62 protein-coding genes (1 of these 62 running past the window's edge) are annotated in these 57,671 nt (G+C 36.8%); 19 read left to right on the forward strand and 43 right to left on the reverse strand.

The features are described 5' to 3' along the window. Window positions 1-207 precede the first annotated feature (207 nt). The 7 genes from EGH73_RS02085 to EGH73_RS02115 form a co-directional block, all read right to left on the reverse strand. Window positions 208-495 carry a helix-turn-helix domain-containing protein gene (locus EGH73_RS02085; RefSeq protein ID WP_123280460.1) on the reverse strand — a complete coding sequence of 96 codons (288 nt, stop codon included), beginning with the start codon at window positions 493-495 and terminating at the stop codon, window positions 208-210. Between the two features lie 237 nt (window positions 496-732). After that, complete coding sequence (locus EGH73_RS02090; RefSeq protein ID WP_123280461.1) at window positions 733-1,401, reverse strand: superoxide dismutase; 669 nt, start codon at window positions 1,399-1,401, stop codon at window positions 733-735. A 51-nt stretch (window positions 1,402-1,452) separates the two neighbouring features. Then, window positions 1,453-2,007 (reverse strand): SCO family protein, encoded by a 555-nt coding sequence (locus EGH73_RS02095; RefSeq protein ID WP_245985373.1) that lies wholly within the window; start codon window positions 2,005-2,007, stop codon window positions 1,453-1,455. A gap of 119 nt (window positions 2,008-2,126) precedes the next feature. Continuing rightward, the gene (locus EGH73_RS02100) at window positions 2,127-2,396 is read right to left on the reverse strand and encodes a YHS domain-containing protein (protein WP_123280463.1); all 270 of its coding nucleotides are present in this window, start codon (window positions 2,394-2,396) and stop codon (window positions 2,127-2,129) included. Between the two features lie 225 nt (window positions 2,397-2,621). Then, entirely contained in the window at window positions 2,622-2,987 is a 366-nt protein-coding gene (locus EGH73_RS02105) for a hypothetical protein (protein WP_123280464.1), read from the reverse strand. Window positions 2,988-3,128: 141 nt separating this feature from the next. Then, complete coding sequence (locus EGH73_RS02110; protein WP_123280465.1) at window positions 3,129-4,880, reverse strand: endonuclease; 1,752 nt, start codon at window positions 4,878-4,880, stop codon at window positions 3,129-3,131. Between the two features lie 31 nt (window positions 4,881-4,911). After that, window positions 4,912-5,427, reverse strand: a complete 516-nt coding sequence (locus tag EGH73_RS02115) for a tRNA methyl transferase PRC-barrel domain-containing protein (protein ID WP_123280466.1) — start codon at window positions 5,425-5,427, stop codon at window positions 4,912-4,914. 128 nt (window positions 5,428-5,555) lie between these two features. On the opposite strand from EGH73_RS02115, the gene EGH73_RS02120 reads away from it, so the two are divergent. Then, on the forward strand, window positions 5,556-5,744 hold the full coding sequence (locus tag EGH73_RS02120; protein WP_123280467.1) for a hypothetical protein: 189 nt from the start codon (window positions 5,556-5,558) through the stop codon (window positions 5,742-5,744). Window positions 5,745-5,802: 58 nt separating this feature from the next. On the opposite strand, the gene EGH73_RS02125 is transcribed toward EGH73_RS02120, so the two are convergent. The 22 genes from EGH73_RS02125 to ribA form a co-directional block, all read right to left on the reverse strand. After that, entirely contained in the window at window positions 5,803-6,765 is a 963-nt protein-coding gene (locus EGH73_RS02125) for a transporter (protein ID WP_123280468.1), read from the reverse strand. Window positions 6,766-6,844: 79 nt separating this feature from the next. Next, window positions 6,845-7,891, reverse strand: a complete 1,047-nt coding sequence (locus tag EGH73_RS02130; protein WP_184808060.1) for a cytochrome-c peroxidase — start codon at window positions 7,889-7,891, stop codon at window positions 6,845-6,847. Between the two features lie 22 nt (window positions 7,892-7,913). Next, a complete protein-coding gene (locus EGH73_RS02135; RefSeq protein WP_123280470.1) occupies window positions 7,914-8,744 on the reverse strand; it encodes an MbnP family protein in 831 nt (276 codons plus the stop codon). Window positions 8,745-8,934: 190 nt separating this feature from the next. Next, entirely contained in the window at window positions 8,935-9,294 is a 360-nt protein-coding gene (locus EGH73_RS02140) for a hypothetical protein (protein WP_245985374.1), read from the reverse strand. Between the two features lie 68 nt (window positions 9,295-9,362). Next, window positions 9,363-10,058 (reverse strand): VIT1/CCC1 transporter family protein, encoded by a 696-nt coding sequence (locus EGH73_RS02145; protein ID WP_123280471.1) that lies wholly within the window; start codon window positions 10,056-10,058, stop codon window positions 9,363-9,365. A 314-nt stretch (window positions 10,059-10,372) separates the two neighbouring features. Next, entirely contained in the window at window positions 10,373-10,984 is a 612-nt protein-coding gene (locus tag EGH73_RS14455) for a hypothetical protein (RefSeq protein WP_245985375.1), read from the reverse strand. A 192-nt stretch (window positions 10,985-11,176) separates the two neighbouring features. Next, window positions 11,177-11,761: a YciE/YciF ferroxidase family protein gene (locus EGH73_RS02155; protein WP_123280472.1), complete on the reverse strand. Its 585-nt coding sequence runs from the start codon at window positions 11,759-11,761 to the stop codon at window positions 11,177-11,179. A gap of 214 nt (window positions 11,762-11,975) precedes the next feature. Beyond that, window positions 11,976-12,182, reverse strand: coding sequence for a YgaP family membrane protein (locus EGH73_RS02160; RefSeq protein ID WP_123280473.1), 207 nt, complete (start codon window positions 12,180-12,182; stop codon window positions 11,976-11,978). A gap of 18 nt (window positions 12,183-12,200) precedes the next feature. Then, window positions 12,201-12,392, reverse strand: a complete 192-nt coding sequence (locus EGH73_RS14075; protein ID WP_123280474.1) for a DUF6132 family protein — start codon at window positions 12,390-12,392, stop codon at window positions 12,201-12,203. Continuing rightward, window positions 12,376-12,681 carry a hypothetical protein gene (locus tag EGH73_RS02170; RefSeq protein WP_123280475.1) on the reverse strand — a complete coding sequence of 102 codons (306 nt, stop codon included), beginning with the start codon at window positions 12,679-12,681 and terminating at the stop codon, window positions 12,376-12,378. Before EGH73_RS02170 ends, EGH73_RS14075 begins: the two co-directional genes overlap by 17 nt. A 36-nt stretch (window positions 12,682-12,717) precedes the next feature. Continuing rightward, window positions 12,718-15,945: an efflux RND transporter permease subunit gene (locus EGH73_RS02175; RefSeq protein ID WP_123280476.1), complete on the reverse strand. Its 3,228-nt coding sequence runs from the start codon at window positions 15,943-15,945 to the stop codon at window positions 12,718-12,720. A 72-nt stretch (window positions 15,946-16,017) separates the two neighbouring features. Then, complete coding sequence (locus EGH73_RS02180) at window positions 16,018-17,106, reverse strand: efflux RND transporter periplasmic adaptor subunit (protein WP_123280477.1); 1,089 nt, start codon at window positions 17,104-17,106, stop codon at window positions 16,018-16,020. Between the two features lie 245 nt (window positions 17,107-17,351). Further along, window positions 17,352-18,659 carry a TolC family protein gene (locus tag EGH73_RS02185; RefSeq protein ID WP_123280478.1) on the reverse strand — a complete coding sequence of 436 codons (1,308 nt, stop codon included), beginning with the start codon at window positions 18,657-18,659 and terminating at the stop codon, window positions 17,352-17,354. A gap of 137 nt (window positions 18,660-18,796) precedes the next feature. Then, complete coding sequence (locus EGH73_RS02190) at window positions 18,797-19,231, reverse strand: OsmC family protein (RefSeq protein ID WP_123280479.1); 435 nt, start codon at window positions 19,229-19,231, stop codon at window positions 18,797-18,799. A gap of 5 nt (window positions 19,232-19,236) precedes the next feature. Beyond that, window positions 19,237-19,548: a rhodanese-like domain-containing protein gene (locus EGH73_RS02195; protein WP_123280480.1), complete on the reverse strand. Its 312-nt coding sequence runs from the start codon at window positions 19,546-19,548 to the stop codon at window positions 19,237-19,239. 66 nt (window positions 19,549-19,614) lie between these two features. Then, window positions 19,615-20,223, reverse strand: a complete 609-nt coding sequence (locus tag EGH73_RS02200; RefSeq protein ID WP_089767918.1) for a Crp/Fnr family transcriptional regulator — start codon at window positions 20,221-20,223, stop codon at window positions 19,615-19,617. A gap of 259 nt (window positions 20,224-20,482) precedes the next feature. After that, window positions 20,483-20,713 carry a hypothetical protein gene (locus EGH73_RS02205; protein WP_317124631.1) on the reverse strand — a complete coding sequence of 77 codons (231 nt, stop codon included), beginning with the start codon at window positions 20,711-20,713 and terminating at the stop codon, window positions 20,483-20,485. Between the two features lie 186 nt (window positions 20,714-20,899). Continuing rightward, a complete protein-coding gene (locus EGH73_RS02210; protein ID WP_123280481.1) occupies window positions 20,900-22,039 on the reverse strand; it encodes an efflux RND transporter periplasmic adaptor subunit in 1,140 nt (379 codons plus the stop codon). A 4-nt stretch (window positions 22,040-22,043) separates the two neighbouring features. Beyond that, window positions 22,044-26,384 (reverse strand): CusA/CzcA family heavy metal efflux RND transporter, encoded by a 4,341-nt coding sequence (locus EGH73_RS02215; RefSeq protein WP_123280482.1) that lies wholly within the window; start codon window positions 26,382-26,384, stop codon window positions 22,044-22,046. A 231-nt stretch (window positions 26,385-26,615) separates the two neighbouring features. Then, complete coding sequence (locus EGH73_RS02220; RefSeq protein WP_123280483.1) at window positions 26,616-26,999, reverse strand: hypothetical protein; 384 nt, start codon at window positions 26,997-26,999, stop codon at window positions 26,616-26,618. A 62-nt stretch (window positions 27,000-27,061) separates the two neighbouring features. After that, window positions 27,062-28,495, reverse strand: a complete 1,434-nt coding sequence (locus EGH73_RS02225; protein WP_123280484.1) for an SDR family oxidoreductase — start codon at window positions 28,493-28,495, stop codon at window positions 27,062-27,064. A 48-nt stretch (window positions 28,496-28,543) separates the two neighbouring features. Next, on the reverse strand, window positions 28,544-29,134 hold the full coding sequence (gene ribA, locus EGH73_RS02230; protein WP_087710699.1) for a GTP cyclohydrolase II: 591 nt from the start codon (window positions 29,132-29,134) through the stop codon (window positions 28,544-28,546). A 97-nt stretch (window positions 29,135-29,231) separates the two neighbouring features. On the opposite strand from ribA, the gene EGH73_RS02235 reads away from it, so the two are divergent. From EGH73_RS02235 to EGH73_RS02275, 10 genes are all read left to right on the forward strand, one after another. Next, on the forward strand, window positions 29,232-29,891 hold the full coding sequence (locus EGH73_RS02235) for a TetR family transcriptional regulator C-terminal domain-containing protein (protein ID WP_123280485.1): 660 nt from the start codon (window positions 29,232-29,234) through the stop codon (window positions 29,889-29,891). Further along, window positions 29,892-31,211 carry an ABC1 kinase family protein gene (locus EGH73_RS02240; protein WP_123280486.1) on the forward strand — a complete coding sequence of 440 codons (1,320 nt, stop codon included), beginning with the start codon at window positions 29,892-29,894 and terminating at the stop codon, window positions 31,209-31,211. 2 nt (window positions 31,212-31,213) lie between these two features. Next, a complete protein-coding gene (locus EGH73_RS02245; protein ID WP_123280487.1) occupies window positions 31,214-31,369 on the forward strand; it encodes a DUF2256 domain-containing protein in 156 nt (51 codons plus the stop codon). Next, entirely contained in the window at window positions 31,321-31,512 is a 192-nt protein-coding gene (locus EGH73_RS14315; protein WP_317124632.1) for a deoxyribodipyrimidine photo-lyase, read from the forward strand. The genes EGH73_RS02245 and EGH73_RS14315 overlap by 49 nt, the downstream gene beginning before the upstream one ends. Next, on the forward strand, window positions 31,506-32,618 hold the full coding sequence (locus EGH73_RS02250; protein WP_317124633.1) for a DASH family cryptochrome: 1,113 nt from the start codon (window positions 31,506-31,508) through the stop codon (window positions 32,616-32,618). The genes EGH73_RS14315 and EGH73_RS02250 overlap by 7 nt, the downstream gene beginning before the upstream one ends. Next, window positions 32,603-34,081 (forward strand): cryptochrome/photolyase family protein, encoded by a 1,479-nt coding sequence (locus tag EGH73_RS02255; RefSeq protein WP_123280488.1) that lies wholly within the window; start codon window positions 32,603-32,605, stop codon window positions 34,079-34,081. Before EGH73_RS02250 ends, EGH73_RS02255 begins: the two co-directional genes overlap by 16 nt. A gap of 222 nt (window positions 34,082-34,303) precedes the next feature. Further along, window positions 34,304-34,585, forward strand: a complete 282-nt coding sequence (locus EGH73_RS02260) for a TIGR03643 family protein (protein ID WP_089767940.1) — start codon at window positions 34,304-34,306, stop codon at window positions 34,583-34,585. Window positions 34,586-34,811: 226 nt separating this feature from the next. Beyond that, window positions 34,812-35,510, forward strand: coding sequence for an SDR family NAD(P)-dependent oxidoreductase (locus EGH73_RS02265; RefSeq protein WP_123280489.1), 699 nt, complete (start codon window positions 34,812-34,814; stop codon window positions 35,508-35,510). Between the two features lie 75 nt (window positions 35,511-35,585). Then, window positions 35,586-36,236 (forward strand): MarR family winged helix-turn-helix transcriptional regulator, encoded by a 651-nt coding sequence (locus EGH73_RS02270; protein WP_123280490.1) that lies wholly within the window; start codon window positions 35,586-35,588, stop codon window positions 36,234-36,236. Window positions 36,237-36,581: 345 nt separating this feature from the next. After that, window positions 36,582-36,887, forward strand: a complete 306-nt coding sequence (locus EGH73_RS02275) for a hypothetical protein (protein ID WP_123280491.1) — start codon at window positions 36,582-36,584, stop codon at window positions 36,885-36,887. Between the two features lie 230 nt (window positions 36,888-37,117). Here the strand turns inward: EGH73_RS02275 and EGH73_RS02280 are convergent, their stop codons facing one another. From EGH73_RS02280 to EGH73_RS02335, 12 genes are all read right to left on the reverse strand, one after another. Beyond that, window positions 37,118-37,765 (reverse strand): sigma-70 family RNA polymerase sigma factor, encoded by a 648-nt coding sequence (locus EGH73_RS02280; protein ID WP_123280492.1) that lies wholly within the window; start codon window positions 37,763-37,765, stop codon window positions 37,118-37,120. After that, entirely contained in the window at window positions 37,762-38,073 is a 312-nt protein-coding gene (locus EGH73_RS02285) for a hypothetical protein (RefSeq protein WP_123280493.1), read from the reverse strand. Before EGH73_RS02285 ends, EGH73_RS02280 begins: the two co-directional genes overlap by 4 nt. 32 nt (window positions 38,074-38,105) lie before the next feature. Further along, window positions 38,106-39,389 carry a DUF6371 domain-containing protein gene (locus EGH73_RS02290; protein ID WP_184808057.1) on the reverse strand — a complete coding sequence of 428 codons (1,284 nt, stop codon included), beginning with the start codon at window positions 39,387-39,389 and terminating at the stop codon, window positions 38,106-38,108. Window positions 39,390-39,431: 42 nt separating this feature from the next. After that, on the reverse strand, window positions 39,432-41,012 hold the full coding sequence (locus tag EGH73_RS02295; RefSeq protein WP_123280525.1) for a DNA primase family protein: 1,581 nt from the start codon (window positions 41,010-41,012) through the stop codon (window positions 39,432-39,434). A 2-nt stretch (window positions 41,013-41,014) separates the two neighbouring features. Next, a complete protein-coding gene (locus EGH73_RS02300) occupies window positions 41,015-41,302 on the reverse strand; it encodes a hypothetical protein (RefSeq protein ID WP_123280494.1) in 288 nt (95 codons plus the stop codon). Next, window positions 41,292-41,648, reverse strand: coding sequence for a helix-turn-helix domain-containing protein (locus EGH73_RS02305; protein WP_123280495.1), 357 nt, complete (start codon window positions 41,646-41,648; stop codon window positions 41,292-41,294). The genes EGH73_RS02300 and EGH73_RS02305 overlap by 11 nt, the downstream gene beginning before the upstream one ends. Before the next feature lie 73 nt (window positions 41,649-41,721). Next, the gene (locus EGH73_RS02310) at window positions 41,722-43,017 is read right to left on the reverse strand and encodes a hypothetical protein (RefSeq protein ID WP_148041672.1); all 1,296 of its coding nucleotides are present in this window, start codon (window positions 43,015-43,017) and stop codon (window positions 41,722-41,724) included. Between the two features lie 17 nt (window positions 43,018-43,034). Further along, window positions 43,035-44,177 carry a tyrosine-type recombinase/integrase gene (locus EGH73_RS02315; RefSeq protein WP_123280497.1) on the reverse strand — a complete coding sequence of 381 codons (1,143 nt, stop codon included), beginning with the start codon at window positions 44,175-44,177 and terminating at the stop codon, window positions 43,035-43,037. Between the two features lie 57 nt (window positions 44,178-44,234). Then, the gene (locus EGH73_RS02320; protein ID WP_123280498.1) at window positions 44,235-44,810 is read right to left on the reverse strand and encodes a helix-turn-helix domain-containing protein; all 576 of its coding nucleotides are present in this window, start codon (window positions 44,808-44,810) and stop codon (window positions 44,235-44,237) included. 234 nt (window positions 44,811-45,044) lie between these two features. After that, window positions 45,045-46,430 (reverse strand): tRNA uridine-5-carboxymethylaminomethyl(34) synthesis GTPase MnmE, encoded by a 1,386-nt coding sequence (gene mnmE / locus EGH73_RS02325; RefSeq protein ID WP_123280499.1) that lies wholly within the window; start codon window positions 46,428-46,430, stop codon window positions 45,045-45,047. A gap of 68 nt (window positions 46,431-46,498) precedes the next feature. Beyond that, complete coding sequence (locus EGH73_RS02330; protein ID WP_123280500.1) at window positions 46,499-47,032, reverse strand: hypothetical protein; 534 nt, start codon at window positions 47,030-47,032, stop codon at window positions 46,499-46,501. 2 nt (window positions 47,033-47,034) lie between these two features. Then, window positions 47,035-48,213, reverse strand: a complete 1,179-nt coding sequence (locus EGH73_RS02335) for a hypothetical protein (RefSeq protein WP_148041673.1) — start codon at window positions 48,211-48,213, stop codon at window positions 47,035-47,037. Window positions 48,214-48,452: 239 nt separating this feature from the next. On the opposite strand from EGH73_RS02335, the gene tyrS reads away from it, so the two are divergent. Beyond that, window positions 48,453-49,748, forward strand: a complete 1,296-nt coding sequence (gene tyrS, locus EGH73_RS02340; protein ID WP_123280502.1) for a tyrosine--tRNA ligase — start codon at window positions 48,453-48,455, stop codon at window positions 49,746-49,748. A gap of 39 nt (window positions 49,749-49,787) precedes the next feature. Next, window positions 49,788-50,540 (forward strand): acyl-CoA desaturase, encoded by a 753-nt coding sequence (locus EGH73_RS02345; protein ID WP_123280503.1) that lies wholly within the window; start codon window positions 49,788-49,790, stop codon window positions 50,538-50,540. Between the two features lie 131 nt (window positions 50,541-50,671). Here EGH73_RS02345 and EGH73_RS02350 read toward each other — a convergent pair whose 3' ends face one another. Then, window positions 50,672-51,622: an isopenicillin N synthase family dioxygenase gene (locus EGH73_RS02350; RefSeq protein ID WP_123280504.1), complete on the reverse strand. Its 951-nt coding sequence runs from the start codon at window positions 51,620-51,622 to the stop codon at window positions 50,672-50,674. A 103-nt stretch (window positions 51,623-51,725) separates the two neighbouring features. Here EGH73_RS02350 and EGH73_RS02355 point away from each other — a divergent pair, with 103 nt between their 5' ends. Continuing rightward, on the forward strand, window positions 51,726-52,364 hold the full coding sequence (locus tag EGH73_RS02355) for an alpha/beta hydrolase (RefSeq protein ID WP_123280505.1): 639 nt from the start codon (window positions 51,726-51,728) through the stop codon (window positions 52,362-52,364). Window positions 52,365-52,462: 98 nt separating this feature from the next. Here the strand turns inward: EGH73_RS02355 and EGH73_RS02360 are convergent, their stop codons facing one another. Beyond that, window positions 52,463-53,761 (reverse strand): aminopeptidase P family protein, encoded by a 1,299-nt coding sequence (locus EGH73_RS02360; protein WP_123280506.1) that lies wholly within the window; start codon window positions 53,759-53,761, stop codon window positions 52,463-52,465. Window positions 53,762-54,242: 481 nt separating this feature from the next. On the opposite strand from EGH73_RS02360, the gene EGH73_RS02365 reads away from it, so the two are divergent. The 5 genes from EGH73_RS02365 to EGH73_RS02380 form a co-directional block, all read left to right on the forward strand. Then, window positions 54,243-54,557 carry an alpha/beta hydrolase family protein gene (locus EGH73_RS02365; protein ID WP_184808058.1) on the forward strand — a complete coding sequence of 105 codons (315 nt, stop codon included), beginning with the start codon at window positions 54,243-54,245 and terminating at the stop codon, window positions 54,555-54,557. A gap of 46 nt (window positions 54,558-54,603) precedes the next feature. Beyond that, on the forward strand, window positions 54,604-54,747 hold the full coding sequence (locus tag EGH73_RS13965; RefSeq protein WP_184808059.1) for a hypothetical protein: 144 nt from the start codon (window positions 54,604-54,606) through the stop codon (window positions 54,745-54,747). Window positions 54,748-55,078: 331 nt separating this feature from the next. Then, window positions 55,079-55,438 carry a 30S ribosome-binding factor RbfA gene (gene rbfA, locus EGH73_RS02370; RefSeq protein ID WP_123280508.1) on the forward strand — a complete coding sequence of 120 codons (360 nt, stop codon included), beginning with the start codon at window positions 55,079-55,081 and terminating at the stop codon, window positions 55,436-55,438. Window positions 55,439-55,440: 2 nt separating this feature from the next. Next, the gene (locus EGH73_RS02375; RefSeq protein ID WP_123280509.1) at window positions 55,441-56,646 is read left to right on the forward strand and encodes an ABC transporter permease; all 1,206 of its coding nucleotides are present in this window, start codon (window positions 55,441-55,443) and stop codon (window positions 56,644-56,646) included. Window positions 56,647-56,797: 151 nt separating this feature from the next. Further along, window positions 56,798-57,671, forward strand: the 5' portion of a protein-coding gene (locus EGH73_RS02380) for an endonuclease (RefSeq protein ID WP_123280510.1). 263 nt of this gene lie beyond the right edge of the window; the window shows 874 of its 1,137 coding nt (coding positions 1-874); its start codon is at window positions 56,798-56,800; the stop codon falls past the right edge of the window.

The following is a 57,671-nucleotide window of genomic DNA, read 5'->3' on the forward strand; positions in this document are numbered from 1 at the left end:
TTTTGTTAAGGAACGACTATTTAGCAGTATGGTAAACCTTGTGACAAGCGTAGTAACTTTTGAGCTTAGTGTTCTCGCAGATGAGGCGGGCAACACCGATATTTTTTGACATTAAATTCTTATTACCGCCAGATAGCTTTGGGACCAAAGCAATACACCCCCGTCCCACTAAGGACGGGGTAATGCATTGAAATGAAACGGTGGCTTTTAAGGCTCTTGCTCCATCAGGTTTTCAATAGCACTGCGGGAGTACATATACTTGTTACCTAATTTAGTAAAACTCAGCTTACCCTTTTTCCTGAGGCGATAAATGGTGCTGTCGCTGATGTGATACAGCTGTTTGAGTTCGGCACTGTCTATGAGGTTATTTTTTACAGATTTTTCATTGGTTTTCAGCCAATTGGTGAGCAACTGCATTTGCTGACTGTTGAATTCTAAATATTGGGCTATCAGCATCAATAGATTCTCGTCTTCGGGGTTTAAGTTAGATTTCATAATAATATTAATTAGTTTGTGATATAAAATTAATAAACTTCTTTTATATGTAAAAAATTACCATTAAGAATATTGCTGAAGGGTGATATCAATCCATACCACCCTAGCCCGTGGAGGTCTGATGTCAGGCAAAAGTACCACACGCGGTACCCTACGATGTGATGCCTTGTGAAGTGATAAGCTATCTAATGAAAAAGCACAACCTTGGCTGTGCTTTTTTTAGTGGTGCATCAATGATTATTTAACAGCCTGCTCATACCGGCGGCTCACTTCTTTCCAGTTTACAACGTTCCAGAAGGCGTTCAGATAGTCTGCTCTTTTATTCTGATATTTTAGGTAGTAGGCGTGTTCCCATACATCGATTCCTAAGACAGGCGTGCCTTTTATCTCCGACACATCCATCAGCGGATTATCCTGATTCGGGGAAGATGTCACTGCCAGCTTCTTATCTGCCGTAACCACTAACCAGGCCCAGCCGGATCCAAAACGGTCAGCGCCAGCCTTGCTCAGTTTTTCCTTCAGTGCATCCAAGCTTCCAAAGTTATCATTGATCGCTTTAGCCAGTTTCGCGGAAGGCATTGTATTTTTCTCAGGTGTAAGGATGGTCCAGAACAGCTCGTGGTTATAATGGCCACCCGCATTATTTCGTACTGCCGGGCTCTCTTTGGAGATGTGGGAAAGTATTTTTTCCAGGCTCTCTTTTTCCAGCGGTGTTCCTGCAACGGCTTTGTTCAGGTTACTTGCGTATCCTGCCGCATGTTTGGTGTAATGGATTTCCATCGTCTGCGCATCTATAGATCCTTCCAGTGCATTGTATGCATAAGGAAGCGCTGTCTGCTTAAACTGTGCCGACACCAACTGTGCAGCCATTAAAAAGCTGGCCGCTGCTATTTTTAATACTTTCATATCCAATTGACTTATTGTTAAATTATTCAAATATATTCGTGTTTCTGCTGCTTACTGCAACAGTTTTTTAATATCTTCTATCAGTTTTTCTCTGTCCGGATGATACTTGCCCCGCAGACTGGTTTTGGTGCCTTCGGGATCGTCATAGTTAAGCCCCGAATAATACAGTACCGGCCTATTATTTTCATCAAACCTGCAACGCAGATTACCGTCCTTATCTACCAGCGCAATCATACCGCTGTGGTTCAGACTCTCGCTCTGATCTTCTTTATCGCCAACGTAGATATCAAACTGATCTGCCAGATTTCCAATATAATCCCGGTCTCCCGATACAAAATGCCAGTTTTGGCAAGTCGCGCCGATCATTCTGGCGTGATTTTTAAGCACCTCTGGCGTATCATGAGTAGGATCTATACTGATGGATACGATTCCAAAATCCGGACGGTTGATCTCTGTCATAATGTATTTCATATTAGAATTCATAACGGGACAAATCGTAGGACAGCGGCTGTAGAAAAATTCAACCAGGTAAACTTTGCCCAGCATATCTTTATTGGAGATCTTTTGGCCGTTCTGGTCTGTCAGTTGAAAATCCGGTACCTTCATTACCGTATAAAGGCTTTTACGGAAATAACTGGTTCCAATTCCTATCACCAAAAATAATACCGCAATGACAATGATTGGTGCTATGAGCTTGCTTTTGCTAATGGACCTTTTTTGAGGCTTCATTTTACAGCGTATTTTACCGGATTCTTTTTAAATTCGGCTTTACAATGGTCACTGCAAAAGCCATAAATCTTTCTTTTATAAACTGCTGTATCTTTAAGAAATTCCGCAGTTTTCATGTGACAGACCGGATCGTCTGCGTTAATGACTTTCACGCCTCTCAGGTCTGTTTTAGGCTTCCTTTTAGAAACATGCTTCACTTTGGGTGTTTCCTGTGCACAGGACAATATGGATACCAAAAGCAAGGATATGATTAAATTGATTTTCATTTTAAAATTGATTGAATGATTAACGGACTGATCCCTTTTATAACGGCGTCTGCGGTGTAAATGTGACAACACTGCAATACGACGATGTGTAATGATGATTTTTCTTAAGCTTGCCGAAGCACTGCTCACAGAAAGCGTGGTTAGATGGTCATCCTATTCACTTAAGGGATAGTTCCAATAATTAATTTGGTGCAACTAATTTCATTGCATGAACAAGCTGAGAAACTATGAAATGAGTGGCGGGCGAAAAATACCCGATACAGCCAAGTACTGATACAATGAGGCATCAGAAACATAAGGATCATCCGCTCCAGCTTTAAAATCCGGAATCGGGACCGTTAAGATGTCTTCCGCTGTGAATGTTTCCGAAATGATAGAAAGCTTCAGCACCGATTGTTTGTCAGAATTCTGAGAAGATCCGGAGATTTGTTTTGCCAAGTAACATTTCCCGTTACAGTTCAGTTCCGGTCTCGCTCTGTTTTCACAAATATTCTTTCTGATGTAGGTGTAATTGATGGTATAGTCCAGCAACGGCAGCACCGGACGAAGTGCAACAATGAGTACAATACATATAGAAAATAATGCTTTCAACTTAACAAATGTATTGCTTTAAAACACAATAAGCAATGATATTTGACAGTTTAACAGATATGATCATCAGATGCTGTTTGGATAAAAAAAAGGCCGGAAGCAAGCTCCCGACCTTAAGGTTATTTTCTAAAACCAAATGGCTTAGTCCACGATGATTTTACTGCCTCCTGTCTTAGTCTTTACAAAATAAACACCTTTGGACAGCTTTCTTACATTTATTTTTTCATTGGCAGTAGCACTAACCGTCTGCACCAACTGCCCGTTTGCATTATAAATCTGTACCGCTTCATTGTTCCCGATACCACTGATGAACAATTCGCCATTCTTCACAGGATTAGGATAAACCGTAAGTTTGTTGTTTTTAGACACCTGCTCACTTACTGCCATTTTTGTATAGCATGTCCAGGAAAGGTTATCAAAAGAAACCCTGTTACTGCTTGTATTATCCACCAGCTCAATGACTACATTACCATCTACATTGATATCGTTAATGGTATAGCTTTTAGCTGTTTTAGAATAAGGAATCTGCCCTTTTACCTCACCATTTACCTTCAGTGTGTATGATCCTTCTGCATCGCTGAACGGAAGGTAAGTTTTTACCGTTAATGATCCGATACCTCCGGATATGGTAGAAGAAGTCAAAGTACCTTTTCTCAAACAAATCGCTCTGTTATTATCACCATCGATGTGGATCTGCTTATCTGTTCTGGCATTGGTAGCAGTCCAGGTAATGCCTTTGTTTACCCACGTTCTTTCCGCATAAGAAGAATTGGTAGCTGGAATGTTTTCAAAATCTTCAGTTCCGCAGGTGGTTGGTGTACCATCAGGATTATCTGTACCAAGTGTCTGAGCCTGAACCGTAGCGCTGCTATTGGATTTATTACCCGCAGCATCTCTCGCCACGACATATAGCGTGTATGTGGTGGAAGGTGCAAGACCTGAGATGGCTGCTGAAGTGGAAGTAACAGACGTTTGGAATGCATTGTCCACATATACATCATAACCGCTAACTGCAACATTATCTGTGGATGCTGTCCAAGCTAATGCCACCGAAGTAGACGTAACACCTGTAACATTCAGATTAGTAGGTGCAGAAGGCGCTTCGGAATCCGAAGTGGTTCCCCCACTGAAGGTGTCCGGCCAAGTATTCTGCGCCGCTGGACCTCCCCAAATCACTGTAGCAAGATAAGCGTTATCTATAAACGGGTTTCTGTTACCCTGGGTTTGAGCTACCACACTATTTCTTTGCTTTTCAAAATCGGAAACAGGATCTTCGATATTCCATTTCAGTAGAATATCCGGAAAATCAGAAGAATAGGTGGAAGGATTCATCGTGATGTTAAGCGGCAGACATCTGCTGTTGTATCTGACATACATATACATCAGAATCCTTGCAACATCGCCTTTCCATTCATCACCAGGAAACCATCCGCCACGGCTTGTCTTATAAGCGGTAGCACCTGTTCCGTCATCAAATAAAAGACTTCCTCTGGTGCTGTTCAGCGTATTATCTGCCGGACGCAGGTGATGTCCGTCTGCACCAGGACCCGAAGTTCCAAGATTGGGAGTACCTTTGGATTTGGCGTAAACGTGCTCACGGTTCCACGAACCACCTATAGGACGGCTTCTCTGGTGAGTACCGGAACTTTGGGAGCCGTAAATCAACAGTAGATTTGCAGGGTTCTGAGGATCCACATCACTGGTTTTCATCAGCGTTTGCAACTCGCTGTAGGAAATGGTCTTGGTGTGGGTGCTGGAGATTAGTGTGGCGAGATCGCTTTTCAGCGCATTGCCTGTCTTGCTGAAATTGACACCAGAATAATAAGATGGCGCCGACTGTGCAAAAGCAAACAATGACACAATACCAGCAAAAAAAGAAAGTTTTAACTTCATTTCGAAAATATTTATTTTTTTTTGTTTATACTTATTTTAAACGGACAACAAAAGGATTTTCGGTAATAGTGACTGGAACCAAACGGTCGAATTCGAGAAAATAATCACCATCGAACCTGTAAAGCCTGGCGGCAATCTCCCCGTCACCCGCTGCAGGTACAAATGATATCTGCACCCCGTGTTGCAACGCATCCTCCGAACAGCTGAAGTTATCAAAGCTATCTGTCTGCTGCCCCAAGCGAACGACCTGTGTCAGCAAGCCCGGATGCTCACTGCCTGCCCCTACAAAAATCCTGTTATTCCCTTCATCGATCCCAATCACATACAAGGGTTCTTTTTTTCCACCCACATTGATTCCTTTCCTCTGCCCCAGTCTGAAACGGTCTGCACCATCGTGCTCACCTACCAAAAAACCATCAAACAAAGAATACTGTCTCCTTGACGCTTTCCAGATCAACTCATCCCTTTTGGAAGGGAATGCCGGAGCTTCTGCTCGATAGATTGCTGATTCCGCAGGAATTTCCACTATCTGTCCTTTTTTAATCATACTAAATATGGGATCATTTCATTAAAAAACCCTTCATTATTAAAAGGTCGCTAATATAAAAATTATTAATTTAATGAAAAATAAAGAACTATAGATTGTTAATAAAATAAAAATCACACTCAACAGGATTGGTTTTCAATGATATCCTCCGAACAGACAGAAATACAATATTAACCAATTATGCAGATCAGAATCAGTATTTCAAAGATTACAGAGATGCCAGATACATTATGATTAACCTGAAATACAATTTCGGCAATCAGAAAGTAAAGGATGCTAAAGCCGGTGAAAAAACGGCAGAACAAAAACGATTGTAAATCCTATTGAGACTATCACAATTGAAAAAGGAGAGCAAAAAAGCCCTCCTTAATTATTTTATAAACCAAAATTAAGAAACAAACTGAATCTGGATTTGGCTTCAATATCACCACCGGCCAGATTGGTATAAGCTGGCAACATCAGTTCCGTTCCGAGGCTTAACTTACTGAAAGATACTTCAAAACCAGCTTTTCCATACAGGGCGCTTCCTGCTGTTTTTGGCATCACCTCACTGAACTGGCGGTTCCAGTCGAACACCTCGCCCTGCAAACCGATCTTGCCGGACAAAACACTTTGCGTGCTGTTCCAAAGTCTGTAAAATGCTGTAGCAGAATAGTTCCACTGATCTCCGAACTGATAATGTTTTTTATTTTCAGTTTTGATGGTATAATCTGTATTGATGAGCATTGCAAAACGGTCTTTCTGAAATTTATAGTTCATTGCAAGCTGATAATCCCAACTTCCTGTTCCCAGCTGAAAACTCGGATTGACTCCTGTAATTCCTTTTTCGTCAAATTTTCCGAGTGGAATCTTAACGCCCAATCCTGCGTTAATCTGGTGAAACAAATTTTTAGATTTTACCAGTTCATAGATGCCCATAAGACTGGCATCCCCTATTCCACTAATGCTGATGTCGCCCTGAAGTGTTTTTTTGCTATGAAACTGAAACGGAATACTTCCGTAGATGCTTAGCTTTTCAGTGACAGGAATTTTCCCCCAAAGCTGAACGGTATTGAAGTACTGATCCTGGGTGAGATCCTCTACAAAAAGGTTTTCTTTGGCTTTATAATGCTGCGCAAAATATTTGATCCCGATAAATTGCGGATTCAGTAAAGATTCGAATCCTGACGACCCGTTTCCTGCAGCACATCCGCAAGCGTCACAAAAAAATGCCTGACTCTTGGAAGAGGTAAAGAATGTGGATTCGTAGCGTGGCACATACAGACTGTCCGTGATATTTTTTGATTTTATGGAGATAAAAGTGAACAAGGAAATGATGAATAATATAAAGTATTTCATTTTTTAACAATTAAATTTTAGCTAAATCCGAAAAGTGTTCTACTATTTGAGACGGGCTAAAGCTCGTCACCATTGATAATTACTCTGCGAATGCTTTATTGGTAATAAAATTCTGATCGCTAAGGGTTTTCAGAAAAGCAATGATATACTGTTTTTCCGAAGGGTTCATTCTGATCCCGACATGACCATCCTTTTTCAGCAAAGGATCAAGATTGGGCTGATTTTCCACCTGATCTGAATAAAAATTGAGAACTGCTTCCAGAGTAGTGAAACGACCATCGTGCATATAAGGCGCTGTATATTCTACATTTCTGAGGCTTGGCACACGGAACTTCATGTTATCATTCCAATCCAGCGTAACACGGTATCGCCCTCTGTCATTATACTGAGCATTGTAATACATCCCTGTATTCCGAAAACTTTCATCCGTGAATAAAGCTCCGGAATGGCAACTTGCACAATTATTTCTGAACAATTGATAACCCTCATTTTCTTCTGCCGTAAAAGTGGTTTTCCCCTTCAGCACACGGTCATATTTAGAATCTGCAGAAACCATCGTCGCCATGAACTGGGAAATCGCTTTCAAAACTCGCTCTCCCGTAATATTCTTATCACCAAAAGCCGCCTTAAAAAGCTTTTTATAGTTGGCATCTGTATTTAGTTTTCCTACCACTTCCGGCATTGAGCTGTCCATTTCAAAATCCGTAGTGATGGGAACTAACGAGCGTTCGTCCAAATCGTGGCTTACGCCGTCCCAAGTATAATTGCTGAGAAAAGCCATATTCTGAATTGGTGGCGCATTCCGGATCCCCAGTCTGTTATCAATGCCGTGGCTAACCGGATGACCGTGATGTGTAAACGCATTTTCCTGTATATGACAAAAGCCGCAGGAAATAGAATTGTTACGGGACAATCTGCCCTCATAAAATAACTTCTTCCCCAAAGCCACACCATTTACCGTGACAGGATTCTTTTCCCTGTCAAAAGCTAATGCTGGAAAATCAGCGGGAATCTCAAGATCATAGGCTTGATCTGCAATATATGCTTCACCTTCAAAATCGTCTTTACAGCCTGTAAAAACACTGAAAACTAAAGTGGCAAAAATCCAAAGAATGCAAAAACACATACTTCGGAATTTAAATATTTTTTTAATCATTGTGTACGTGATCCACTTTGAACATCTTGATAAGATTGTCACTCACATTCACCAGATGCTGATCCAATCCCATATCCATATCATTGTCTCCAGTGAGGGTCAGTTTGTTTTGTCCACTCAAATACTGATTCAGATCTGCCAAAATATGGATGGATGGTGTGATATCTTTGCTCACCCGGGCAGTTGTAGGCAGATCCAGCGTCACTTCTCTGTAAAGATCTGCTGTTCCGTTGGCTGTTGTATTTCCCATATTTCCAGCGTGATTCATAAATTCTTTATCCGCAGCAGCAGTTCCGTATAAACCTTCCATTTTTGTAAAAATATAACCGGCAGCCCAAGACCACGCCATTCCGGATTCTTTTGCTTTTTGCCAGAAAATGCCCTGTCCGTCCTGACCTAATAGATAAGCCGACTGGCTAACTCCGAGTCCGAATTTTATTTTTTTATAGTTGTTTTTAGGAATATCGGAAAGATTAATTGCGACGATTCCGCCTGTAGCTTTGGATTGATCTATGATAAATGCGCCCTTGTCCGGGTTGTTATAATTGTATTTGAATTCGTTTCCGTTTTCATCGATCAAGACGATATTGCTCACAATGTATTTCAAAGTAGAGAATCTGTGTTTCTGTCCGTTTGCAGATGTCTGAACAGTCTGATTCAGAACAATGTCTCCTATTCCGCTGAATCCGTTTTCGAATTTGACCTGAAGATTTCCAGGAGTGGTGTCTTGGGTGTCGTTTTCATCATCATTACTCCGGCAGGATGAAAGTGTGAAAAATGTGATAGCGACTAGTAGTATGGATAAAATTTTATTGATTTTCATTTTAGATTTTTTAATTTGTAAAGTTTTATAAGTACAATGGCACGTTGCTTTATCCCGCAATAGGGATAGCAACGGTTATCCTTTTGCTTACAGCGAAGGACAAAAGCCTGGGCAAGCAAAAGATATGAGTGGATAGCCCGACCCGAGCCGCAGGATATGCGGTGGAAAGGGGATTGCCAAAAAAATTAAATTAAAAAACCGGTGGTCTGAAAATGTGTGATAGAAACAAATAAGAATACTCTGCTTGGTAATTGAAATGAAGTGGTGCAAAAGTCGGCTTCAGGAGCACAGCTATCTTTGCTACAGCTTCCGGAACATAAAAATCCAACACTTTCTGTACGGAGTTCTTGGTTTTAGAATCGTTTTGCGATTCATTTTTTGCCAGTTCTTTTCCTACGTAACATTTACCGTTACAATGAATCTGTGGCTTATCCTTATTGATACAAAGGACTTTGGAAATATAATCATAGCTCACCGCATAATCCAGCACAGTAGCCAGAGGTTTCAGCACCAGATAAAATGCCAGAAGAATGTGCTGTGTAAACTTCAAAAGACTAAATTATTTATGCAAAAAAAATGAATTGCAAAAGCAGGATAGGAGTGATAATTGTCAGCCCATCAGGATACGCTGACTCCGAATATATGTCCGACAAAAGCTGTGATGCCCATCGCTACGGTTCCCCAGAAACAAATTCTGAGTACGGCAATCCCAATTTTAGAACCGCCTGTTCTTGCGGAAACAGCGCCTAATATCATCAGAAAAACTATAGAAAAGCCATACTGAAAATAGACCATTTGCTTGATAGGCGCCAAAAGTGAAACACCAAACGGCAACAACGCACCCAAAGCAAAAGATCCGAATGATGCCAGAGCAGCCTGCAAAGGTTTTGCCTGACTGATCTCATTGATTCCCAGCTCATCGTGAGCGTGCGCAGCCAGAGCATCGTGTGCAGTGAGTTCTGTTGCCACCTGCAAAGCAGTTTCTTTACTGACGCCGCGCTTCTCATATATCTTTGCAAGCTCCTGAAGTTCGATTTCAGGCATCTCTTCCAACTCTCGTTTTTCCCTCAAAAGATCTGCGTTTTCGGTATCTTCCTGTGAACTTACGGATACATATTCGCCGGCAGCCATAGACATTGCTCCGGCAATCATCCCGGCAAGTGCCGCTAGAATGATGGTGTTCCTATCCGGAGAAGCAGCTGCTACACCAATGACAATACTGGTGGTAGAAAGCAAGCCATCATTGGCTCCCAAGACCGATGCTCTGAGCCAGCCTACTCTATTGACATAATGTTTTTCCAATTGGTGGTGCATAACCTTCTATTTAGAAACTTAAAATTAGATAAATATTATGACAAAACAACCGATGTTTATTTGTACTGATTACAAATTAATGCACTTCTGGAAGTATTTCTAATTAAGGTTTAGATTATTACTTTTATTCCGCTATTATCCTAAGACGATATGATTATTTGCTTATTTACTTGATATATTTTTTAAGGTAATTGTTTTCGGTGTCGCCAAGAAAAGCTGCCAAAGGACAAGACATTACTATTAGTGATTTCATAGTAATTCCATCTTCTGATTTAGCAATGAATACAAGATTAATAGCATTTAAGTTTTTAATTTTAAAAATCAAGAAATCCGTCTGCAAGACTTTTCCATTGTATTTTGGTCAGCTGAAAAAAACCGCCTATTGACACCAATAAATTTCTAATCCTGCCAAAGAATCCAGTTCTGGAAATGTTAGGAACTTCGTTACGACCATAGATTCCCGCTTTTATATAATCTATACCTCTGGAGATGATAAATGAAGAGGATGATTCTCTGGCATAAAAATGCGCAATATGTTCTTCATTACTCTGTGGAACCGCTGACGGACGACAGACCAGGAGATACCTTTCCAGCTCGTCACCATAACATCTGTCATCTATCTTCATCACTTCTACCCAATCATAACCTTTGGCTTTGATATCTCCAGGACCGGGAATATCAATCCTGATATAATCTCCTTTTCTGGGCATCCTTTCCACATAAGATCCAACGCAATCGAATAGCCTGAAATCTGCGGATAAATCCCCACCATATTCTTTCCACCGATGGATAGAAAAAAAACGATCTTTCAGAATCTCAAAATGGTTTGCAACATGTTCTTCAGACTCAAAGCTTCTCTTACTTTCGGTATCGTGAAAAGCGCCTTTTTTCTGGACAGGAACTCCAGGTATCTGTTTTGCTTTCATTGTTATATAGTTTGATTTTACGACACTTTCAATTTATGAAACTATATTCGGTTTTTTTATGATCTCACTCATAAAAAAAGAGCAGCTAACTGCTCTTCAATTTCATTTCTTTTCCCGTAATTTCTATAAGTCACTTTAATACTGAGAAAGATTACAAAGTCTGAGTTTATGAAAATCACTGATAAGTTAGACTTATTTTTCTTTTGCTGCCTTGGAATTAAGGTTGGTATCTGCCAGTTGAGTCAGTAGCTCATCGCATTTTTTCTCTTCTTCCAATGTTTGTAAAAGAATCTCTAAAGCTTCTGATTCCTGGAGAATTTTTGCATAGGCAGCCAATGTTCCGTAAGTGGCAATCTCATAATGTTCTACTTTTTGTGAGGCAGCAATTATGCCTGCATCTCTCACTGTTCCGGCTTCTGTTTCCTGAATAATGCTGTCACCTTCATCTAAAATTCCCTGCATTGCATCACATTTTTTAGCCTGTGCTTTTTTACCTATCGCTTTGAAACAGTCCTCTAGCCGGGTCACCTGATTTTCTGTTTCGGCAAGATGTTTTTCAATGGCAGTTTTTAGCTTTTCATTGGTTGCATTTTTTATCATTTTAGGCAATGCCTTTACCAACGCTTTTTCTGCCCAATAGATATCTTTCAAACTGTCTTCGAAAAGGTCATTCAGATTTTTTGCTGCATCTTTCTTTGCAGGTGTTTTTTTAGCCGAAGCTGTACTTTTTGTAGCCGTTTTCGTTTTTGAGGCTGTTGTTGTTTTAGTAGTTGCCATAATTATTATTTTTAATGATTAATTTCAATAATAAATCAATAAACTCAATTTATATGCCAAATAAAAATAATAATATTAATAAAAATAAATAGATTTAATAATTAACTTCGACTTATTCAAACACTGTTACCCACAGGCATTCAATCAACATATAAAACGAATTTGCTAATTTCAAAACAAAAAAACCGGAACAACTGTTCCGGTTTTATCTATGTTATTTAATACAGTTTGTTTTTGCATTGCTGACTCCTAGTTTATCTAACATCCAATACATCAGACACCAGTTGGTGAGAGCGTGTATCCACATATTAATTCCTACAAAGCCAGTAAGCCAAAACCAGTTTGAGCTTACATAAATCCCTAAAAGAAGACTTCCCAAAATGAAAGTTCCAGCGACTGCGTGTACTATTCTTGTTTGCATATAATTTTATTATTTTTTTTACTTATTATCTAAAACTGATACCAGGAGATAGCCCATTACTAATCCATAAATAGAACTATTAAAAGGATTGGATGTGATTGCACAGCTTCCTGTGCTGCAACCGACTAAGTAATAATACAGATATCCTGCAATGGCTCCTACTAGTGCTCCGATAAGCGATGGTACTCTCTTTTTACTTAAAATTTTCATCTTCTGAATCGATTGTTACAATGTGAATCTGGGAAAGAGTTTCCTGCTTGGAGTTGAATTCGTGTATATTTTTATAAATGCTATCCACACAGTTATACTCTGAAAAAACCGTGAAAAGAAGAGAATCTATAGCAATATCATCTCTTCCGAACCAGTTGTTGGTTTCGTTTTTATCGTTTTTAAAACCTTTTACAGATTGGTAAGAAAATGATCTTACTCCCGAATTTTTAAGAATGTTAATAACATCTTTTTCAAATTCTTCAATTGCTGTGATTAATAATAATTTCATAAAATAAAATATTTAATTATTGGAAACTTAAAAGGTTTATACTTCAAAAAACTTATCATCAGATTCGGATCTTTTCTCCCATTTTTTTCTTTCAGTAGCATAATAAACCAATGGCACAACTACCAGTGTAAGCAATGTAGAAACAATTGCTCCAAAAACCAATGAGATAGCCAATCCCTGGAAAATAGGATCAAAAAGAATGATGACTGCTCCAATTACAACTGCTCCTGTCGTTAATAAAATTGGTGTTGTTCTCACAGCTCCGGCTTCGATTATTGCCTGCTTCATAGGAATTCTTTCTTTGAGACGGATTTCTATAAAATCGATTAAAAGTACAGAGTTTCTTACCATTACTCCCGCTAATGCAATCATTCCAATAAAAGATGTTGCCGTAAAAAATGCGCCTAACAACCAATGTCCCAGCACAATTCCAATCAATGATAGCGGAATCGCAACCATCATCACAATCGGTGTTTTGAAATTTTGGAACCACCCGACAATCAGCATATAAATAACGATAATTACGACGGCGAAAGCAGTTCCCAGATCACGGAAGACCTCTAAAGTGATTTGCCATTCTCCGTCCCATTTTACGGTATAATTGCTTTCATCTTCTGGTTGATTCATATAAAGTTCATTCATCGAATAGCCATTTGGTAATTGGATTTTCTTAAGCTTTTCGTCCATTCCGAGAATGGCATAAGCCGGGCTTTCCAGTTTTCCTGCCATATCAGCAAGGACGTAAACTACTCTTTTCTGGTCTTTTCTGTAAATGGTTTTGTCCAGTTCTTTCTCCTCTACTCTTACTAAATCGCCCACAGGAACCATTCCCATTTGCCCTTTTACTTTTAGTCCTATAATATCCTGAATATTAGATTTATCGGCATTTTTCAATTTCATTACAATATCTACAGGATCACTCGATTTTTCATCGTAAAGATTTCCAATTGGATACTCTCCCATCAGACAGGTTATATTGCCTACAATCTGCTGTGGTGCAACACCGTTCAACATAGCCTTTTCTTTATCCGGAACTAGCTTGAATTCTTTCTGTGGCGCTTCCACCATCCAGTCAATATCCACGACATCATCGGTTTTTTTCAGAATATCTTCCACCTGTTTCGCTACTTTTATTTGTCCTTCATAATCAGGGCCGTAGATTTCTGCTACAATTGTTGAAAGAACCGGTGGTCCGGGCGGAACCTCCACTATTTTTACATTGGCTCCGTATTTGGCCGCTATTTTCTGTATTTGCGGACGAATTGCTTTCGCTACATCGTGGCTTTGTTTATCACGGTCTTCTTTGTGCAAAAGATTGACCTGAATATCTGCCGTATTACTACTTCCACGCATATCGTAATGACGAACCAAACCATTGAAAGTTATTGGTGCAGAAGAGCCCACGTAATTCTGATAATTGACCACTTCCGGAACTGTCTTCAGGTATTGCGCAATGTCTTGAGTAACTGCAGAGGTTCTTTCCAGCGTTGTTCCTTCCGGCATATCGATTACTACCTGAATTTCATTTTTATTATCAAAAGGAAGCATTTTTACCGCTACCCATTTGGTAAAAAACGCTGCTACAGAAACCAACAGTAAAACCACAGTTACTCCCATCATCGTCCATCGTTTTGATTTTGAATCTAACAGCGGTTGTTCAATTTTTTTATAGATCTTGTAAATTCTGCCTGTTTCCAGACCTTGTTCTTCTTTATGATGTTGCTCATCTTTTACCTTTAATAAATGATAACCGAGATAAGGCGTCACCGTTAATGCCACAAAAAGGGAAAGCATCATCGCAATCGAAGCTCCAATTGGCATTGGTGACATATAGGGACCCATCATTCCTGATACGAATGCCATTGGCAAAATCGCAGCAATGACGGTGAAAGTTGCTAAAATAGTAGGATTCCCGACTTCATTAATGGCATAAATTGCCGCTTGTTTGAACGGTAATTTCCTCATATGAAAATGCCTGTGCATATTTTCTGCTATGATGATACTGTCATCCACCACAATTCCGACCACAAAAACCAATGCAAAAAGCGTGATTCTATTCAATGTATATCCTAAGATATAATAGCTGAATAAGGTTAAAGCAAACGTCAATGGAACTGAAAAGAAAACCACCAAACCACCTCTCCAGCCCATTGCCAACATCACAAGAATTGTTACTGCCAAAATCGCAACGCCAAGGTGCATCAATAATTCTGATACTTTGTGAGAAGCTGTTTCTCCATAATTTCTGGTAACTTCTACGTGTACGTCATTTGGAATCAGATTTTTCTTTAACTCATCTACTTTGGTAAGAATCTGCTCCGATATTTTCATCGCATCGGCACCTTTCACTTTGGAAACCGAAACCGTAACGGCAGAATATTCCGATTTGAATTTTTTGCCATTTTCTACTGCATTTCCATAACCAAAACTTACATAATTGGCAGGATCAGAAGCGCCGTCTTTTATTGTTGCGACCTGTTTCAGATAGACCGGCATATTCTGAGAAGTTCCGATAACCAGATTTTCAACATCTTCGGCAGAGTTTAGAAACTGACCTGTAGTCAAAAGATATTCAGAATCGCCTGAATCAAATTTCCCGGATTGTGAACTTCCGTTATTGGCTTGAATCATCTGCATTACAGAAATTGCATCGACGTTCAGTTCCGCCATTTTATCTTTATCTAAAACAACTTGTAACTGGCGGTTTCTGCCACCTATGGTTTTGGTAAGAGAAACATCTTTTATTTTTTTGATTTCGGAAGATAATTCTTCTCCGATCTGACGAAGCTGAAAGTCATTGTAATTAGCATTGTCACTCCACAAAGTCAAGCCGAGCATCGGGACATCATCAATGGAACGGGTTTTCACCATTGGTTCCATCACACCTTTCGGAAAGATGTTTTTATTCTTCATTAGCTCATCATAAAGCTTTACATAAGAACGTTCCGTATCTTCGCCAACATAAAACTGGACAATAATCATAGCCTGTCCGTTCATCGCCATAGAATGGATGTGTTCTACACCTTTGATGTTGGAAATAATCTTTTCCAGAGGTTTTACGATACGGCTTTCCACTTCCTTCGGGTTTGCTCCGGGATAACCTACCATTACATCCGCCATCGGAATAATAATCTGCGGTTCTTCTTCTCTCGGTATTAATGTCGAACTATAAAGGCCAATAATCATCAAAGCAATCATCAACAGAATGGTCAATTTTGAATTGATGAAAAACTCGGCGATACGTCCTGCGAATCCTTTTTCCATAATTTTAGGTTTAAGGTTCTAGGTTTAAAGTTCAGTATTATTGAATTTGAACTTTAAATCCTGAACTTTGAATTACTTTACTTGAACTTTTACTCCGTTATACAATTTTCCTGTTGAAGAAACAATGTAGGTTTCCTTAGAGTTCAAACCGGACAAAACCTCTACTTGATCGCCTAATGTTTTTCCTATTCTTACCCATCTAAGAACGGCTGTATTTTGCGAACTGACCACATAAACGCCTGTAAGCTGACCGTTTTCTACCAAAGCTGAAGTAGGAATCATCATTGTTTCATTCAAATCCTGATTTATTTTCCCTGATGTTTTGAAAGGGAATTGCGCATTCACAAACATTCCCGGAAGCAAATCAGAAGCATTATGAATATTGATTTTCACCATATATTGTCCACCTGTGTTCGTTGCTGATTTACTGATTTCTGATACTGTTCCGGAAACGTTTCTGTTCATTGATTTTAAGCTGACATCAACCGGCATTCCATTGGAAATCATCGTGATATTCTGCTCAGAAACCAAAACCTGAGCCTGCAAAGATGACGGCGATTCTATCGTCAGTAAAGGCATTCCAGGATTTGCCAAATCTCCTTGTTCCGCAAATTTTGCAGTAATGGTTCCGGAAATGGGCGCAGTAATATTGGTGTAACGATACTGTGCATTCACTTCGTTTTTAATCTGTTTCGCAGCCTGTAAACCTGCACTTGCCATTTCGTAGCGTGCCCTCATATCATCTAGTTCTTTTTGGGAAGCACTTTGAGATTTATATAAATTCTGAAATCTTTCGTAATCTTTTTTAGCCATATTATAATTGGCCTGAGCTTGGGAAATCTGCGCACTGGCTTGTCCGCCTTTTGCCTGAATATCTGTGGCATTGATACTTACCAAAAGTTGTCCTGCCTGAACGTTTTGTCCGACTTCAGCTTTCATTGAAGTGATATAACCCATCATTCGGGTAGAAATATTGACTGAATTTTTTGCCACCAGTTTTCCACTTGCTGTGGCAGATGAACCTTCCGAGCCTGATGTGCTATGACTGACTGTAACAGAAATTGGCGCATCGGAATTCTGTGCGGATTTTTTTTCGTCTGAGGAGCAGCTCCCTATCAGAAGTGCGCTGAGAATCAAGGTGGAATAAAGGTATATTTTCATAAGTAGATATTTAATTGTTTTCATCGGCTATATGCAATCGCCCATCTTTGTAGTTTTTTGTTTACAAAATTGTTAATGGCGATTTCATCAATGGATGTTATTTTAATTGATTTAGAATTATAATTTTTAACAGAATATGCTTACTAGCCCCGATGGAAACGGCATACTTTTTCTTTTTTGAAATGGCAAAAAGCTTTGGCAAAAAGAAAAAGATACAGTGGACAGCGGGAAATAGCTCCTAAAATTTATTGTTTCAAGAATTTTTGATATTCCCAGGCGGTGTTATACTCAAAAATAGCCTGTTCGTATTCTAACTCTTTTTGGGACATCAATGTTTCTGCGGAAAGCAAATCTGCGGATTTTTCCAAACCTTGATCGTAGCGGTTTTTGCGGATTCTGTAGGCTTCTTTGCTTTGTTCCCAAGCTTGCTTTGTAAAACTGACCTTCGTTTGTCCGTCTTCTATCTGGCGATTGGCTTTACTGAGTTCTAGCTGACTTTGTTTGGTATATTGCTCGATTTCCGTTTCTGCCTTGGAACGCTCTGCTTTATATTTTTCTTGTTCGCTTTTCGATTTGAGTCCGTCAAAGACATTCCAGGAAAGCTGAATTCCTGCGAGATAACCGTTGGCATTGAATTGGGCAAGTTTGTTGTCATACATTTCAAAACTTCCAAACGCATTGAGTTTTGGGAGAAACTTGGCTTTTGCAGATTTTATCATCCAGCCGTAAGCTTCTAGAGATTTTTGATAAGCTTGTAAATCCTTTCTATTGTCGTTTACGCTCAGATTAGAATCAACGATATATTCTGCGTATTGCAAAGATTCTGTGGGCTTTAGCACTTTATTATCAGAGTTTTCATTCAGTAAAAAATAAAGGTAATCCGAAGCATTTTTTACATTGGATTTTGCTGTCTGAATCTGACTTTCTATCTCGCTGATCCTTACATCCATATATAACACTTCAGATTTCTGAATCATACCGTTTTTGTAATAATTGTCGATTACTTTTTTATTGGCAAGTGTAGTTTGCTTAGCATTTTCAAGGGTTTCGAGCATTTTATAAGCCAGCTGAAGCATCATATAGGATTTTTTTAACTCAAACTGAACGTATTCTCTGGTTCTTTCTGTTTTGATGTTGAGCGCATCAACTTTTACTTGTCCGGCTTTTTTTTGATACACCGCATCCATATTGATGATTGGTTGCTGAACTTCTATTTTTGTCGCAAAATTGGAGATGCTTTTAGGATTATTAAGGTTATCCGGATTGAAATCCATTGCTGTGATCCTTGCCTGATTGAGCTTTGAACCAAAGGCATACAAAGGATTGTTGGTATTGGAAAATGTGTAAGAAGCATTCACATTCGGAAGATCCATTGCTCTTGTTCCTAAAAGTTCGGCTTGGGCGAGCTCTGCTTCTTTTTTTACCATTTTTACCTGAAGATTATTGTCGATTATTTTACTTTCCAGATCTGTTTTTGAAATATAAATAACCTCTTGTGAAAAAACTTCTGAATAGGTTGTCAATAATAAAATAAGTAGGCCTATTTTTCTCATTTCTCTAATTTTAAAGCAAAAATAGGATGACGCAAAATGCTGCACAGTAACCTTTATCACATAAAGAAATATTTGATGGAACTTGACAAAAAAACCGCCAAAAAAGGCGGTATTAATTGAAAAATACATGGAAACATTTATGCTAATTTGATCTCAGAAATCATTGTAATTTTAGATTTTACGGAATTGGATATTAAACAATTGGCTTCAGATTTCTGAAGAACTTTTTCTGCTTTTTCTCTTTCAGATTCATTTTTAATAGTAACTACAGGTTCGAGAATCACTTCGGTCATCAGAAATTTTCCATCAATCTGTTCTAATTTTCCTTTAGAATTGCATTCAAAATTGACAAAATCCAGCTTGGAATTTTCTGCAATTGCTAAAAATGTGGTCATTAAACAACTGCTTACTGCTGCGGTGAACAGATGTTCCGGAGACCATATATTTTCCATTCCTTTAGGAAACTGTGGTGGTGTGGCTACCTCTAATTTTTGAGAAATTTCTGATGATGAGATTTCACCTTTACGATCACTTTTCCACTTTACATCGACGTTATAAAAATGTGCTTCCATCAGTATTAGATTTTATTGTTTAAACTTGACCAGCCACCACCATTGTGAACATTTTTATAGCCATTATTCTGCAAAATACTTTTAGCAGAAGCACTTCTCATTCCGGAAGCGCAACAAGTGATTATTGTTTTGTCTTTGTCTTTTAATTTCGAGAGATTTTTCTGAAGCTGATCTACAGGAATATTAATGGAATCTTTGATATGTCCTCCGTCATATTCACTTTTGCTTCTAACGTCTAAAATCAAAGCTCCTTTTTTCACAAGTTCTGCGTAATCGGTTTTATCCATCCCGAAAAGGTTTTTTATTGCATCTAACATTTTAATGATTGTTTAAATTGATGATGCAAATTTACCTTCAGGAATAATATCCGTCAGTGATGTAAGTTACAATAGCGTAATTTTATTTCGGGAAAGTTTTATCTTGCCTTCGGTTTCGATTTGTTTCAGAACACGGCTTACCGCCTCGCGAGTGATTCCAAGTTCATCTGCTAGTTGCTGATGGGTTACAGAAAGTTCTTTGGATTTATAAAGCTGCGATTTTTGGTTTAAAAGATGTAATAATCTTGCATCCACTTTCTGAAAAGCAACTGCATTGACCACTTCCAATAAGTCTTCAAATCTTCTTTGGTAAAGTCCAAAGATGAAATCCGTCCATTCCGGATATTTCCTGAGCCAGTCTTTCGCCTGCTGAAGGGAAATCATAAGAATCTCGGCGTTTTCTTCTACTACAACTTTCACTTTTGAAGTATCCTGAGTAAGCCCGGAAAGTATAGAAGAAATACAGCTTTCGCCGGGAGTTAGATAATAAAGAAGAATTTCCCGTCCGTCTTCATCAGTACGCATTACTTTTATGCTTCCTGAGAGCACCAGCGGAATATAATTGATGTAAGAATTGATATCAAGAATTACGCTACCCGCAGGAAACAATTTTAAAGCTTTGCTTGCTTCAATTTCTTTTCGGAATTCGGGGTCAGATATTTTTTGAAAATTCATAGAGTAAATATAAACACAAAGATATTATTAATATTAAAAATGCCCGTCGAATAATTTTTGACAGACATTTATCATTCTGAATTTTTTATTTAAACCTTAAATTTAACGAAATAGTATCAGATTTCATCCCGATGGATTTTGTGTAATGTCCGTATCTTATTTCCAACATATTTAGTCTTTCTACGCCGAATAAACCGTTCTTCGGACTGATTCTGATTCCTGCTCCGTAAAAATGAACAACACTTATGATTATTTTTTTTCATTTAAAATAATAAATTACAAACGGCAGTTGTCTGTCTTTGCCATAATCTCCGTCTTTTGCAGGATGATCGTAATGTGCTTTGAAAAACGCAATCAGCGGCATTTCCGGGTTAAGTTGTTTGTGCTCCCAGTAATGTTCCACAAGAGTAGGTATTTTCCAAAGCTGATACAACTCGGTTGTAGAAACCAAGAATAAGGACAGTAATAATATGGAAATCAGCTTTTTCACCCAATCAAAGGTATAAAATCTTCCTTTAAAAATGACTTTTAAATTAATCCGGATTATAATGCTAAAATGTTATATAAATTGTTCAGCTTGTTTTATTGTTTAAATTAATTCTGAAAATCAGTCTACACAGACTTTACATTTTTTAACTGACGATTAATTATATCAAATTACTTTAAACTTAATATTTTATTCTTCTTCCTCCGTATTTTTAAGTTTCATCAAAAGCGTGTAGGCATTTTTGGTCACGATCTTTTTATTCTCAAAATCATCAAAATTGAGAATCTGTGTAAATCCGTTTTCCGTTTCTCCCAAAGTCACCGGAGTCAATCGGTACGTTTGTTTTTTAACCTCAACAAACACAAAGTCTTTGCCTTCAAAATTCACGATGCTTTCTTCCGGAACCGCATTGGAAAAAGAGGTGCTGGTTTCAATTTCGGCATTCATATACATTCCCGGAACGAGACTGTGGTCGTATTGATCGAAATGGCAGTGAACTTCTGCCAAACCGCCCTGACTGATATCTTTGCTGATGAGAAGGATTTCCCCATAATATTTTTTGTCTGGATCTGCATTCGTGTACGCTGCAAAACGCTGTCCTTTTTTCAGGTTTTCCAGATCTTTTTCGTACACTTTAAGATTCAGGTGAATATCGTCGGGATTGATGAGCTCAAAAAGCACATCCGAAGGATTTACATATTTCCCGATGTTCACATTCACTTTGCTTACAAAACCATTGATGGAGCTGTAAACAGGAACACTTTTCGTAATGCTTCCTGATTTTAGAGATTCAGGATTGACATTGATGAGTCTGAGCTGCTGCGCCAATGAGTTCATCAGAATTCTCTGGCTGTTCATTTCAGACTGGGCGAGCTGCATCGCTTTGTCGCTGCTTGCCTGACTTTGATTCAGGGTTTTCTGACGGTTGTAATCCAGTTCTGCAAAATGCGCTTTGGATCTTGCCATTAAATAATCCTGCTGAAGCTGAATGAACTGCGGATTTTCAATCACTGCGATCACCTGACCTCTGGAAACCGGCATTCCCGGAAGAAGATTGCTGGATTTCAGATAACCGCCAAGCGGAATGCTTACAGAAACCAGATTTTGTGGCGGAACATCGATCATTCCGTTTAATTTCAGGGTAGAAGCGATATTTTGTAATGAAAGTGTGGTTGTTTCTATCGGTGCATTTCTTAACTGAGCATCGGTTAAAGTCACTACACTTTCGTCCTTCGGGAAGCTTTTTTCCTGTTTTGGTGCTTCTTCTTTTTTGCATTGGACGAAGACAAAAAAGCTGATTAACAAGGTATATATTGAAATTGATTTCATTTTTTTATGGATTTAAAGTAAGGTATTCCAGTTCAATGGCGCTTTGGTTAAGCTTCCACACTGCATCGGTATAATTGTTTTTAAGCTGTACTGCCTGATTTACGAGGATCACAAATTCAAGATAATTGATCTCACCGCCGATGAATTGTCTTTTCGCCGTTTCGGTAATGACGTCTGCATTTTTAAGGTCGGAACTTTCATATTTTGAAACAATTTCCAGATTGGACTGACAGATTTCTCTGGCTTTTTTAAGCTGATTCTGAAAGTTGAATTCCGCATTTTTCAGCTCACTTTCTGCAACAGACAACTCAACTTTTGCTGCTTCAATTCTCGCTTTCTGACCTGCTGAAAAAATCGGAAGCGAAACACCCAACTGCACCGAATGAAACTGAGGTGTCGCATCATATAACTTATCGTCCGGACCCAAACCTCTAAAACTGTTCAGGTTGTACGCCAATTGCAGTCCGGGAAGCATTTTTGCTTTTTCCAGCGCAATCTGTTCTGTGGAAATGTTTTTCTGCTGTTCCCAGATTTTCAGTAAAGGATGATCCGCCAGTTTTTCGTTTAAAGAATTGACAAAAGATTTTGAATCTTCGGGAATGAAATCTGTTTCTGTATTCAAAAGCCACTGAAACTGGATCTTTAATACTACTAATTCCTGCTGCAATTGCTTTAACTGAATTTCTATCGCCGATTTCTGGCTTGAAGCGGTTGTTTTTTCCAGAATATTGCTCTCCCCGGCTTTCAGACGAAGGTTCGCTTTGTCTGAAAAGTCGGTGTACAGTTTCAGGATTTCATTCAGCAGTTTTTCTTTTTCCTTCCAGTACAGAATGTTGTAAAAGGTAAGGCTGACTGCTTTTTTTAGTTCATATTCTTTCAGGGAAACATTCAGCAGAGATTTTTTCCATTCTTCGCTGTATACATTTTTCTGTTTTTTATAGACCGTCGGAAAAGCAATATTCTGGGAAACGCCAAATTTCATATCGTTGTATGCACTGTTGATCTGTCCGTAATCGAACGTCACACCAGTCTGCGGAATATCATTAGCCGATTTTATTAAAGCTTTGGAATATTCAGATTTCAGCTTTTCGTTTTTAAGATTTCTGTTATTTTCCAGTGCGGTATTGATCGCAGTCTGAAGATTGATTGGCGTTTGTGCCTTAAGTCCAAATCCTGCAAAGCTGAATAGCAAAATGAATACAGCCGTTATATTTTTGTGATTATTTTTCATTTTAAATCCTTTTTCAATGGTTACATAAAGAAGTGGAAGTACAAAAAGGGTAAGAAAGGTTGCCACGAGCAGGCCTCCGATCACCACAGTTGCCAACGGACGCTGAACTTCCGCTCCGGCTCCGTTGCTTAATGCCATCGGAATAAATCCTAAAGATGCCACGAAAGCCGTCATCAGAACCGGACGAAGTCTGGACTCTCCGCCATCAATTACAATTCTTACGATATTCCGGATTCCGCTTTTATATAATCTGTTGAATTCTGAGATGAGAACGATTCCGTTGAGAACTGCCACTCCGAAAAGAGCGATGAATCCAACACCTGCACTGATGCTGAAAGGCATTCCTCTCAAAGCCAGAAGAAATACGCCGCCAATAATTGAAAGTGGAATTGCGGTGTAAATCAGCAGACTTTCTTTCACCGAGCCGAATGCTAAGAACAACATCACAAAAATAAGTGCCAAAGCAACCGGAACGGCAATCATCAGACGCTGTTTTGCATTGTTCAGGTTTTCAAAAGAACCTCCGTAAGTCATATAATAACCTGTCGGAAGTTTTATCTCTTTGTTTACTTTAGTCTGAAGTTCTTCTACGATGCTCTGAACGTCTCTTCCTTTGATGTTAAATCCAACGACAATTCTGCGTTGTGCATTTTCTCTCTGGATTTGGTTGGGTCCATTTTTTACCTCAACTTTTGCGAGCTGGGAAAGCGGAATCTGATTACCAAACGGAGTCGGAACGAGCAGATTTTTAATATCATCCACATTTTTACGGACTTTGGAATCGAGACGAACAACCATATCAAAACGTTTTTCGCCTTCGAAAACGAGACCTGTACTCTGCCCTGCGAATGCAGCATTCACAATCCGGTTGATGTCGGAAATGGATAAATGATACTGTGCAATAACAGGACGGTTGTACTCTATGGTTACCTGCGGCATTCCTGCAATCGGTTCGATGTAAAGATTCTGCGCTCCGTCTACGGTTTCAATAATTTTCCCGAGTTTTTGAGCATTTTGGGAAAGAACGTCCAGATCATCACCGAAAATTTTCACCACGACATCCTGTCTTGCTCCCGTCATCAGTTCATTGAAACGCATCTGCACCGGAAACTGGAAACTTACCGTTACTCCGGGAACGTCCTGTAATTCTTTGGTCATTTTATCCGCCAGTTCCGGAAATGTAGATGCAGAAGTCCATTCTTTTTTATCTTTCAGAATCACCATTAAATCGGCTGCATCCATCGGCATCGGATCTGTAGGAACTTCCCCGCTTCCGATTTTTGTCACGACTTTTTGTACTTCGGGAAATCTCGATTTCAGAATATGAGCGGCTTTTTGGGTACTTTCAATGGTTGTATTCAGATTACTTCCCGGCAAAACTCTGGTTTCTACCGCAAAATCTCCTTCTTCAAGGGAAGGAATAAATTCTCCTCCCATTCTGCTGAGAATGAAAATTGCCAATACGAAAAGTACTGCTACAATGGAGTATACCATTTTCGGAACTCTTAAGATTTTAAGCAGTGTTTTAAGATAGAGTTTCTCTACTTTTTTCATCATCCGGTATGATAAAGTTGGTTTTGAGCTTCTTTTTCTCAACAGCAAAGAACTCATCATCGGAATGTAGGTTAACGAAAGTAAAAATGCGCCTAATAAAGCAAAAGCCACCGTCTGAGCCATCGGCTTGAACATTTTTCCTTCAATTCCCTGTAAGGTAAGAATCGGAAGGTAAACAATAAGGATGATGATCTGACCGAAGACAGCACTGTTCATCATTTTTCCGGCAGAATCGGTAACAATGGTGTCCATTTCTTCTTTTCCAACGGAGAATATTTTTTTGAATTTTGAATTATGACTGAACTGATGCAAGACGGATTCTACAATAATCACCGCACCGTCGATAATCAATCCAAAATCTAGTGCACCGAGACTCATCAGGTTTCCGCTGACTCCGAAAAGATTCATCATACAGATGGCAAAAAGCATTGCGAGGGGAATTACGGACGCCACAAGCAATCCTGCTCGTACATTCCCTAGGAACAGAACCAAAACAAAAACAACAATTAATGCGCCTTCTGTTAGGTTTTTTTCTACGGTTCCGATGGCGTTGTTTACCATTTTGGTACGATCAAGGAACGGTTCTATCACTACTCCTTTCGGAAGGGTTTTCTGGATCTGTGCGATTTTTTCCTTCACGTTTTTAATGACCTGATTGCTGTTTTCGCCTTTCAGCATCATCACCACTGCTCCGGAAACTTCTCCCTGATCGTTGAACGTCATTGCACCGTATCGTGTTGCAAAACTGGTTTTCACCTCTGCAACATCTCTTATGAACAGCGGAATTTCATTGGTTTTGGAAGCAATTGCTATATTTTTTATATCTTCAATATTTCCGATCAGACCTTCGCTCCGGATGTATAAAACAGTGGGGCCTTTTTCGATGTAAGCTCCTCCTGTGTTCTGGTTATTGGTGTTTAAAGCATCGAAAACATCGTTGATGGTGATTCCGTAAGCGTTTAATCTGTCGGGATTGACAGCAATTTCGTACTGCTTTAATTTTCCTCCGAAACTGCTGACTTCGGCAACGCCTTTTACACCGAGAAGCTGTCTTCTTACGATCCAGTCCTGAATGATGCGAAGTTCTGTAATGTCGTATTTTTTCTCGTAGCCTTTTTCGGGACGGATCACGTACTGGAAAATTTCGCCTAAACCTGTGGAAATAGGACCTAATTCGGGGGTTCCGATTCCCTGCGGAATCTGGCTCTGAACCTGCTGCAGCCTTTCTGCAACCTGCTGTCTTGCCCAGTAAATATCTACATCATCCTCAAAGACGATGGTAACGAGCGATAAACCGAATCGTGAAAAACTGCGGATTTCTTTTAATCCTGAAATGTTATTGTTCGCCTGTTCTATGGGAAATGTCACAAGTCTTTCGATGTCTGTTGCTCCAAACGAAGGAGCAATGGTGATGACCTGAACCTGATTGTTGGTAATGTCGGGAACTGCGTCTATCGGAAGTTTGGTGACCTGATAGGAACCAATGCCTATCAATCCCAAAACCAACAGCGCAATGATGAGTTTATTCTTTACAGAAAACTCAATGATTTTTGTAAGCATAATGTTTTGTTGAGCTTATTAGCAGATGATAGATAATTGATAATAGATGATAGATGATAGATGATAGATAACTGGTTTACAGATTAATATCTCTATTTTAATTTACTATTCTAGCAAATGCTTATGAATAAATAAGTTTGACCGTCTGATAAAAAATTAATGAACCTATCGTTGATTAACTTAATATCAAAACGTTCTCAAAAATATTTTTGAGAGAAATTCAGAAAAAAATCAACAAGATTTCGGCGGCTGCCAAATGGAATTGAGAATATCTTTATTGTAAAAGAAGCTTTTGTAAAAAGTCTGTTTGGATTTAATAATCGGGTTGGATTCTTTGTCGGACAACTGAAACGTAAAGGGTGTCGCAGGTGTACATACGATGATAAGATGCGCTGCGTGGGAAACAAACGGCAACTGCTGATCTTTGGTATAATCTGAATCTTTTACCGGATTATCATAATGAATTTTGAAGAATAACCCAATAGTGAGTTTCGGATTCTCCTGTTTGTGTTCTAAATAATGCTCAATAAGAATCGGAATTTTCAAAAACTGATACAGCTCGGTTGTAGAAACCAAGTATAAACTAAGCAATAGTATCGAGATCAGTTTTTTCACCTCGGCAAAATTATAAAATGTTTCGTTAAGAATGAATCTATATTATATCATTTCAAAAAATCTTAAACACCTTTTGCCAACCTTCTCACCATTCCGTTAAAAATTATCCCGTGAAACGGCAATACAGAATACCAATAGAGTCTTCCCGTTAATCCGTGAGGACGGAAAACCGCTTTTTGCCAAAGTTTACCTTTATACACTTTAAACATTAACCACGCTTCTCCGGGAAGTTTCATTTCTGCGAAAAGAATCAGTTTTCCTTCTTCTTTGTTGGCATACAGAACACGCCAGAAATCCAGTGCATCGCCTTCATGCAATTTGTCGGGATGTGTTCTTCCGCGTCTCAATCCCGGCCCGCCAACCAATAAATCCATAAATCCGCGAACCTTCCAGAGACTCTGACCGTACCATCCGTTTGCACCGCCTAAAGAAAAAACTCTATGGAGACATTTTTCACGGTCATCATATTCTTCAGTTCTTAAATCTACAAAACAGCCGTATTTTGGAACATCAAGATAATCTTTCAGACTGGAATCGCTTCTGCTGCTGATAAAGCTGTCTTTCCAGCTTGAAGCAATTTCGTTGTCCTGAATTTTAGCCAAAGTTCTTCTTAACGCCGTATCATAAGAAAATGGCTGAACTCCTGTAATCTGCTTGATTTCCGCAAGGCTTTCCGGTCTGCAGATAACTTCAATTTTCATACTTCCAACCAATGCAGAAGCTAAATTATAGGATGTTGAAGTAATAAAATACAGCCAGTAAGAAGACAATTTCGGAGTCATTACGGGAACGGTGAAAATTTTTCTTTTCAGTCCTCTGATTTTGGCAAACTCCAAAAGCATTTCTTTGTAGGTCAATACATTACCACATCCAATATCAAAATTTCTGTGATACGCCTGTTCTTTAAATAAAGTGAAAATCAGAAAATCCAGAACATTGGCAATTCCGATCGGCTGACATTTTGTGTGAAGCCATTTCGGAGCCACCATCACCGGTAATTTTTCAACCAAATCTCTTATAATCTCAAAAGAAGCACTTCCTGAACCAATAATAATTCCCGCTCTTAAAACTGTTGCCGGAACTTTACATTTCATCAGGATTTTTTCAACTTCAAATCTTGAACTCAGATGTTGAGAAAGCTCTTTTTCATTCGCCAAACCCGAAAGATAAACAATGTGTTTACAATCGGTGGTTTCAATATAATTTGAAAAATTAACGGCGCATTGTCTTTCAATTTCTGCATAATCGTTGCTGTTGCTCATCGAATGCATCAGATAATACGCTCCCGAAATATCTTTCGGAATATTTTCCAGTGTTTCGGGTTTCAGAAAATCCACTTCCACCACTTCAATCTGGGCATCATCAATATCCACACTTTTAGAAAAACGGTTTTTATCTCTGCAGCAGCAGATTACCTGATAACCTTGTGCAGCGATTACGTTAATCATTCGTTTCCCGATATATCCGGTAGCGCCGGTAAGCAGAATTTTTTTCATAAGATTGGTTTTGGTGACTGGAATTTGTTTCTCAGCGTAATGAGAAAATTATACCTTTTCTAAGAGATGTCCAAAATAATCTTTCTTTTTTGAAAGATAACTTTCGTTCACCTCGTTAGATTCTATTTCCAAAGGAACTCTGTGATTGAGAATAATTCCGCTGTTTTCCAGAGATTTAAGTTTATCCGGATTATTGGTCAGCAAATTAATTTCTTTCACATTCAGAATCTTAAGCATTTCCACCGCTACATCAAAATTTCTTCCGTCTGCAGGCAAACCCAACTTTAAATTGGCTTCCACCGTATCAAAACCTTTTTCCTGAAGCGCATATGCTCTTAACTTATTGATGATTCCTATATTACGCCCTTCCTGTCGAAGGTAAATAATCATTCCTCCGTTTTCCGACATATATTTCATTGCCGCGTCTAATTGCTGTCCGCATTCACATTTTTTAGAATGAAAAATCTCACCTGTAATACATTCCGAGTGAAAACGCACGTTTACCGTTTTGCTGAAATCTGTGTTTTCTGCTACCCAAACCAAGTGCGGATTCCAGTCTTCTTCGTGTTCTGAGAATGCATAAACAGTAAACATTCCAAAATCTGTAGGTATATTCGATTGTGCCTGTATCGTCAACATAATTCAAAAATTAAATGGTTTATATAGTACAAATTTATACTTTATTTTAATTAAATGTAAATATATTTACTAAATTTGTCAATAAATAAATTCTATTATGCAAGAACAAGCCAATATCACGCAGGAAAAAATATTTGAATTATACGGAGATTATCTTTTGCATCACGGAGAAAAACCTAAAAACGTTTATCTTTTTGCCAAAGAAAACGATTTTGAGGAAAAAGAGTTTTATCATTATTTCTCAGGATTCGAGCAAATCGAAAGAGAAATATTGAATCATCTTTTCACGAAATCTTTGGAACTCGCTTCGGAAGTGAATTCCTCGAGCGAAGTGACAACAAAAGAAAAACTCCTGAATGTGTATTACATTTTCTTTGAAAATATGACGATGAACCGTTCATTAGTGTTATCTATTTTAGGAAGCAATAAAATTCAGAACATCAAAACGCTTCAGAATCTTCGAGAAACCCACAAACAATTTGTTAATACTCTCAATTTCAACGAATGGGAAATGATTGAAAAAGCGAAAGAAGACATCCGAAAATTCAACGAAAAATCAAGACAGGAAGCACTTTGGCTCCATTTGGTTTCCGCCATTGATTTCTGGAAAAAAGACACTTCTCCCGATTTTGTAAAAACGGATATTTTCATCGAAAAAACCGTCGATACGGGTTTTGAACTGATGGACAACGAGCCATTGAGAAAACTGGCTGACCTCGGGAAGTTTTTATTTAAAGAAACATTAAAGAAAAACTAAATGAAAACACTAAATAAAATCCCCACGGGAAAAATTGAACGGACAAGCAGCCTGCTTAAAGCCGGCGCAAAAGTCGGTGTCAACTACCTGAAATATTACGGAAATAAAATCACGAAAGATGAAGATGAAGCCCGCAAAATCCTGAATGAGGACAATGCAACAGACATCTACGACTCACTGAAAGAATTAAAAGGTTCTGCGCTGAAAGTTGCCCAAATGCTGAGTATGGAAAAGAACATTCTTCCGGTGGAATATGTGGAGAAATTTTCGCTTTCGCAGTTTTCCGTTCCGCCTTTGTCTGGTGCTTTGGTCAAGAAAACATTCAGAAAATATTTCGGGAAAAATCCGGAAGATATTTTTGATGAATTTTCCGCAGAATCGGTTAATGCTGCGAGTATCGGACAGGTTCACACCGCGAAAAAAGACGGCAAAAAACTGGCTGTGAAAATTCAGTATCCCGGTGTGAGAGAGAGCATTTCGAGCGACCTTAAAATGGTAAAACCGATTGCGATGAAGATGTTCAACATCAAAAAAGAAGGTTCGGAATCTTACTTTCAGGAAGTGGAAGACAAACTATTTGAGGAAACAGATTATAACTTGGAACTAAAAAGAAGTCAGCACTTTGCAGAAGAATGCAGTCATCTTCCGAATGTAAAATTTCCGCATTATTATCCTGAATTTTCGTGTGAGAAAATCATTACGATGGATTGGATGCCGGGAATTCATTTTTCGGAATTTACTAAAAAACAGAATCCTCAGGAAGATTTGAATAAAATCGGACAGACACTTTGGGATTTTTATATGTTTCAGATGCATATTCTGAAAAAAGTTCACGCCGATCCGCACCCGGGAAATTTCCTGATTTCGGAAAACAATGAATTATTGGTTATTGATTTTGGCTGTATCAAAGAGATTCCGGAAGATTTTTACATTCCGTATTTCGAACTGGCTAAAGAAGAAAATTTAAAAAATCCTGAAATTTTCCGTGAGAAATTATTCACCTTGGAAATTCTTCGAGCAGAAGATTCAGAAAAAGAAAAAGAGTTTTTTGCCAAATTATTCTACGAATTGCTTGAATTGTTTACGAGACCGTTTAATATGGAAAAATTCGATTTTTCAGATGAATCATTCTTTCAGGAAATTGCCGATTTGGGACAGAAATATGCCAAAGCAAGTGATATGAAGGGAATGAATACCAACCGCGGTTCCCGACATTTCATTTACCTGAACCGAACGTTTTTCGGACTGTATAATATGATGCACGATTTGAAAGCGAAAGATGTGGCGATTAATCATTTCAAGAACTTCATAAAATCTTAAAAATGCCTTCACAATTACCGTCAAAAATCAGTGAAGTCTGTGGACTGCCCTTCAACTGGCGGAAAAAGTGGAAAAAAAACTGGGACGAAGTAAAATATTGCAGTGAAAGATGCCGGAAAAACAAAAAATCAACATCCTCTGGTTCACCAAAGATTTGAGAACGAGAGATTCAGAATCCTTATACAATGCGATGCAGGAAGAGTTGCCTTTTCTTGCGGTGTATGTTTTTGACACTGAATTTTTTGCTCAAAAACAGTTCGGTTCCAAAAAATCGGAAAATACCGTGCAAAATTTTTGCTGAAAAGTGTAGAAAATTTAAAGCAGAATTTAGCGAAACAGAAGATTCCTTTTTTAGTTAAGTACAGCAAAACGGAAGATGTTTTTAAAGAAATATCCGAGGAATTTGAAATCGTGAAGATTTTCTGTCAGGAAGAATGGACGAAGGAAGAAACCGATCTTCAGGCAAAAATCCGAAGTGTGGTTCCGGCTGCCGTTTGGGAAAAATCGTATTCTCAATTTCTGGTTCATCCGCTTTTTGTTTTTAAAACGTTGGATAAAATTCCGATGCTTTTTACCGCGTTCCGGCAGAAAATTGAAAAAAATCTGCTGATCCGCCCTGAATTTGAATCGGAAGATTTGATGTACGATAAACCGGAAATTCATTTTAAAAGCGATACCATTTCGTTAAAATCGCTCGGTTTTGAAGATTTTGAAACGGATGAAAGAACAGCTTTTCCTTTTTCGGGCGGAGAAAATGAAGCATTGAAAAGATTGCATCATTATTTCTCGGAAACGCAGAACTTGAGTGAATACAAGCAAACCCGAAACGGTTTGGTGGGAACAGATTACAGTTCGAAATTTTCGGCTTGGCTGTCGGATGGAAGTCTTTCTGCGGTAACCATTTACCACGAGATAAAAAAATACGAGGAAGAATTCGGAGCCAATGATTCAACGTATTGGTTGATTTTCGAATTGCTCTGGCGGGATTTTTTCAGATATATTTCTTTACAGTATAAAGATTTGATTTTCCGGAAAAGCGGAATCAATCATCAGAAATATTTCGCAGAAAACAATAAAACATTGATTCAAAAATGGAAAGATGGAGAAACGGATTCCGGTTTCGTGAATGCGAATATGCTTGAACTGAAAAATACAGGCTGGATGAGCAATCGCGGTCGACAGAATGTCGCTTCGTATTTCTGCAAAATCCTGAAACAGGACTGGAGAATCGGAGCGGCTTATTTTGAGGAAATGCTGATCGATTATGATGTTCACAGCAATTATGGAAACTGGATGTATCTCGCCGGAGTCGGAAATGATAATCGTGACCGGACTTTCAACCCTGAAAAACAGGCAGAAATGTATGATTTCAATCAAAAATTCAGACGTTTATGGCTAAAACAGTAAAACATACCGCCCAATTGATCTTTCCGCATCAGCTTTTTGAGAATACGGATTATCTGGATAAAAACCAGCCTGTGTTTTTGGTGGAGGAATTTCTGTTTTTTAAACAGTATTCATTCCATCAACAGAAGATTGCGTTTCACCGGGCAACTATGAAATTTTATGAAAACGAGCTAAAAAAAGCAGGTTTTGAAGTTGAATATATTGAAAGTTCAGCGAAATATTCAGACATCCGGAATTTAATTCCAAAACTTGAAAAAGAGAATTTTACAACGATAAAAACAACGGATGTCTGCGACAACTGGCTGGAAAAAAGATTAAAGGAAACAAAACTGGAACTCGAAATTTTGGATAGTCCGCTTTTCATCAACAGCAAAGAAGACCTGAAAGATTATTTTGAAGATAAAAAAGCCTATCATCAGACTGATTTTTATAAGCAGCAGAGAATTACCCGAAATATTCTGATGAAAGCAGGAAAACCTTTGGGCGAAAAATGGACGTACGACACCGAAAACCGGAAAAAATATCCGAAAAATAAAAAAGCGCCCGCAATTCATTTTCCGAAAAACAATGAATTTTACGAGGAAGCAAAACAATATACCGAAAAGCATTTTGCCAAGAATTACGGAACGCTTACGGATGAACAGCTCTACCCGACTACTTTTAAGGAAGCAGGACAATGGCTGGAACAGTTTCTTGAAAACCGTTTTCTTGAATTTGGCATTTACGAAGACAGCATCGTCGAAAAGGAACATTTTCTGCATCACAGCGTGCTTTCTCCTTTAATGAATGTCGGACTTTTAACACCTGAATATGTGCTGGAAAAAGCGATTTCATTTGCAGAAGAAAACGATATTCCGGTGAATTCTCTGGAAGGTTTTGTCCGCCAGATTTTGGGTTGGAGAGAATTTGTGCGTGGGGTTTATGTGTATCAGGGAACACATCAGCGGAATAAAAATTATTGGAAGCACGACAAAAAACTTCCGGAGTCTTTTTACACCGCCAAAACAGGAATTCGCCCGATTGACCGTTCGCTTCAGAAAGTCCTGAAAACCGGGTACGCGCATCACATCGAACGACTGATGATTTTTGCCAATTTTATGAATCTTGCTGAGTTCAATCCTGATGAAGTGTATCAATGGTTTATGGAAATGTTCATCGATTCCTACGACTGGGTGATGGTTCCGAATGTGTACGGAATGAGCAGTTTCTCAGACGGCGGAAAAATGAGCACGAAACCGTACATCAGCGGAAGCAATTATATTAAAAAAATGAGCGATTATCCGGACGGAGAATGGAATGAAAAATGGGATGCTCTGTTTTGGAACTTTATTAATGACCATCAAGATTTTTTTGCTAAAAATCCAAGATTGGGAATGATGCTGAGAACACTGGAGAAAATGCCGGAAGAAAAACGAAAACAGCATTTTAAAACAGCGAAGGAATTTATTGGAAGTTTGAGTTGATTTTAACGCAAAGCTCGCAAAGATTTTTTTTAAAATACTAACTGCTTTTAGGTTCGCAAAGGCGTTTCACTCAGCAAAGCAAAAAAAAAATTAGCTTTCAAAAAGAATAGAATGTTTGGCTTTAGCCTAAACTTAAAAATATATTTCGGCTAAAGCCTTTTTTAAATTAAACTTCAACATCGGGCTAAAGCCCGACGCAATTGATAGAATATTTATAAAAAAATGAATAAAAACCTCAACATACAACAAATCGACAGAATCATCGAAATGGCGTGGGAAGACCGAACGCCGTTTGAAGCCATACAGTTTCAGTTCGGAATCAGCGAAGCGGAAGTGATTGAACTGATGCGTTCGGAACTGAAAGAATCAAGTTTTAAGCTATGGAGAAAAAGAGTGAATTCCGGAGTAAGCCAGAAACACCTGAAAAAAAGAAGCGAAGAGATTGATCGCTTTAAATGCAGCAGACAGAGAATTATCAGCAATAATAAAATTTCTAAAAGGTAAATTTTACCACAAAAGACACAAAAGAATTGTTTGAAGATAGAGTGCTTCAAAAGAGCAAAAAAGCTTTGTAAATAGACACTTTATTTCGTCAGACTAAGGATAAACTAAGCTCAGCCTTAAAATTAAAAGATAATTAAACGAATAGTATTAGAGATGTCACACTGAGCTTGTCGAAGTGTCTCAAAATAAAAACCTTCGTGTTCCAAAACATAAAAATAAATTCATTATGAAAAATATCGTTATCATCGGTTGCGGAAAGGGAATCGGTTTAGCAACAGCAAAGATTCTCGCAGAACAAAACAAAATTATCGGAATTTCCAGAACGGAAAATCCAGAACTGAATCATCCGAATATTGAATTTCACACAATGGATATTCTTTCGGGAAACTTAGAAGAAATCAGTTTTCCGGAAATTATCGACGGATTGGTTTATGCACCGGGAAGCATTAATTTAAAACCATTTAGCCGACTTTCTGTAGATGATTTTAAGAATGATTTTGAGATCAATGTTTTGGGAGCGGTAAAAATAATTCAGAAACTGTTGCCGAATCTCAAAAAATCAAATTCAGCTTCGATTGTGCTTTTCAGTTCTGTAGCGGCAAAATTGGGAATGCCTTTTCACGCTTCGATTGCGGCGAGCAAAAACGCGGTGGAAGGTCTTACAAAAAGTCTGGCGGCAGAATTTTCGGCTCAGAAAATCAGGGTTAATGCGATTGCACCTTCTTTAACGGACACGAATCTGGTAGCACAGCTTTTAGCAACACCTGAGAAAAGAGAAGCTTCTGCAAAAAGACATCCGTTGCAAAGAGTGGGAACGGCTGAAGAAATTGCGGAAATGACAGCTTTCCTTGTTTCAGATAAATCGTCGTGGATTACAGGACAGATATTCGGAATTGATGGCGGAATGGGAACTGTTAAGCTTTAGTTGGAGGATCTAGATGCTTCCACCTCTTTATTAGATTATAAAAAATATTTAAAATACTTAGATTAAATTTGCGCTATGAATACTGATTTTTTCATTGATCTGCTTCATCAGGTTAAAGAATTTGAAAATTCCGAAGCTTATAAACCTCACTCTAATGTTGAGGATTTCCGTCTTTGGCTTAATGATCAAAAATACAGAAAAGAGAGCCCAACCAAACTTTTTAAAAATGAACAGCATCAGGTTTCTTTTACAGAAAATGAAATCTGCAAACAGGTTCTGCTTTTGGGACGATATTCCAGACAATTAATTAGAAAGGGGTTGAATGATTTCCCTGAATTGGCCAATGAAGAATTCACCTACCTTTACCGATTGAAGGACGAACCGAATCTGACTAAAATTCAGTTAATCGAAAGAAACGGTCACGAAAAACAAACCGGAACTCAAATCATCAAGCGTCTTCTGGAATATGGATTAATTGAAGAAAAAAACGACAGCGAAGATAAAAGAAGTAAGCGTTTGAACATCACCGAAAAAGGTGAAGATTATTTCCACCGCTCCGTTGATAAAGTGAATATGACGTCTCGAATTCTTGCCGGGAAACTCGAAAATAATGAAAAGGCCGAACTTTTGGAATTACTCCGGAAGCTGAATGATTTTCACTCGCATGTTTACTCTGAGTATAAACGCTCTAACATTGATGAAATTCTTGAAATTTCCGCTAGTTAATTGATTTAATACCAATTAGATCAATAATAATACTTATTTTATAGAATGAGATTATTAAATGAAAACTTTCGCATAAATATTCAGCTCCGAGATATTATACCTAATTTTTGCTTTAAAAAAAGTGATGTATTAAACTAGAGGAAGCATATTTATTTTCCGATACATAAAGTAACTAATATTGATAATCAATTAGTTACATTTTAAGGATACAAATAAGGTACAATTTCAGTAAAAAAATAGCAAAATAGACTAATAAAATTGATGAGGTGTTGGGAAATATTTACAGTACTTCCCGACTAACATATCATTATTAAAAAAAAATGCTTAACCTTTAAATTTAAAAATATGGAAAATCTACAAAGTTTATATTTCAAAGATGAAATACAGAAAATTGAACGCTCAGAAATTGATAAGGTAATTAATGAGATTGCAATGAGTTCAGAGATCCTTTACGATATGGAAACATCTACGGCTTTTGGTCTTTCTGCGTGGTTTAAATCTTATGTATTAAGTCCCGAATTTCAGGAATTAGATAGAAAAATACAAAGGGAAGTTTTTGACCATTACGAAAATGCAAAATCTATTGTGGAATGCATTAATAAGTTTACTGAAAAACATAGGCTTGGCGACTTATGGGAAAAAGCACAATAAAACTTTTTGAAGTATATTGAATTATTAGATAATGGTATTAAACACTCTGATTTTTTTAGGGTGTTTTTTATTTTAGTCAATCTTTTTAACTTTCCTTCATCAATTCTTATCTTCATAAAAACATCAATTCTTAAATGTATGTACTGAGCGTGAAATTTCGCTGAGTGAACAAAAAAAAGGCTGGAATAATTCCAACCCACTATAAACATATCATTTTAAAATTTTGAAATTTACATAATCTGATTTTTTAAAACAATTGCTTCAATCTCTTTTATCTGTTCAGGCTCTAACTGCTCAATTGTTTCCTGTTTCAAAATTGTATTATTAATCTGAATGAAGTTATTATTTTGAATAGTCTTTCCTGATCCAGCATTTAAACATCCCATAACATTAAAATAAAGTTTTGCTGCTCCAATATCCCCATTTACTGCAAATTGAAATACCTTTGCCAATACTTTATCTGTCATAAATACAAACTGCTCTTTTTTTTCTAAATACAAAGAATTACTTCCATATTCTTTTAAATGCTTTGTTACCGTCTGTCTGCTCAGTTCAGATTTATTGGCTATTTCTGAAGCCGTTGGCATTCGTCCGTATTCTTGCATTAAATTTGAAATTGTGGCGGTTATAGTATTATGATTCCGTTCCCAAATTTGATTTTTAGCTACAGGATGTAAAACTTTATCTAACTTATAGAGTAACTTATCATGATCATCTAATTTTGTGGTATTCAGTAAATTTGTAAGTCTTTCATTTATTTGCTCTTGCTCGTCTTTTGAAAAATTATTAAAATCTATAATATCCAACTGATCTTTTTCAAGTAAATCTCCAAATCTTGTTTCAAAATCTGTAAACTTTTGTAAACTATCTTTCTTCATAACAATTGTTTTTTTCTATTTCCAATGTCAGGAATGTTTGGAACATTAAAAACTCCTTTTACTTCAATATCGGATTCAACTGCCTTTAGTGTAGGTATAACAAATTTTGAAATATCTATGATGAACTTTAAACGCTCCTTTGGCTCAAGATCTTCAAAGTCCGCTTTAATCTTCTCTTTGTTACCATTGAGAAAATCAGTATAAAAATCTCTAATTTCTTTTGTCGTATTATTTAAACTTCCTTTTGGTCGTCCTGCTGGATTCAATACAGTCCCCTTCTTTAATGTTCCGTTTTCGTTTCTCTCCATTTTTTTGCTATTTATTTATTAGTATTTCATTTTCAATTATTTCTAAATATCCACTTATCACAATCATAGATTATTATTTTTTTTATGCTCATTACATCCAGCAAATCATCTGCATCCTGTTGGTTTAATCCTTCCAAATGGAAAAGTATCTGCATTGCATCATTAAAGCTTAATTCTGACTTATCGGCGAAAACTCTGCTGCTTAACTCTCTCAAATCTTCATCATTGAAATATAAAAGACCAAAGGTTAAACGTTCGGCTTTTGTATAATCAAAATAAGTTTTTGTTTTGCCGTCATATCCGTCACTTCCGTCACTCCTTTCCCTGAAGTCTCTCCAATCGTGCCGAATAAGAATATCTGCTAAATCATTACCCTGCTCCCGATCTTCAACACTTGCGAACCTCTCCAACAAATCAGAAAAAACAAATCCTGTTTGCTTCATTTGTCTTTGAAATTGGTCTGCTTTGGCTCTCCACTCTCTAAAAGTGCTACCATCTTTGGATAGGTCGGGAAATACAAAAACATTTCTACCCTGTAATATTTTCAATTTGTCAAAAGAAAAACTGCTTTTATTATAAACTGCTAACCAAATCAATTGCTTTTCATCTGCTGGCATTCCAAAATAAAGACTTCCATAAATAGCGGTTTTTGGTGCTTCTACTAATGCTATCGGATTGTTTGGATAACGCTTCAATAGATGTTCCCCAAATAGGCAAGAAACCCTTTTATCTTGCTTAATGTAGTCATCTAACCATTTAGGCAAAACATCGTATTTTTTAGCTTCAATAGAATGTAACCAATTGGTATTGGTGGTATGATTATTCTTATCAAATTGCTTTACTTGTATGGCTCTTATTCCGTCATTAATATCAATAAACGGAAATGTAATTGCACCTGCTGAGGTTGTTCCCAATCTGTATAATTCAATTACTTTTGTGACCTCATCTACATCAAAAGGAAAAGCAACCCTACTTAATAGATTCTGAATGAATGTATTTTTGTCATAGCCTTGCAAAGTCTTTTTGAAAGTTTCAAAATCAAAGAAAATAGGATCTGATTTTTTGGAACATTTTGCAACATAATTTGATTTTCGCTGAGGTTTATAAGTTGTTGTAAATTGATCCTGCTGATACTTTTCTGCGTATGGATTCAAATAATAATTGCATTTGCTTTCCCTGTCACATCTTCCAAATTCATAAGGCAAATACTCCCTACTTTCAACATCAATAAATCTTACAAAGGTTTTTTTATTGCACTGCGGACAAAGATGTTTTCTGCTTCCTTTCTCTAATTGATATTTGTATTCCGATTCCATAAAAAAAAGATTATTTTTTTCGTGTCACTTCCGTCACTTCCGTCACTTTTCCACATTTACAACCCTCCCGAAATTCTTTTTGATAATCTCAAAACCTGCATTTTTTAGCCTGTCGCTAAATGTTTTTTGTGAACAGATTCTGTTTCCGAAATTCTCACAATAATACTTATACTCTTTGTACAGATCTTGCAAAGGCATTTCCTTTGAAACCGATATTTTATAATCATATTCATCAATAAACATCTTTACGCTGTCGCTTTCAGTCTTGTATCGTTCCAGCGTTTCTTTGGCTGCTTTACATTCAGAAAATTGTTTCTGCTTCAATAATCTATTCAACCCATCCAATACCCAATTGAAAACCCCTGAAAGTTCATTTTTGATAATCTTTTTATGTAATTCTGTGTCCTGATCTTCCTTCGGTATGGTAACATCAAACGGAATAATTAACCAACGGCGAAAAAATCCGTTATTATGTTCTACATCTTTTGGCAATTCATTACAATTAAAAATAAATTTGGCGTACTGATTCAATTGCATTGGCTTACCATACGGCAAACGTGCTGGAATTGTCTCCCCTGAAACCATTGCTTTAAATAGTGAAGCTTCAAGCTTTCCGTTTATTTCACTTGCATAGTTTACCAATTTATTAGAGATCATTGCTCTATAATATCCTGTATCATCAGTAAGCTGTTGCAATGAAAAACTGCTAACATTATCAATCCCCAATAATGCATTGACAATTTCAAAAAATACACTTTTTCCATTTGCTCCCGATCCATACAATACCAATGCAGCTTCCAGCTTTAAAACTCCCTGCCTTATGAATACATAGCCTAAATATTCTGCTAACACTCTTTGGCGTTCAACATCGGGCAATACTTTGTTTAAATACGCTTCAAACAATGGTGCATTTGCTTTTGGATTATATTCAAATGGTAATTGATAGGTTATGAAATCAGATTGCTTAAATGGTCTTAATTTCGTGCCGTTTGCAGATATTTCAAATGTTCCGTTTTGCAAGTTTATTAGTACTTCGTTTTCATTTACTTCAGGCGTTGGCAAATAAGCATCAGAAAGAAATTGTTTAAATAAGTCTTGCTTAAATTGAAAGTATCTTGCTTCATACTTTTCAACTCCCATTTTTTCGGCTGCTAATCCTAAAAATTTCTGAAACGTTTCTTTGTCTAATTCTTTCCAAAAAGTACCGTTGTATAGATAAATGAAATCCTGATTTTTACACAAACCCCAGCGGTTACATTCTGCTAATCTCAAAACCTCATCAATGGATAATATTAGATAATGTTTTCTTGTAACCTTTAAACGCTCCAATGATCCTTGCAGCCTTTTCCATTCATCCAAATCAGCTTTAAACTTCTCATCAGTATTAAATGATCCATCAGGATTGATAATTATCTGCTCCAGCTTTTGAATTTTTCCCAATATCTCTACAATCTGCGGAAAAGCTATTGTTTGAAAATCCAACGGCTCAACCTGTTCAATAAGATTGGTTAATATTTCGTTATGTGGAACGGCTGCACAAACTTTTGTAAGTTCGTTAATATGCTGTTGTATAATTCCAGGATTGCGCAAATCCTCAAAATTGGCATTTATATTATTGCTCATCATTAAGAATTTACGTTGTTAAAAAGTGTTGGATCTGTTGTTAAATAACCTGCTCTGTGTTTGGTTATTCTGCAAAGTCCTTTTCTGACTTCCTGAATAGAATTTTGCTCCTTCCATTCTGCAACGTAACGGCAAATATTAGCCCTATCTATACCTGTCTGAACGGAAACCATTTTCATAGTTTTTGGCTGTGTAGAAAAGGCGTTAAAAACCTTTGTCATTTGTCCGCTTATTTTCGTATCTTTACCCTGTCCTTTAAAAAAATTAGGGTTGTTCAATTTAGATCCCATTGTTCAACCCTTTTTTATTGTTAGACAAATACGCATCTGCTTCCGCTTCTATTTCAGCAAAAGTTTTCTTTTTACCTTCCTTAATGTAATTGAGTAATTCCGTTTGTGAGAAGTACAAACGTTTACCCTGCTTCATACAAGGTAATTCACGTCTTGAAACCTTACTGTAAATAGTAGGTCTTGAAAGTTTTAAAAGTTCTGCAGCTTCCTGAACCGTCAAAAGTTCATCTACATCGGCTTTTGTTTGCTTGTTAGTTACTGCTGTAAGAATGTTTGCGGTAACCTTATCCACAATACTATTAATAAGTATTTCGGGATCAATTGGACTTAAAACTAAATTGTGCATAATCCTTTGTTTTTAAATTATGCATCAAAATTATTTGGGGATTTTCGTGGGGAAATTCAGGGATTTTTCCCCATTATTCCCTGTAAAGTTCCTTTTCTGTTAAATACGCTTTTGTTTTCTTCCAATCTTTTGCTAATGACTTCACTGCATTTAACCAATCTTGCGAAATGTTTTGTAAATCTTTGATGATAGATACATTATAATTTTTATTCAAATCTTTTACGGCATTATAAAAAGTGTCTGGCTTTATAAATTGAATGTTATCTTTTCCGTATTGTTCTATCTCTTTTTTACTCAAACTTCCCTCAATTCTATTTATCGGTATTTGTCTACCATTTGCATACAAATCAAAAATATAAGCCAATGCATACTCTTTTGCTGTAAATTTTATAGGCTGTTCCTGCTGAGGTGCTGGAATGGATTCTGCTTTTTGATTTTGCTCTTTTACTATTGTATCTGAATAATTTTTATGATTTGCCATATCATAAAGCTTTTCGTACTCAATCAATCCTAATACATAATTGTAATGAGTTGGCATAAATCCTACTGTTTTCGTTTTATAATTTTCATATTTGAATGATAACATTAATTTGTGCTTAAAGTCTTTTACTGCGTTTTCAGAAAATATTTTAACCTCATCAATTTCACTTTGAAAAGTGCTGTTTTCTAACTTTATTTTTTGCTGTTCAAGCATTCTTTTTACTTCGCTATGTCGTTCATCAAAATCTAAATCCTTAACCTCATTTTTTAAGTAGTCCAAAAAGTCAGAAAATTTCTCAAAATGTAATTCATTTCGATTACTAATTAACTGCATTACGGCTTTTTCTATTCCTTGTTTGTCCAGACTTTCAATAGTTACAACATTTGTTTGCAATTTGCTAAATTCATTGAAATCATCATCTTTAAAAAAATCATAAAATTCTTTTAAGGTTCTATCTAACTCAAAGAAAAAAGATTGTAAATAATAATCAAATTTTGTTTCATTTCTAAAATCCAAATATTTCTGTTTCGCTTCAAAAATTGGCTTCAAATCATCTTCCTTAAAATTTCTTTGAAGTTCAAACAAATCAGATTTAGCGTTTAAATTTATTATTGGTGTAGAAATATCTGCAATATTTAATTCGATAATTTTTTCTTTTAACGGAAATATTATTTCAGCATCAACAATATCAAATTTTTCAGAAATCCTTTTTTGAATTTTATCATATTCAATCTTAGACTTATAATTATCATTAGGTTTTATAGATTTTCTTGTTTGAAGTAATTCATTTGTTTCATCAATCAAATTTTGTTTGCTCAATAAATAGTCTTTATTTGAGTGTAGAAAATTTATAAAATCAAATAAGTTTTGTACGTTTTCTGTTATCATTTTTGTCCTTTAAATAATTATAATTCCAACTTTATCTTATTAGCTGCGGTTCTTTTGGCATCATCTACGATCTTTGCATAAACCTGCGTTGTTTTCAAATCTTTATGTCCTAACATTTTAGAAACGGTGTAAATATCCGTACCGTTAAATAATTGAAGCGTTGCGAACGTATGGCGGAAACAATGAAAAGTAATATCTTTTGTGATTCCTGCTGCTCCAATCCATTGGGCTAAATGCTTGTTACTGTATGCAGAATATTCCAAACCGTCAAAAACTTTATCTGCTGGATCTCTTCTTTCTCCACACAAAGAAACTGCCTGATCTGATATTGGTAATGTTTCAATTCCTTTGGTTTTCTTTTGGCTGAAATTAAGGAAATAACCTTGTCCCTCGATAAAAACAATTTCGCTCCAAACCATCTTTTGAATATCGGAAAACCTCAACCCTGTTAAGGCAGAAAATAAAGCTGCATTCTTTAATAATGGATTGTTGCAAGGCGTTTTTACCAACTCATTTAATTCATTTATAGTAAGATATTCCCTGCGAGTTTCAGCGGCTTTTATTGGCTCTATTTTAGCATTAAGATCCGTTTTTAAAATGCCATCTTTGTACGCTTGTTTTAAGGTTGCCTTAACTTTATTAAAATATGAAACGGCTGAGTTTTGGGAAAGTGTCGCTTTTGTCCGTTTATTGGCTTTTGTAGTTAGAAGATATTCTTTGAACTCTTCCAAAAATACTTCGCTGAGGTCTGCAAATTTCAAATTTCCACCTGTAAAGTTTTTCAGATAATTAAGTGCAGAAATCCAATTATCATAATTGGAAGCTTTTCTTTTGTTGGCTAACTTTTCAAAATATTCCACAAAATTAAGTTCGTCTTTCTTTTTCTGCTTCAATACTTCTTTCTCAAACTCGCTGTAAACTTCGGGCTTATCAAAATAGTTTTGTCTTTTTTGGCGTATTGCTTCGGCTGTAACCAATGTATTTTTATTGTGATCCTTTTCCGTTTTGGTTTTTGGATTCTCATAAATGTACATTTTCAGAAACTCTCTTCTTGTTTCTTTTCCTGATTCAGAATTGTAAACGGCTGGATAAAAGTCTAAATATAAACTTTTCCTGTTGTCAGAAATTGTCTTTTGTCTTAATGATACTTTGATTCCCATTTGTCCTTTATTACTTCAAATTTAAAAATTAGTGACGGTTGTGACGGTTGTGACGGGTTAAAAAACATCTTTTTTTTTCGTATTAAAGACCTCATCAATTAAAACCTTTGGAATGTACACAAATTTACCCTGCTTTATCTTTGGAATTTCCTCACGCTGGATAATCTTTTGCAATGCCGATTCCGAAATATTATATTTCTTTTGCGCTTCCGAAATACTGAAACATTCCGAAACATCAAAGACCAGCTTTTTAGAATGATCCACCTTTGTACTATTCAATAACAATTCTAAATCCTGCCTTTTTACAATTGTTTTCTTTTCTAAAATATTACTTGCTTTCAGTTTTCCCGAGTTAATCAATTTATAAACATTTTGCCTTGAACATCCAATCAATCTTGAAACCTGTGTTACATTTAAAAACTCTTTTTCTTTTAGATCTTCAATTAGCTTAACTTTCTTTTGCTTTTTTACTTCTACTACTTCAATAGCACTATTAATCTTTTCGGCTCGTTTTCGGGCTTTATAGGCTTTCTTTGCACAATCATCACTGCAACATCTTGTAACGGTTGTTTTGGCTATGAAATCCTTCCCACAATACTCACAAACTTTTTGAATTGAAATATTACTGCTCATTCTGTACGATCTTGTTAAATGTTGTTATAAAGTGTTTAAAAGTGTAAACCAATAAACCAAAAAAAATAGTACTATTTTGTACCTCACTTACAAAGATACAATAAAGGTACAAATATTTACATAAAATAACAAAGTATTGCAAAATATTACTATCTTTACAGAAATAAAAAAAGCCCTTAAATAAAGGCTTTATAATAGTTTAGTTTGTTTTGTTAGATTTTTATTTTGTAGCGGTTATTTTCCGATACAAAACTTACTAAAAATATTCCCCAAAACCTCATCGTTTGTAAATTCACCGGATATTTCCCCTAGATGCTCCAGCGCATTTCTCAGTTCATAGGCTAAAAGTTCTGTTGTGATTTGTGAAGTTACTGCCTCATCCACTTGTTTAACCGAATTCAGGGATTTTCGTAAAGCTTCGTAATGACGCTGGTTGGTAATCACGACATTTCCTTCTTCAGATTTCAAATGTTCTACGTAGGAAGACAATTCGTTTTTAAGATCCTGAATATTCTGGTTTTCCACAGCTGAAATTTTTATGAAATCAAAATCGGTTGAGATATTATTTCTAAAAATCTGCTCTAACTTTTCGTAATGAGTTGGGACAACTTCATCAATTTTGGTAGCACAGATAATCAGTTTTAAATCATCTCTCAATAGAGATTTTATCATTTCCACATCTTCGGAAAGATCTTCAGTTCCAGCATCAGCCAGATATACCAAAATCTCAGCATTTTCTACTTTTTCCTTAGCTTTTTTCACACCAATTGCTTCAATTTCGTCAGCAGTTTCGCGTAAACCAGCAGTGTCAATTAATCGAAAAGCGTGACCTTTGATATGGAGAATTTCTTCAATCGTATCACGAGTGGTTCCTGCGATGTTACTTACAATTGCTCTTTCTTCTTTCAAAAGTGCATTCAGAAGTGTAGATTTTCCGGCGTTAGGTTTTCCAATAATTGCAACGGCAGTTCCATTTTTAATTGCATTTCCGTATTGGAAACTCTCAATCAAAGAATTTAGTTTATCCTCTATTTTATAAAGCAAGGATTTAAGCGCAGTTCTATCGGCAAATTCAACATCTTCTTCGGCAAAATCAAGTTCTAGTTCAATTAATGACGTAAAGTTCAATAAATCATTTCTCAGGAATGAAATTTCGTTCGAAATTCCACCTTTTAATTGATTAAGGGCTACTTTTCTGGACGCTTCATTTTCGGAGGCAATCAAGTCAGCTATAGATTCAGCTTGAGACAAATCAATTCTGCCATTCATAAATGCACGCATTGTGAACTCTCCTGCTTTCGCCATTCTTGCCCCATTTTTAATTAAGGCTTCAAGAATTTTTTTACCAATGTAAGGCGAGCCGTGGAAAGAAATTTCTACGGAATTTTCTGTAGTGAATGTCTTTGGTGCATGGAAAACAGAAATCATCACTTCATCAATCGTTTCATCTTCATCTTTAATAAAACCGTAATGAACTGTATGAGAATCTACTTTCTCCAGATTCTTCCCTTCAAAGATCTTGTTGACAATTTCAAAAGACTGATTCCCGGAAACTCTGATGATTCCAATCGCCCCGATTCCGTTAGCTGTTGCCAGCGCACAAATAGTGTCCTGATTCATGCATACAAAGTTACGTGATTAATATTCAAATCAACTTTAGAAAAAATAAAATAAAAGGTTTGAAATTATTAATAACTCCAAAAACTCCATTGATTTCCGTTATAAAAAGCCAGTGTTTCGATTCCTCCATTATTCAGTAAAACCATCATTCCTGGCGCAGGATTGATAATATTTTTGTAAGAAGAAACGGTTGGTAAAACCATCGCTTTGTTTGTAGATTCTAAAACCAAAATACCATCTGCAGCAGAGGTATTAGCACCAATAACAACTTTAGCATTGGTATTTTCTTTAGCAGTTGGCTGAATACCCAAATATGAAGAAACATTAGCCGTCTGAACGCTCAAATCAACCCAAGTAGTTCCGTTGTAATATTCTACTCTGGCAGCACTTGGTGTAGTTGCATTTAGGATAATGCTTCCTGGCGTGTTAAGTCCTGTTTTATCTGTAATGTACGGAAGAATAATTCCTTTATTCTGAGTGCTAGAAAATTCTAAAAGAACAGAAGTCTTATCCGTAGCTGTACCAACATTATCTCCAATTATGACCTGCGAAAAACTGAGTTTACAAATTGTAAACACCAAAGCGGTTAAAATCTTTTTCATTATTACGGACAAGTTTTTTTATTGAAACATTTCCAACCAATTGCTGCGTTGACGTAAACTTTCAAACAGTTTTCAGTTGTATCATACACCATCATACCTTCAACTGGATTAGTAATATTTGCAAGTCCGGCTGTGCTTACCCGACTTATGACAAAAGGCTTCTTGTTGGATTCCAAAGCAATATAACCACCTTTTCTCACCATAGGCCAATTATTAGCATTTGCATCTGTACCAGCTCTCCCTATAGAAGTAATTCCCATTTTTGTATCAGAAGTTGTTCCAGATGTCATTGCATTTTCTAGGCAATAAAGTGATAAAGAATTAGTACTATAAGCCGAAAAAGCAACATCACTATCTCCAGATAAAACCTGTACAAATCTTACTGCACTGGTATAATTGGTTGATGTAATTCCAAAATCACTCAGTTTAAAAGTCAGAATTCTGACATCACGCGTTGTCCCGGAAAATCCCGATCTGCTGTTATAATTATGTGGACAATTGCCTGCATAATAAAAACTCCAAAGAGCCTTTCCAGAAGGAGATACGGAAGAAAAATTCACATCTTTCTGAACACCTACAGTATTACCATTGGCATCAGTAAATTTAAAAACATCGAAACTTGAACTAGGCGCACCGACCTGCGTTACGATAATATCAGGAATATCATCTGTGATACAATTTGGATTAATATCAGCCAAAACATTGACCAAAAAAGTTAATTCTTGTTTAGGAATATTGAAAACTGCTGTACTTAAATCCAGACCATTAATTCCATCTCTTAAATAATAACCTAAAGAAATACTACAGCTTAAGGAAGGCGTATTAGTTTGATCTTGAAGAACACCATTCACATACCTTGGAATACCAATCAAAAAGTTGGTAGCCGTGCTAGTTGTATTAATTGATGTTGGAAAAGATCTGTAGCTTTCATTCACAAAACTGACTCCATTAGCTGTCAATGTTGCATTATTGACATCCGTAGAATAGGTCACTCCTCCAACCGTTAACCCAAGAAGGTTATTGGTATCTTGTGCAGTAACATAAGTTGCCGAGTTATTTTGGGAAGTCCAATAAGTATTGTAATCACCATAAATGACACTTGGTCTCAATTGTGAATACATTAAAGAACAGAAAAAAAAAGTAAGGATTAGACATACTTTTTCATTTAAAATTTTATTCATCTTAGCTCATTTGTATTATAACCTCCGTATTTAGCAATGTGTGCTAACGACAAAGTTAGGAATAATTATCGAGAAAACAGTTTAATTATGATTTAAATCATTATAATCATTTGCTAAAATATATTATCAATTTAAATTAATTTAGTCGAAACTAAATAGCATCTAGCATTCAACAATTTTAAAAGTTAAACCCATTTACAACTTGTAATTCTTATCTTTGTCCGAAATTTTTTAAGACAATGAATGCATTTATAGAGGAGCTAAAATGGCGCGGACTTTTTTCTGATATGACGCCGGGAACGGAGGAACAACTGGATAAAGAGATGACAAAAGCTTACATTGGGTTTGACCCAACTGCGGATTCTTTGCATATCGGAAGCCTTATCCAAATCAAAATTCTTGCCCATTTCCAGCAGCACGGTCATCAGCCGATTGCTTTGGTTGGAGGCGCAACAGGAATGATTGGTGACCCTTCTGGAAAATCTGCGGAACGTAATCTTTTGAGCGAAGAAACACTACTCTATTATGTGGATTGTCTGAAAAATCAATTATCCAGATTCTTAGAATTTGATGGAGAAGGCGATAACAAAGCCATTCTTGTCAACAATTACGATTGGATGAAGAATTTTACTTTCCTGGATTTTGCTAAGAATATTGGAAAACACATCACTGTGAATTATATGATGGCAAAAGATTCTGTAAAAAAACGTTTCTCCGGAGATTCTGGAGTTGACGGCATGAGTTTTACAGAGTTCACTTACCAGCTTTTACAAGGCTATGATTACCTTCACCTTTACCAAAACGATGGTGTAAAGCTTCAAATGGGAGGTTCTGACCAGTGGGGAAATATCACAACCGGAACAGAATTAATCCGAAGAAAAGCACAAGGTGAAGCTTACGCTTTAACAGTTCCTTTGATTACAAAAGCGGATGGTTCCAAGTTCGGAAAGTCTGAAAGTGGTGAGAATTATTGGTTAGATGCTAAGAAAACTTCGTCTTACAAATTCTATCAATTCTGGCTCAATGCCACGGATGACGATGCAGAAAGATTCATTAAGTTCTACACTTTCCTTCCAAAAGAAGAAATCGAAGCTTTGATTGAAGAACATAAAACCGCAGCTCACGAAAGAAAACTTCAGAAAAAACTGGCAGAAGAAGTTACAGTTTGGGTTCACGGACAAACAGAATATGAAAAAGCTTTGAAAGCTTCTCAGATTCTTTTCGGACAATCTACAGCAGAGGATTTGGTAAGTCTAGACGAGGAATTATTCCTTCAGATTTTTGATGGTGTTCCTCAAAAAGAAGTTTCAAAATCTGAATTAGTTGGAAGCAATATCGTTGATTTAATTTCTGAAAAAACAGGTTTCTTAAAATCTAAAGGCGAAGCTAAAAGAGAATTAGCCGGGAACGCTATTTCCGTTAACAAAACCAAAGTTGGCGAAGATTATTCGGTTTCCGAAAGTGATTTAATTGATGGAAAATTTCTACTTCTTCAAAAAGGAAAGAAAAATTATTTCATTGTAAAAGGAATCTAAATTCACAAATACTTAATTAGTTCAATTACATTTTTTATAATGGCAGTTATCATCTTTATCATAGTACTTTGGTATTCTGGATTATTTTTTCAGACATTTTTCCTTCACCGTTATGCAGCGCATCAAACGTTTAAGATGTCAAAATTTGGCGAAAAATTATGTTATGTTTTAACTTGGATCACCCAAGGTTCTAACTATCTTTCCGCTTATGGTTATGGTGTAATGCACAGATTGCATCACGCATATGCAGATACAGAAAAAGACCCACATTCCCCAAAATATGATGCGAATCTTTTTGCAATGATGTGGAGAACTAAAAAAATCTACCAACAAATCAATGAGCAAAAAGCAAAAATAGAAGACAAATTCACCAAAAATGTTCCGCAATGGAAAGCTTTTGACAGATTCGCTAGCTCGTGGGGTTCCAGAATTGGATGGGCAGTTTTGTACACGCTATTCTTCTATTTCTTCGCAACGGCTTGGTGGCAATGGTTATTGTTACCAGTTGCTTATATGATGGCGCCAATCCACGGTGTAATCATCAATTGGTTTGGTCACATCTACGGTTATGTGAATTTCAAAGTGTCTGATACTTCCAAAAATCTGTTAAGATTTGATTGGTTGATGATGGGAGAAGCTTACCATAACAATCACCACAAACACGGCGGAAGAGCGAACTTCGGAGGGGTAAGATGGCACGAAATTGACGTTACTTATTGCATTATGATTCTTCTAGACAAGATGAAATTAATTAAACTGAATCCTGTCGCAGTTGTAAAAAGAGAAATTTAATTTTAAAATAAATATTTAGGCTAGGCATTTGATCTAGCCTATTTTTTTGATTGTAGAAGTGCTTTTACTAATCAGAATAAAAAAATACCGTTGAAAACTCAACGGTATTTTTGTTTAAATATAAATTTTAGTTAGATTTTTATCAAACCTAATTCAATCAATCTTTCTCTTAAAAACTCTCCGGCTGTTGCATCTGGATATAGTTTCGGATTATTTTCATCCACACAATTTTCCAATGCATTCAAAGGCATATCGCTTACTGGATGCATAAAAAATGGAATTGAATATCTTGAAGTTCCCCATAATTCTCTTGGCGGATTGACCACTCTATGAATCGTCGATTTCAATTTGTTATTCGTATGTCTTGACAACATATCGCCAACATTAATCATCAACTCATCTGGTTCTGCAATGGCATCAATCCATTCACCTTCGTGGTTCTGAACCTGAAGACCTTTTCCTTGTGAACCCATCAAAAGCGTAATCAAATTGATATCTCCGTGAGCAGCAGCTCTTACCGCATCATCTGGTTCTTCTGTAATTGGCGGGTAATGGATTGGTCTAAGAATAGAATTTCCTTCCGCGATTTTATCATCAAAATAAAATTCATCCAAATCTAGATACAAAGCCAAAGCTCTCAAAACATATTTCCCTGTTTTTTCAAGCATCTGGTAAGTTTCTTTACCAACTTCATTAAATTTTGGAAGTTCCTCTACGATGACGTTATCAGGATATTCGCTTTTGTATTTTGAATCATCCGAAACATACTGTCCGAAATGCCAAAATTCTTTCAAATCTCCTTTTTTAAAGCCTTTTGCGGTTTCTTTTCCAAAACCAACATAACCACGTTGTCCTCCAATTCCGGGGATCTCGTACTTCAGTTTTTTTTCTGTTGGGAGTTCAAAGAAGTTTTTGACTTCTCCATAAAGATCGTCTACGAGTTTGTCGTCTAGGAAATGTCCTTTTAAGGCAACAAAACCAATTTCTTCGTAAGCTTTTCCGATTTCATTTACAAATTTCTGTTTGCGTTCCGGGTTGTCCGAAAGGAAATCACGCAGGTCTACACTAGGTATTTTGTCCATTTTAGAAATTTTTCGTGGTGCTAAAATACGGTTTTTATAGCAACACAAAACTTATAGATAAAAACTTTTCAAAATTCTGAAATCTGTTAATTATATTTGCAGAATGGATTTACAATATCTCGTGAGAGAACCTCAAAATATCACCCCAGAAACGCCCGTTTTATTTTTGCTTCACGGTTATGGAAGTAATGAAGAAGACCTTTTCAGTTTTGTTCCAACTTTGCCGGAAGATTGGTTGGTTATCAGTTTCCGAGCGCCGAAAGATTCCAGTTATGGAGGTTATGCTTGGTTTGATATCGATTTCAATAATGCTGAAAATTTTGTAGACGAAAATGAAGCAAACGAAGCTGTAAAACTCGTTTTGGAAAACATAATGGGCGTCACAAACCGATACGGATTGACGGATAACAAAACGCATCTTTGTGGTTTCAGCCAAGGTGGAATGATTGTTTATTCTTTGGCATTACACTATCCAGATCTGTTCTCGAAAGTGGCTTGTCTAAGTTCTTATCCTGAGGAAAAACTTCTGAAAAACATCGATAGGAATAAAAAGAAATACGAAAACATGCGTTTCTTCATCTCTCACGGAACAGAAGATGGTGTGATTCCTTTGGAATGGGGAAGAAAAGCTGCTGACCTTTTATATGATTTAAGTGCTTACTTTTCGTTCAGAGAATATATGTCCGGCCACGGTGTAAATCAGAAAAATTATCTTGACCTGATGGAGTTTTTCAAGAAATAGAATATTGTTGATGGATGATAATTGACTGTATGAATTAGTAATAAATATAAATCCCGATAATTGAAAAATTATCGGGATTTTTTGTGCATAATTTATTTTTAAGAATTCATCACATCCTCAATTTCCTCCACAGTAATTGGAATATTAGCCATCATATTAAATGGTTTTCCTGATGACTGGATTACATAGTCGTCCTCAATTCTAACTCCAAAACCTTCTGCAGGAATGTAGAATCCTGGCTCATTGGTAAACACCATATTTTCTACAAAATCATCGGTTAAGATTCCATAATCGTGCGTGTCTAATCCCATATGGTGGGAAGTTCCGTGCATCATATATTTTTTGTAAGCAGGCCATTTTGGGTCCTCGTTCTGAACATCAGCTTTGTCAATTAATCCTAATTGCAGCAATTCTGAAGTGTAAACCTCTCCCATTTCTTTGTGGAATCTGTACCAATTATTCCCCGCTACCAGACGATCCTCTGCTTCAATTTTACATTTTAATACGGCATTATAGATTTCTTTTTGTCTAGCAGTAAACCTTCCGTTTACGGGAATAGTTCTGGTAAGATCACTGGCATAATTGGCGTATTCTGCTCCTACATCCAGAAGAATCAAATCACCATCTTTAGTTTGCTGGTTATTAGCAATATAGTGGAGAACGTTTGAATTATTCCCACTAGCGATAATTGGTGTGTAAGCAAATCCCCGACTTCTGTTTTTTACAAATTCGTGAATCAGTTCAGCTTCAATTTCGTATTCCCATACGCCCGGTTTGATAAAAGCTAATAATCTTCTGATTCCCTTTTCGGTAATATTACAAGCATTTTGAATCAAAGCTAATTCTTCTGGCTCTTTGATGCTTCTCAAACGCTGGAGAATTGGATTACTCCTTTTATAATTGTGCATCGGAAAATCTGCCTGCACTTTCTTGATGAAACGATCTTCCCTCAGTTCTGTCTCTACGGAATTTCTATAATGTTCATTTTTGTTGAGATAAACATTTTCTGCTTCATACATCAGGTTTTTAAAAACTTTGTCGAAATCACTGAGCCAATACACCGTTTTAATACCTGACAATTCATAAGCCTGATCTTTAGAAAGCTTTTCTCCTTCCCAAACTGCGATGTGATCATTCGTTTCACGCACAAACAAAATCTCCCTATTCTCTTCCAAATAAGCATCAGGAAAAATTACAAGAATGCTCTCTTCCTGATCTACACCACTTAAATAAAAAATATCACGATGCTGCTGAAAAGGCATTGTAGAATCTGCACTTATGGGATAAATATCATTGGAGTTAAAAATCGCTATAGAATTTGGAAGTAGTTTTTCTGCAAACTTTTTTCTGTTTTTTACGAACAATGAGCTTGGGATCTTTTCGTATTTTGTTGTCATTACTAAAATAGATTTTTATTAATTTCTTTTTGGGATTAATTTTCCCAAAAAGCGATTCAAATTTACAAAAGATAGACTGGAAAAGATGAACTAAAAATGTTTTTTTTTATACATCCACATTTAACATAATATTATAGACATATTTTCTATATTTGATACACAATAAATTTTTGATGAACGTAAAATATAGTATCCTACTTGTTGTTTCCTTAATTATTCTGAGTATCATAAGCTACCAACTAAGCATTGAAACTATTAATTCAAATGTCAGTTTACCAAAGCCAGCGCTAAACTATAATTTGCATCGGGATATTATTTATAAAAACACCCCAGAAAATATCCCTTTGAAATTGGACATCTATCAGCCAAAAAAATCAACCGGTACCTGAATAAACTTTTCCGTACAGATGCCCATCCTGTTATTCAGAAATGGTTTAAGTTTTATTATCCAAAAACTTATATAACCAGAAATAAAAAAATATTGGAGCTTACAGGCTTTGATGTGGAAAAACAGAAATATGAAGCAATAAAACCTCTCAGAAAGCTCTCGCCAGCGAATTATGTTACCAAACACACCGTTCCGACATTAATATTTCACGGAAATCAAGATGATGTTGTAGATGTGAGGCAATCTGAACATTTGGTTAAAAAGCTTCAAAATCATAAAATCAAGCATCAGTATTTTGTAGTACATAATGCCAACCATACCTTTAATAATATCAGTTCGGACGATGCTAATAACATAGCCCAAAAAACCGTAAATTTCGTCAAGCATTACACAAAAAGACAAGAATAATTTGAAGAAGTTAGCATTTAGATTATTATCGATTTTAATATTCATAATGATAAGCAGTAATATGTATTCTCAGGTAACTTTCCAGATTATCAGATTTATGGCTTCCTATTTTAATGGATGGAAACTTTTAGATGCTCAATTCAAATTCAAAAAAGATTTGGAAGGAAATTATAGTGTAACAAATCCTTGACTGTTCTGAAGGAAAAAAAGCATACAGCGAACTCCCGTGTCTGAATATTTAGCAAACATTTCAAAATCCGTCAGCTGAACAGCAACAGAAAGATTTGGACCTATCTGCCACCATATTATCAAACTTCCAAAAAAAACCCAATGATTTTATATGCAGTACGGGCAAAACCTTTTTGATGGTTACACCAGTTTTCCGGCGAATGACAAGTGTAATAAACGTTGGAAAAGAGAGCTAAAAAAAGCTTTGATGTGGCTTCTGAAATAATTCCACATTTTGCAGCTTTATATTTGTCCTTATAAAATCAAAACAAAATACTAAATTTGCAAAACTTATGGAAAGCAACAGACAAAGAAAAGTAGCACAGATTATACAGGAAGACATGGCAGAAATCTTCCGTAAACAGGCTTCAGACAGCAAGCAGAGTTTTTTGGTTTCTGTTTCGGATGTTAAAGTAACACCGGATCTTGGAATCGCAAAAATATACCTCAGTATTTTCCCAGCTGAACTTCGAGAGCCTATTATGAAGGAAATCAATGAAAACAATGCATTCTACCGTAATTATATCGGACAGAAAATGGCAAAACAGGTTCGTATCATCCCCCAACTGGTTTTCTATATAGACACGAGTCTGGATGATGTAGAACGCATCGAAAAAGAACTGAAAGGCGAAGGAGATAATCCAATTCTGTAGTATTGAAAAATGCTTTTTACATAGCGTCGCGCTACCTTATAGCGAAAAAAGGAAGCACAGCAGTCACGTTCATCACCTGGCTTGCAGCATTTGCAATGGTGGCGGCTGTGGCAGCTATGTTTATTATTATTTCTGTTTTTTCCGGTCTGGAAGATATTAATAAGCAGATGATAGCCAATCTGCATGCAGACCTCACCATCAAAAGCAAGACAGGAAAAGTTTTAAAAGATATCGGACTAATAAGAAGTGTACTGAAGAAAGAATCTGCCGTTGCTTATTTTTCATCTCTTATAGAAGAAAAGGTATATCTGGGCTATAAAGACAATGGTGAGATTGCCTATCTGCGGGGTGTAGATTCTGCTTACACCAATGTTAATCCTATAAACGAAAACATTTTCTACGGAAAATATCCGGACTTCAAGTACAGCAATGAGGTGATTATGGAAAATGGCCTGGACAACAGATTATCTCTTCCTGTGAATTCTAGTCAGGACTTTGCAACAGTTTTGATGCCTAAGCCAGGAAAAGGAATTATACAAAGTGAAAATGATATTTTCAATAAGAGAGAAATCTATGTGACAGGCGTTTTCCCGGGAAATGACCAATTGGACAATTACATTATTGCACCGATAGAGCTTGCTCAACAGCTTTTGGATCTGCACAAAAATGATTGCTATCAGATTGTTATTAAGCTTAAAAATCCGGCTGACGCAGAACGCATAAAAGCCAACCTTACAAAACAAATTGGAAATATTGCAGATATAAAGACCAAATCCGAAGAAAATGCCGCATTTTGGAAAATGATCAATACGGAAAAACTGATGATCTATCTTATTTTCGGACTAGTCATTTTCATCACCACATTCAATCTCGCCGGAGCGATCACGATTTTACAACTTGACAAAAAAGATCAGGCAAAATCATTGATTGCACTCGGGTTTAATCTTAAAAATCTAAGATATATTTATTTTTTTACCGGCTTTTTAATCGTATCTGCGGGAGTCATTTGCGGTCTTATTATGGGCTCTGTTATTTGCTACATCCAGATCAGCACAGGCTTTTTCAAAGCTAGCGAAAATCTGGCATTTCCCGTAAAAATTGAATTGATGAATTACCTTACCGTTTCAGCAATCGCATTCTTTTTCGGATTATCCATTTCGTGGATTTTTTCTAAGGTGAATAAAAGATACATCAGCACTACCAATTAAAACTCTTAGATTTTATTCATAGACTCCTGAATTTTCTCACCTCAGGACTAATTAACATTTTATTACAGTAACTTAAATTTTGCTTAAAAATTCAATCATCTATTACAAACAGATTATAAATATTATAATTTTAAAGTCTTAATTTTGGACAATGAATAAAAGCTTTATTATTGTGTTTGTTGGGATTTTCGGATTTGGCTTCTCTCAGATTCCAACAGGATATTATGACGGAACTACAGGCCTATCGGGCTACAGTTTGAAAACAAAACTTGCTCAAATAATTACTAATGGAGCAAAAGATATGGGCTACGGGAGTGGCACTGGAGGATTATGGCTAGGATACAAAACAACTGATATCGATAAGTATTATGAAAATGACGGAACCATTATCGATATGTATTCCGAAAATCCTGCAGCCAATACTCCCGGTGTGAGCAATGACCCTTACGAATTCAAATGGGGACAGGCATCTGCAGGTGGCAACCAGTGCGGAAGCTATTCCGGAGAAGGAAGCTGCTATAACAGGGAACACTCAATCCCAAAAACCTATTTTGGCGGCATCAATGCAGTTCCTATGTCACACGATATCCATTTTGTAGTTCCAACGGATGGCTACACCAATTCCAAACGAGGAGATTATCCTTATGGCGAAGTTTCTACAGCAACTTGGACTTCCAAAAACGGAACTAAAGTTGGACCAAGCAAAGTTCCTGGTTACAGTGGTTCTGTTTTCGAACCTATTAATGAGTTCAAGGGTGATTTTGCAAGAATGGCTTTGTACTTTGTTACAAGGTACGAAGATAATCTCACATCATTTAGCCAATACCAAACAGCATCTAGCCCTCTAGATGGTTCTAAAAATAGAGGTCTGCAATTATGGTATCTTAATCTGATGTTAAAATGGAGTGAGCAAGATCCTGTTTCTCAAAAAGAAATTGACCGCAATAATGCTTCTTACACTTTCCAAGGTAACAGAAATCCGTTTATTGATCATCCGGAGTGGGTTGAAATGATCTGGGGCAAAT

It is taken from the genome of Epilithonimonas hominis (genome assembly GCF_003730015.1).
GTDB classification, from domain to species: domain Bacteria; phylum Bacteroidota; class Bacteroidia; order Flavobacteriales; family Weeksellaceae; genus Epilithonimonas; species Epilithonimonas hominis.

Bases quoted from the DNA above. Each gene is read 5' to 3' on its own strand.
- EGH73_RS02085 (WP_123280460.1), bottom strand. From the start codon at position 495: ATGAAATCTAACTTAAACCCCGAAGACGAGAATCTATTGATGCTGATA.
- EGH73_RS02090 (WP_123280461.1), bottom strand. From the start codon at position 1,401: ATGAAAGTATTAAAAATAGCAGCGGCCAGCTTTTTAATGGCTGCACAG.
- EGH73_RS02095 (WP_245985373.1), bottom strand. From the start codon at position 2,007: ATGAAGGTACCGGATTTTCAACTGACAGACCAGAACGGCCAAAAGATC.
- EGH73_RS02100 (WP_123280463.1), bottom strand. From the start codon at position 2,396: ATGAAAATCAATTTAATCATATCCTTGCTTTTGGTATCCATATTGTCC.
- EGH73_RS02110 (WP_123280465.1), bottom strand. From the start codon at position 4,880: ATGAAGTTAAAACTTTCTTTTTTTGCTGGTATTGTGTCATTGTTTGCT.
- EGH73_RS02115 (WP_123280466.1), bottom strand. From the start codon at position 5,427: ATGATTAAAAAAGGACAGATAGTGGAAATTCCTGCGGAATCAGCAATC.
- EGH73_RS02125 (WP_123280468.1), bottom strand. From the start codon at position 6,765: ATGAAATACTTTATATTATTCATCATTTCCTTGTTCACTTTTATCTCC.
- EGH73_RS02130 (WP_184808060.1), bottom strand. From the start codon at position 7,891: ATGTGTTTTTGCATTCTTTGGATTTTTGCCACTTTAGTTTTCAGTGTT.
- EGH73_RS02135 (WP_123280470.1), bottom strand. From the start codon at position 8,744: ATGAAAATCAATAAAATTTTATCCATACTACTAGTCGCTATCACATTT.
- EGH73_RS02145 (WP_123280471.1), bottom strand. From the start codon at position 10,058: ATGCACCACCAATTGGAAAAACATTATGTCAATAGAGTAGGCTGGCTC.
- EGH73_RS14455 (WP_245985375.1), bottom strand. From the start codon at position 10,984: ATGAAAGCAAAACAGATACCTGGAGTTCCTGTCCAGAAAAAAGGCGCT.
- EGH73_RS02155 (WP_123280472.1), bottom strand. From the start codon at position 11,761: ATGGCAACTACTAAAACAACAACAGCCTCAAAAACGAAAACGGCTACA.
- EGH73_RS02160 (WP_123280473.1), bottom strand. From the start codon at position 12,182: ATGCAAACAAGAATAGTACACGCAGTCGCTGGAACTTTCATTTTGGGA.
- EGH73_RS14075 (WP_123280474.1), bottom strand. From the start codon at position 12,392: ATGAAAATTTTAAGTAAAAAGAGAGTACCATCGCTTATCGGAGCACTA.
- EGH73_RS02170 (WP_123280475.1), bottom strand. From the start codon at position 12,681: ATGAAATTATTATTAATCACAGCAATTGAAGAATTTGAAAAAGATGTT.
- EGH73_RS02175 (WP_123280476.1), bottom strand. From the start codon at position 15,945: ATGGAAAAAGGATTCGCAGGACGTATCGCCGAGTTTTTCATCAATTCA.
- EGH73_RS02180 (WP_123280477.1), bottom strand. From the start codon at position 17,106: ATGAAAATATACCTTTATTCCACCTTGATTCTCAGCGCACTTCTGATA.
- EGH73_RS02185 (WP_123280478.1), bottom strand. From the start codon at position 18,659: ATGAGAAAAATAGGCCTACTTATTTTATTATTGACAACCTATTCAGAA.
- EGH73_RS02190 (WP_123280479.1), bottom strand. From the start codon at position 19,231: ATGGAAGCACATTTTTATAACGTCGATGTAAAGTGGAAAAGTGATCGT.
- EGH73_RS02195 (WP_123280480.1), bottom strand. From the start codon at position 19,548: ATGTTAGATGCAATAAAAAACCTTTTCGGGATGGATAAAACCGATTAC.
- EGH73_RS02200 (WP_089767918.1), bottom strand. From the start codon at position 20,223: ATGAATTTTCAAAAAATATCTGACCCCGAATTCCGAAAAGAAATTGAA.
- EGH73_RS02210 (WP_123280481.1), bottom strand. From the start codon at position 22,039: ATGAAATCAATTTCAATATATACCTTGTTAATCAGCTTTTTTGTCTTC.
- EGH73_RS02215 (WP_123280482.1), bottom strand. From the start codon at position 26,384: ATGCTTACAAAAATCATTGAGTTTTCTGTAAAGAATAAACTCATCATT.
- EGH73_RS02225 (WP_123280484.1), bottom strand. From the start codon at position 28,495: ATGAAAAAAATTCTGCTTACCGGCGCTACCGGATATATCGGGAAACGA.
- ribA (WP_087710699.1), bottom strand. From the start codon at position 29,134: ATGTTGACGATACAGGCACAATCGAATATACCTACAGATTTTGGAATG.
- EGH73_RS02235 (WP_123280485.1), top strand. From the start codon at position 29,232: ATGCAAGAACAAGCCAATATCACGCAGGAAAAAATATTTGAATTATAC.
- EGH73_RS02240 (WP_123280486.1), top strand. From the start codon at position 29,892: ATGAAAACACTAAATAAAATCCCCACGGGAAAAATTGAACGGACAAGC.
- EGH73_RS02245 (WP_123280487.1), top strand. From the start codon at position 31,214: ATGCCTTCACAATTACCGTCAAAAATCAGTGAAGTCTGTGGACTGCCC.
- EGH73_RS14315 (WP_317124632.1), top strand. From the start codon at position 31,321: ATGCCGGAAAAACAAAAAATCAACATCCTCTGGTTCACCAAAGATTTG.
- EGH73_RS02255 (WP_123280488.1), top strand. From the start codon at position 32,603: ATGGCTAAAACAGTAAAACATACCGCCCAATTGATCTTTCCGCATCAG.
- EGH73_RS02260 (WP_089767940.1), top strand. From the start codon at position 34,304: ATGAATAAAAACCTCAACATACAACAAATCGACAGAATCATCGAAATG.
- EGH73_RS02265 (WP_123280489.1), top strand. From the start codon at position 34,812: ATGAAAAATATCGTTATCATCGGTTGCGGAAAGGGAATCGGTTTAGCA.
- EGH73_RS02270 (WP_123280490.1), top strand. From the start codon at position 35,586: ATGAATACTGATTTTTTCATTGATCTGCTTCATCAGGTTAAAGAATTT.
- EGH73_RS02275 (WP_123280491.1), top strand. From the start codon at position 36,582: ATGGAAAATCTACAAAGTTTATATTTCAAAGATGAAATACAGAAAATT.
- EGH73_RS02280 (WP_123280492.1), bottom strand. From the start codon at position 37,765: ATGAAGAAAGATAGTTTACAAAAGTTTACAGATTTTGAAACAAGATTT.
- EGH73_RS02285 (WP_123280493.1), bottom strand. From the start codon at position 38,073: ATGGAGAGAAACGAAAACGGAACATTAAAGAAGGGGACTGTATTGAAT.
- EGH73_RS02290 (WP_184808057.1), bottom strand. From the start codon at position 39,389: ATGGAATCGGAATACAAATATCAATTAGAGAAAGGAAGCAGAAAACAT.
- EGH73_RS02295 (WP_123280525.1), bottom strand. From the start codon at position 41,012: ATGAGCAATAATATAAATGCCAATTTTGAGGATTTGCGCAATCCTGGA.
- EGH73_RS02300 (WP_123280494.1), bottom strand. From the start codon at position 41,302: ATGGGATCTAAATTGAACAACCCTAATTTTTTTAAAGGACAGGGTAAA.
- EGH73_RS02305 (WP_123280495.1), bottom strand. From the start codon at position 41,648: ATGCACAATTTAGTTTTAAGTCCAATTGATCCCGAAATACTTATTAAT.
- EGH73_RS02310 (WP_148041672.1), bottom strand. From the start codon at position 43,017: ATGATAACAGAAAACGTACAAAACTTATTTGATTTTATAAATTTTCTA.
- EGH73_RS02315 (WP_123280497.1), bottom strand. From the start codon at position 44,177: ATGGGAATCAAAGTATCATTAAGACAAAAGACAATTTCTGACAACAGG.
- EGH73_RS02320 (WP_123280498.1), bottom strand. From the start codon at position 44,810: ATGAGCAGTAATATTTCAATTCAAAAAGTTTGTGAGTATTGTGGGAAG.
- mnmE (WP_123280499.1), bottom strand. From the start codon at position 46,430: ATGAATCAGGACACTATTTGTGCGCTGGCAACAGCTAACGGAATCGGG.
- EGH73_RS02330 (WP_123280500.1), bottom strand. From the start codon at position 47,032: ATGAAAAAGATTTTAACCGCTTTGGTGTTTACAATTTGTAAACTCAGT.
- EGH73_RS02335 (WP_148041673.1), bottom strand. From the start codon at position 48,213: ATGAATAAAATTTTAAATGAAAAAGTATGTCTAATCCTTACTTTTTTT.
- tyrS (WP_123280502.1), top strand. From the start codon at position 48,453: ATGAATGCATTTATAGAGGAGCTAAAATGGCGCGGACTTTTTTCTGAT.
- EGH73_RS02345 (WP_123280503.1), top strand. From the start codon at position 49,788: ATGGCAGTTATCATCTTTATCATAGTACTTTGGTATTCTGGATTATTT.
- EGH73_RS02350 (WP_123280504.1), bottom strand. From the start codon at position 51,622: ATGGACAAAATACCTAGTGTAGACCTGCGTGATTTCCTTTCGGACAAC.
- EGH73_RS02355 (WP_123280505.1), top strand. From the start codon at position 51,726: ATGGATTTACAATATCTCGTGAGAGAACCTCAAAATATCACCCCAGAA.
- EGH73_RS02360 (WP_123280506.1), bottom strand. From the start codon at position 53,761: ATGACAACAAAATACGAAAAGATCCCAAGCTCATTGTTCGTAAAAAAC.
- EGH73_RS13965 (WP_184808059.1), top strand. From the start codon at position 54,604: ATGATAAGCAGTAATATGTATTCTCAGGTAACTTTCCAGATTATCAGA.
- rbfA (WP_123280508.1), top strand. From the start codon at position 55,079: ATGGAAAGCAACAGACAAAGAAAAGTAGCACAGATTATACAGGAAGAC.